This is a genomic window from Mucilaginibacter roseus, from assembly GCF_021215455.1.
GTDB classification, from domain to species: Bacteria; Bacteroidota; Bacteroidia; order Sphingobacteriales; family Sphingobacteriaceae; genus Mucilaginibacter; species Mucilaginibacter roseus.
Genome location: NZ_JAJPWV010000005.1, coordinates 288,358 through 336,496 on the forward strand (window position 1 = coordinate 288,358; position 48,139 = coordinate 336,496).

Annotated in this window: 35 protein-coding genes, 1 tRNA gene and 1 pseudogene (1 of these 37 cut by a window edge); 16 read left to right on the plus strand and 21 right to left on the minus strand. The window is 44.0% G+C overall.

All coding sequences use genetic code 11. The features are described from left to right. From LT679_RS16460 to LT679_RS16490, 7 genes are all read right to left on the minus strand, one after another. On the minus strand, window positions 1-1,463 hold the 5' portion of the coding sequence (locus tag LT679_RS16460) for a glycoside hydrolase family 2 protein (protein WP_232178765.1). It extends 1,207 nt beyond the left edge of the window; the window shows 1,463 of its 2,670 coding nt (coding positions 1-1,463); its start codon is at window positions 1,461-1,463; the stop codon falls past the left edge of the window. A 28-nt stretch (window positions 1,464-1,491) separates the two neighbouring features. Beyond that, on the minus strand, window positions 1,492-2,892 hold the full coding sequence (locus tag LT679_RS16465) for an alpha-L-fucosidase (protein WP_232178766.1): 1,401 nt from the start codon (window positions 2,890-2,892) through the stop codon (window positions 1,492-1,494). Window positions 2,893-2,926: 34 nt separating this feature from the next. Next, on the minus strand, window positions 2,927-4,150 hold the full coding sequence (locus LT679_RS16470) for an ROK family protein (RefSeq protein WP_232178767.1): 1,224 nt from the start codon (window positions 4,148-4,150) through the stop codon (window positions 2,927-2,929). Between the two features lie 17 nt (window positions 4,151-4,167). Beyond that, on the minus strand, window positions 4,168-5,523 hold the full coding sequence (locus LT679_RS16475; protein WP_232178768.1) for a vanadium-dependent haloperoxidase: 1,356 nt from the start codon (window positions 5,521-5,523) through the stop codon (window positions 4,168-4,170). After that, window positions 5,523-8,804, minus strand: coding sequence for a VCBS repeat-containing protein (locus LT679_RS16480; protein ID WP_232178769.1), 3,282 nt, complete (start codon window positions 8,802-8,804; stop codon window positions 5,523-5,525). Before LT679_RS16480 ends, LT679_RS16475 begins: the two co-directional genes overlap by 1 nt. A 101-nt stretch (window positions 8,805-8,905) precedes the next feature. Beyond that, window positions 8,906-10,501 (minus strand): SusD/RagB family nutrient-binding outer membrane lipoprotein, encoded by a 1,596-nt coding sequence (locus LT679_RS16485; RefSeq protein WP_232178770.1) that lies wholly within the window; start codon window positions 10,499-10,501, stop codon window positions 8,906-8,908. Between the two features lie 4 nt (window positions 10,502-10,505). After that, window positions 10,506-13,676, minus strand: a complete 3,171-nt coding sequence (locus LT679_RS16490) for a SusC/RagA family TonB-linked outer membrane protein (protein WP_232178771.1) — start codon at window positions 13,674-13,676, stop codon at window positions 10,506-10,508. Window positions 13,677-14,451: 775 nt separating this feature from the next. Here LT679_RS16490 and LT679_RS16495 point away from each other — a divergent pair. After that, window positions 14,452-16,368, plus strand: coding sequence for an AMP-dependent synthetase/ligase (locus LT679_RS16495; RefSeq protein WP_232178772.1), 1,917 nt, complete (start codon window positions 14,452-14,454; stop codon window positions 16,366-16,368). An 8-nt stretch (window positions 16,369-16,376) separates the two neighbouring features. Here LT679_RS16495 and LT679_RS16500 read toward each other — a convergent pair whose 3' ends face one another. Then, window positions 16,377-18,278, minus strand: coding sequence for an OmpA family protein (locus LT679_RS16500; RefSeq protein ID WP_232178773.1), 1,902 nt, complete (start codon window positions 18,276-18,278; stop codon window positions 16,377-16,379). 41 nt (window positions 18,279-18,319) lie between these two features. After that, window positions 18,320-18,943 (minus strand): 7-carboxy-7-deazaguanine synthase QueE, encoded by a 624-nt coding sequence (locus LT679_RS16505; RefSeq protein WP_232178774.1) that lies wholly within the window; start codon window positions 18,941-18,943, stop codon window positions 18,320-18,322. A gap of 98 nt (window positions 18,944-19,041) precedes the next feature. On the opposite strand from LT679_RS16505, the gene LT679_RS16510 reads away from it, so the two are divergent. Both LT679_RS16510 and LT679_RS16515 read left to right on the plus strand, forming a co-directional pair. Then, window positions 19,042-19,806, plus strand: a complete 765-nt coding sequence (locus LT679_RS16510; protein ID WP_232178775.1) for a hypothetical protein — start codon at window positions 19,042-19,044, stop codon at window positions 19,804-19,806. Continuing rightward, complete coding sequence (locus LT679_RS16515; RefSeq protein ID WP_232178776.1) at window positions 19,807-20,166, plus strand: Rieske (2Fe-2S) protein; 360 nt, start codon at window positions 19,807-19,809, stop codon at window positions 20,164-20,166. On the opposite strand, the gene rsmD is transcribed toward LT679_RS16515, so the two are convergent. The 5 genes from rsmD to LT679_RS16540 all read right to left on the minus strand — a co-directional run bounded on the left by rsmD (window position 20,131) and on the right by LT679_RS16540 (window position 24,150). Beyond that, on the minus strand, window positions 20,131-20,682 hold the full coding sequence (gene rsmD, locus LT679_RS16520; protein ID WP_232178777.1) for a 16S rRNA (guanine(966)-N(2))-methyltransferase RsmD: 552 nt from the start codon (window positions 20,680-20,682) through the stop codon (window positions 20,131-20,133). The genes LT679_RS16515 and rsmD overlap by 36 nt on opposite strands. Then, window positions 20,670-21,473: a DUF3822 family protein gene (locus LT679_RS16525; protein ID WP_232178778.1), complete on the minus strand. Its 804-nt coding sequence runs from the start codon at window positions 21,471-21,473 to the stop codon at window positions 20,670-20,672. The genes rsmD and LT679_RS16525 overlap by 13 nt, the downstream gene beginning before the upstream one ends. Window positions 21,474-21,533: 60 nt before the next feature. Then, window positions 21,534-22,046, minus strand: coding sequence for a GNAT family N-acetyltransferase (locus LT679_RS16530; RefSeq protein WP_232178779.1), 513 nt, complete (start codon window positions 22,044-22,046; stop codon window positions 21,534-21,536). Between the two features lie 36 nt (window positions 22,047-22,082). Then, entirely contained in the window at window positions 22,083-22,859 is a 777-nt protein-coding gene (locus LT679_RS16535; RefSeq protein WP_232178780.1) for an SDR family NAD(P)-dependent oxidoreductase, read from the minus strand. 76 nt (window positions 22,860-22,935) lie between these two features. After that, complete coding sequence (locus tag LT679_RS16540; RefSeq protein ID WP_232178781.1) at window positions 22,936-24,150, minus strand: MFS transporter; 1,215 nt, start codon at window positions 24,148-24,150, stop codon at window positions 22,936-22,938. 130 nt (window positions 24,151-24,280) lie between these two features. On the opposite strand from LT679_RS16540, the gene LT679_RS16545 reads away from it, so the two are divergent. Further along, the gene (locus LT679_RS16545; RefSeq protein ID WP_232178782.1) at window positions 24,281-24,496 is read left to right on the plus strand and encodes a helix-turn-helix domain-containing protein; all 216 of its coding nucleotides are present in this window, start codon (window positions 24,281-24,283) and stop codon (window positions 24,494-24,496) included. Between the two features lie 118 nt (window positions 24,497-24,614). Here the strand turns inward: LT679_RS16545 and LT679_RS16550 are convergent, their stop codons facing one another. The 4 genes from LT679_RS16550 to LT679_RS16565 form a co-directional block, all read right to left on the minus strand. Beyond that, entirely contained in the window at window positions 24,615-26,030 is a 1,416-nt protein-coding gene (locus LT679_RS16550; protein ID WP_232178783.1) for an efflux transporter outer membrane subunit, read from the minus strand. A 16-nt stretch (window positions 26,031-26,046) separates the two neighbouring features. After that, window positions 26,047-29,226 carry an efflux RND transporter permease subunit gene (locus LT679_RS16555; protein ID WP_232178784.1) on the minus strand — a complete coding sequence of 1,060 codons (3,180 nt, stop codon included), beginning with the start codon at window positions 29,224-29,226 and terminating at the stop codon, window positions 26,047-26,049. Between the two features lie 81 nt (window positions 29,227-29,307). Further along, window positions 29,308-30,489: an efflux RND transporter periplasmic adaptor subunit gene (locus tag LT679_RS16560; protein ID WP_232178785.1), complete on the minus strand. Its 1,182-nt coding sequence runs from the start codon at window positions 30,487-30,489 to the stop codon at window positions 29,308-29,310. A gap of 117 nt (window positions 30,490-30,606) precedes the next feature. Next, window positions 30,607-31,206, minus strand: a complete 600-nt coding sequence (locus LT679_RS16565) for a TetR/AcrR family transcriptional regulator (RefSeq protein WP_232178786.1) — start codon at window positions 31,204-31,206, stop codon at window positions 30,607-30,609. A 216-nt stretch (window positions 31,207-31,422) separates the two neighbouring features. Between LT679_RS16565 and LT679_RS16570 the strand changes: the two genes are divergently transcribed. The 5 genes from LT679_RS16570 (at window position 31,423) to LT679_RS16590 (ending at window position 36,413) form a co-directional block, all read left to right on the plus strand. After that, window positions 31,423-32,733 carry a M16 family metallopeptidase gene (locus LT679_RS16570; RefSeq protein ID WP_232178787.1) on the plus strand — a complete coding sequence of 437 codons (1,311 nt, stop codon included), beginning with the start codon at window positions 31,423-31,425 and terminating at the stop codon, window positions 32,731-32,733. A 3-nt stretch (window positions 32,734-32,736) separates the two neighbouring features. Further along, window positions 32,737-34,128 (plus strand): M16 family metallopeptidase, encoded by a 1,392-nt coding sequence (locus tag LT679_RS16575; RefSeq protein ID WP_232178788.1) that lies wholly within the window; start codon window positions 32,737-32,739, stop codon window positions 34,126-34,128. Window positions 34,129-34,206: 78 nt separating this feature from the next. Continuing rightward, a tRNA-Lys gene (locus tag LT679_RS16580) sits at window positions 34,207-34,279 on the plus strand. A gap of 238 nt (window positions 34,280-34,517) precedes the next feature. Next, on the plus strand, window positions 34,518-35,225 hold the full coding sequence (locus LT679_RS16585) for a hypothetical protein (protein ID WP_232178789.1): 708 nt from the start codon (window positions 34,518-34,520) through the stop codon (window positions 35,223-35,225). A gap of 21 nt (window positions 35,226-35,246) precedes the next feature. After that, window positions 35,247-36,413 (plus strand): hypothetical protein, encoded by a 1,167-nt coding sequence (locus LT679_RS16590; protein WP_232178790.1) that lies wholly within the window; start codon window positions 35,247-35,249, stop codon window positions 36,411-36,413. Between the two features lie 69 nt (window positions 36,414-36,482). On the opposite strand, the gene LT679_RS16595 is transcribed toward LT679_RS16590, so the two are convergent. The 3 genes from LT679_RS16595 to LT679_RS16605 all read right to left on the minus strand — a co-directional run bounded on the left by LT679_RS16595 (window position 36,483) and on the right by LT679_RS16605 (window position 39,674). Further along, window positions 36,483-37,238: an SGNH/GDSL hydrolase family protein gene (locus LT679_RS16595; RefSeq protein WP_232178791.1), complete on the minus strand. Its 756-nt coding sequence runs from the start codon at window positions 37,236-37,238 to the stop codon at window positions 36,483-36,485. A gap of 110 nt (window positions 37,239-37,348) precedes the next feature. Then, a complete protein-coding gene (locus LT679_RS16600) occupies window positions 37,349-38,869 on the minus strand; it encodes a PepSY domain-containing protein (protein WP_232178792.1) in 1,521 nt (506 codons plus the stop codon). Between the two features lie 97 nt (window positions 38,870-38,966). Then, complete coding sequence (locus LT679_RS16605; protein ID WP_232178793.1) at window positions 38,967-39,674, minus strand: adenylate/guanylate cyclase domain-containing protein; 708 nt, start codon at window positions 39,672-39,674, stop codon at window positions 38,967-38,969. 270 nt (window positions 39,675-39,944) lie between these two features. Here LT679_RS16605 and LT679_RS16610 point away from each other — a divergent pair, with 270 nt between their 5' ends. The 7 genes and pseudogenes from LT679_RS16610 (at window position 39,945) to LT679_RS16640 (ending at window position 47,970) form a co-directional block, all read left to right on the plus strand. Further along, complete coding sequence (locus tag LT679_RS16610; RefSeq protein WP_262909324.1) at window positions 39,945-41,171, plus strand: DUF2264 domain-containing protein; 1,227 nt, start codon at window positions 39,945-39,947, stop codon at window positions 41,169-41,171. Between the two features lie 3 nt (window positions 41,172-41,174). Next, window positions 41,175-42,496: pseudogene (locus LT679_RS16615) on the plus strand (BNR repeat-containing protein). After that, on the plus strand, window positions 42,493-43,686 hold the full coding sequence (locus LT679_RS16620; protein WP_232178795.1) for a glycoside hydrolase family 88 protein: 1,194 nt from the start codon (window positions 42,493-42,495) through the stop codon (window positions 43,684-43,686). Before LT679_RS16615 ends, LT679_RS16620 begins: the two are co-directional and overlap by 4 nt. Window positions 43,687-43,690: 4 nt before the next feature. After that, the gene (locus LT679_RS16625) at window positions 43,691-44,869 is read left to right on the plus strand and encodes a DUF4861 family protein (RefSeq protein ID WP_232178796.1); all 1,179 of its coding nucleotides are present in this window, start codon (window positions 43,691-43,693) and stop codon (window positions 44,867-44,869) included. A 31-nt stretch (window positions 44,870-44,900) separates the two neighbouring features. Further along, a complete protein-coding gene (gene kduI / locus LT679_RS16630) occupies window positions 44,901-45,737 on the plus strand; it encodes a 5-dehydro-4-deoxy-D-glucuronate isomerase (RefSeq protein WP_232178797.1) in 837 nt (278 codons plus the stop codon). 10 nt (window positions 45,738-45,747) lie between these two features. Then, entirely contained in the window at window positions 45,748-46,530 is a 783-nt protein-coding gene (locus LT679_RS16635; RefSeq protein WP_232178798.1) for a gluconate 5-dehydrogenase, read from the plus strand. A 54-nt stretch (window positions 46,531-46,584) separates the two neighbouring features. After that, window positions 46,585-47,970, plus strand: coding sequence for an MFS transporter (locus LT679_RS16640; protein WP_232178799.1), 1,386 nt, complete (start codon window positions 46,585-46,587; stop codon window positions 47,968-47,970). Window positions 47,971-48,139: the final 169 nt, after the last annotated feature.

Consider the following 48,139-nt stretch of genomic DNA (forward strand, 5'->3'; position numbering starts at 1 on the left):
CACCATAGGGCCAGCGACGGATAGTTACGTACCATCTTTACCTGGTCAGACACCGAACGCATGTACAGGTCATGGTCATCAGGGTATTTACGGCGGGTCCACTGATCCTCGGCCTTCATCGGATCAACCCAACGACCGTTACAATCACCTGATCCCCAGAGATCCTGGAATACCAGCAAGCCATATTTATCGCAAGCCTTGTAAAACTCCGGGCGCTCCACGATAGCGCCACCCCAAATGCGGATCAGGTTCAGGTTCATATCGTGGTGATAGCGAACCTCGGCATCGTAACGCATATCTGAGAAGCGCAGCATCGCGTCGGATATGATCCAGTTACCACCTTTGATAAATATTTTTTGACCGTTAACATTCACCTGGCGGCTTTCAGTCTTTTCGTTCCAGTTGGTGGTGATCTGCCTTACGCCTACCTCAATATCTTCTTTTGATGATACCTTGTTATCGGCAGTTAAAAACTCAACCCGCAGATTGTATAGGTTTTGCTCACCATAACCATTTGGCCACCATAGTTTTGGATTTTTAAGCACGTAATCATCCAACTGAACATCAAGTGACGATGACGGCTTAAGGGTGATCTTTTTTGAAACCGTACCGTCTGCAATGGTATAACGCAGTGTACCTGTTACCGCCTGGGCCGTTGGGTTTTGCACCGTAGCAGCCACTTTTATAATAGCCGGAGCCTGCGGGCCTTCCGGCTGGCGCACGCCCGGAACTAAAGTAATTACATGTGGACTGATTACCGCTACAGCACCTGTTTTTTCAATGATCACCTTATCCCAAATACCGGTATTGCGGTCGCGCATGGGTTGTATCCAGTCCCAACCGGCGGTGTATTGCAGGCCTACACCTTTGGCAATGGTACCGTCGCCACCCTGGCCGCCGTTAGGATTGCCCACTACATCAGGCGGGTGAACTATGATAGCCAAACGGTTGCTGCCATTTTTGGCCAGCCATTTGGTTATGTTGTAGCGCTGACGCAGAAACATGCCTTTATGCAGCCTGGCATTCAGTTTATGCCCATTCAGATAAATATCTGAACTGTAATTAACACCGCGCAGGTTTAAATAAACCTGGTTATTGCCTTGTGGGGCAGCTTCTTTAAAATCTTTTACAAACCAGTAGGTATAGTAATCGCGGCCAACCTTGTAAATGTCAGGTATGCGCTGGTTATTCATGCCGTAAAACGGATCGGGCACCTGCTTGTTATTGAGTTGGGTAGTTAATACGGTTCCCGGTACGGTAGCCTTCTCCCAGCCCGACGTTGCAAATGATGCTTGCGACATTTTTACGCCATCAGCCTGTACGGTTGATGCTTTTTTGCATAACCAACCCTCATTTAACTCATACGTGGTTTGTGCCTTTGCGGCAGGCAGGCTAAGGGCCATGAGTAAACCCGAACCTAAACTAATCTGTGCTTTTAAAATACTTTTCCTGTTGATCTTCAAAACAATAAATAATTTTTATAAGTTTTTATTAGTAGATGATTTTGAACCCAGCGGCCTCTTTTAAACCGGCTTTTTGATATAGCGCTTTGTAATTGCTCACCACTACACCATCGGCACCGGCTTTCCATTTAACCTTTTGTTTGCTGCCCATTAACGTTACTTGCTTAGGCTTGCCCATACCCTCAATGTTTATGGTTATGTTATCACCTTGTTCACCTTCGGGTAAAACGTAAGCGTAGGCTATTTTTTGATCTTTTGATTTGGTATAGAATACATTGCCATTTGAATACGGCGCTACGGCGCGTGAGTTATAAATACCTTCACCATTGATCTTGATCCATTCGCCAATCGATTTCAGTCGATCGTAAGCGACAGGATCCCAATCGCCATCAGGGCCCGGACCAATATTCATCAGCAGATTCCCACCGCGCGACACAATTTTAACCAAAAGGTCGATAACATCATGTGCTGATTTGTATTTATCGCCCGGTACATAACTCCATGAGTTACCCATGGTTATACAGCTCTCCCACGGATAGCTTAACGGTTTTTCGGGCACTTCCTGCTCAGGCGTGGTATAATTTTCATATTGCCCGGCAACGGTACGGTCAACCACCATCAGTCCCGGCTGATGCTGCCTTGCCATAGCGGCTATCTTAGGCATATCAATATCCTGGTTAAACTTGATGCCGCGCTGCCAGTCAACAGCGGTATCAATGGTTTCCTTCGGCCTAACCCAGCCGCCATCAAGCCATAAAATATCCACCTTGCCGTAGCCCGTCATTAACTCCTCTATCTGATTGTAGGTAAACTTTTTAAATGCATCCCAGCGTTCCGGATATTTAGCCGGGTCATAGTTCACATTACGATCCTTTGGCGGAAAATATGGCCACCAGTAATCCTTTGAGTGCCAGTCGGGCTTGGAAAAATACGCGCCTATCATGAAGTTTTGCTTCCTGAAAGCGTTGAATATTTCCTTAGTAACGTTTGCCCTTGGGTTTGTTGAGAAAGGCGTTTTCTTATCCGTGATCTTATAATCTGTCTGCTTGGTATCAAACATACTAAAGCCGTCATGATGTTTAGTAGTAAATACTACGTATTTCATGCCGGCTTCGTTAGCTGCCTTTACCCATTTTTCAGGATTGAACTTTACCGGGTTAAAGGTGGTTTGTAAATTTTCGTAGGCCTTCAGGTAATTATTGTAGGTATCTGAGTACGGGCCTTTTCTTTGCGTCCAACCTTCATCCTCGGGGCAAATGCTCCAGCTTTCCACCACGCCCCACTGGCTATAAGTACCCCAGTGCATAAACAAGCCGAACTTAAGGTCCTGCCATTGCGCCAGTTTAGCCACCACCAACGGATCAGTTGGTTTTTCATACTTTTTAGACAGGTTGTGTGCCTGACCCAAAACGCCTGTGCTGTACAGCATTGCTGCCGCAGCAAAGACTTTACATATAGTAGATTTACTTATCATCAATTGTAACCGCCTTGTTTTGAAGGGCGTTTATTTTATTTATTAACGACTGACCAAGATGCTCGATTACCAATACCGAGCCACCCAGTAACTGGGCTTTAACATTCAGTTTGGATATAACCAAATCTGTTTCATTAGCTAATTGCGGTATGCAGTGCTCGTAAATAGCCTGCTGTATAGGCGATAACCACAACTTGCCAATAACACTACCCTTGCCGCTCAACACAATAGTTGATGGATTCATGATATGTATCAGCATAGCCAGCCCCCGCCCTATGTTGTAAGCGGCTTCTGATATCAGTTTTACCGAGAGCATGTCGCCCTTTATCGCTTCATTAATGATGGCGTTCGCATCAACCACATCATAGTTTTTCAAACTGCTTTTCTGCCCATTCTGCATTTCGAGTACGGCATTTTCGGTGATCGCTATTAACGACGAATCTGTTTCCAGGCATCCCCGTTTGCCGCACTTACATATTTTACCATTGTTTACCAATGATATATGGCTAAACTCTCCGGCCAGGCCGCTATGCCCGCGAAACACCTTATTGTCGAGTATCATGCCCAGGCCTATGCCCCAGCCGAGGTTAAGTATCATGGCATCATTCTGATCAACGGCGGCGCCAAATTTCTGCTCGCCCAAGGCTATCGCGGTCGAGTCGTTCTCAATAAAAACCGGCAATCCTAAACCCTGTTGTAGCTTTTCGGCCAGCGTGGTATTAGTATCAACATGCAGATAGCTGAGATTTATTCCCCGTTCAGTAGCTATAAATCCAGGCATGGTAACGCCCACGCTCAAAATACTGTCGACACTTATACCGGCACCCTTAATATACTGGTCAATACGCGCTACAAGCTCATCAGCCTGCATATCGTAAATTACAATTTTTTCCTTTACAATATCTTTTACAAACCGGTTGTTAAGATTGAGCACGGCATATTCAATATCATACTGGCTCATGGCAACCGATACAATAAAAAATGTATCAGGCACCAGAGAATACTTTAGCGGCTTGCGGCCACCGTTTGAGTCGGCATACCCCTTTTTCTCAATAACACCTGCCTTTATCAGCCCGTTTATTACCTTAACGGTGTAAGGTATACTTTTATTGATGTAATTACTTATTTCGGTGCCCGATAACGCGCTATGATAGCACAAACATTGTATAATGTTGGCATTATCATTCAATACAGACAGATCAGGTTGTAACATATTCCCTCGCTTACTTATTATTTACCTTGTTTAATACATGGCTTAACGCCTGCTTCCTTCATTCTGGCTATGATATAGCCGGCTACATTTTTCCCTTGTGTATTGCCTGTTTCTATGCTTTCTATATAGTGTATTCCTCCGTAAAATCTCGACATTCCGGCTTCGTCAGCTGCCTGACGGAATGAGTTGAATGATCGCTTTCCACTGCCGAAAGGTATTTCGGTATCATCATCGTATTTAAAATTATCGCCCAGCATATAGGTAAGTACCTCCGCCGACGCTGCCGATACTACCGAATGCCCGCTGGTATATTCCGGGAAAGGCGGCGTTTGTAAAATTGGCTGCCATTTTACATCCATATAACGGTTAATAAATGTTTCGGGGCGAATGCGGTTAGTGGCGAATTTTTCTTCCCAGCAAGCTATAAACGAATCCATCAGGGTCAGGCCTTCTAAAGTCAGCAAGGAGATTGTTTCGTCAAAAGTAAGCTTTGCCTGTTTTGATACCAGCGCGGTGATATGCATCCAATGCCCGCCCGGGCTGATCTTTTTATACCCGATAGACATATGGCCTGAGGTGGTTATGGCAAAGGGGTTACAATCCCAAAATAAGGCCTGGTTAATCTGCTCGTCGGTCAGTTTTTTTGAAGCCTGGTAAACCTCTTTAACCTGTTTGTAAAAGGCCGAGGTTGAATCTTTACTAAAGGGTGTAAGCGGTGCCGGTTTACATTGCGTAGCGGTATCAAGCACCATGGTGCGTATAGTACGCCAATTTGGTTCAACCGCTTCAAAATAACCCGGCGGCGTGGGGTACCAGTAGCCTTCGCCCTGTAGTGGAGTATAGCGTTTTAAAGCGCTGAGTTTATTATATCTGTCGCCTTTTGAAAAGTTAACAGCATCAACGGCGGCCTGCTGACCTACCTTAATTGAATTGTTGATTATATCCTGCTTGATGCCTGTTTTTTTAACCTGAGTGATGAAAGCGTCCTGATCATCCTTAATTAAAAAACCCGATGGCAACATAAGCTTTGCTGTTTCCAGAATGCTATAATAGCTGGCAATACGGTAATCGTACACAGCTTTCACCGTATCAATACGGTGCGTAGGCGAATAGCTTTTAATAAGTTTATTGAGTTGTGGATTACTCTTGTTATGCACGCTTACAATATTGTATGCCCCGAGCATACAGTAAGCGTAATACCGCGCGGCGACAGGCGGACTAACCACATCGTGCACCATAACCATGCTCACGTTATGCAGCGCATGGCCAGGCCACATATAATCCGGGAAATCATTGCCGCGTTGCTGGGCCTTGCCGGTTGCGGCAGTAAACAATGCTGTAACAAATACTAACCTTTGTAAAATTCTTTTCATCAGTATTTATAAAATTGCAATGGTCCCTCAGCTGTACCCACCACTAAATATTTATCCTTGCCGGCTTTCAATTGAACAGCCGATTTAACATCGCCGGTTGCTGATAAACCTGAAACCGGCTGAGGCACATAGGTAAATTTACCTTTGCCGTCACCTTTCAATAAGGCGCCGTAACCCGCGTCAATGCTGCTAAATTTCAGTCGGTTGTCTGAGTGATTACCCAGCAGCAGCAGATCGATATTTTTATCGTTATCAAAATCGCCGGTCAAAATTTGCGTTGTAACGGTAAACTGTGCTTGTACGGGTAAAGGAACAGCTTGAAACTTTCCACCATTATTAATAAAACAGGTAGTTTCAGTTGTATTGACGCTTAGCATATTAGCCTTTTGTAATTCCTCGGGCGTAAATATCTCTTTCATGGTAGCATCAGCGTAAGCGCTGTAGGATGCAAACCTACGGCGCATCGGGTAAATTTGTTCGTTTAGCTCATCTCGACTAACAAACGGATAGCTTTTGCCCTGCACATAAAAATTAAGGAAGGGGTCGATAGAGCCGTTGCCATCGAAATCCGCATAGTATAATTCAGCCGGTTGCTTTTCGGTAGCGCGCAATACGGTGTTCAAGCCCATATTGCCGGCGATGATATCAGGTTTACCATCGCTGTTTACATCAGTTACAGCCAATGCCATCCATACACCTTTTTGAGGTGTTGTAAAATATTCGGCTGTTTTATCAACGAAACCGCCCGGCGTGTTCAGATAAACCATTATTGGCATAAACTCACCACAAACAACAAGATCGGCGCGTTTATCATTATTCAGGTCAATCCATCGGGCATCCGTAACCATGCCCGGTTTGGCGGTTGAGGTTATGGTGAATTTGCCCTTGCCATCATTCAACAGCCAAAAGCTATCCGGCGCTGTTGGGTATTTACCGGGTATCACCCTGCCGCCTACAAATAGGTCAAGGTCGCCATCGTTATCAAAATCAAACGGACGAACGCATGATTTACTGCTTGCCCCTATTGCTGAAGGTAGTGCCGTTGGCGCCCAAGTGAAGTTGCCTTTACCATCGTTAATATAAAGCTCGTCTTCAAGGTTACCGGTGTTGGCCTCATAGGTTGCGTAACCACCTTTTGCCAGGTACAAATCAGGGAATTTATCGCCGTTGGCGTCAAAAAACGCAGCGGCGGCCACTGTACCTATGTTTTGATCATTCCCTCGTTTGAGATCAGTTTCCTTAAACGTACCAGTTTGCTGTTGCAGGTAAACTTTCCCTACCGTTGTATTATCAGCACTGCTGATGTAAATATCCTGCAGGCCATCGCCATTAACATCGGCAGTAACCATAACCGGCGATGTTTTGGAATACATGAACATCATCAACAACTGGCGCTTAAAATCATTTATAGCAAGGGCCTGTTGGGTAAAGTCAATCAGCGGCTTTTCTTTTTTAAATACCATTTTTGTTAAGAGCGCAGGTTCTTTGAACGGTGTACCGGAATTTTGCTCCACCTGCAAACGTTGATTTATGGCGGGAGCGTTTATAAGCTGTACGCTTTGATCGGGCCAGACAACTTTAAGCGAATCCACTTTTTTGCTGTCACCCAAACCAAAATTCAGTGTGGTTGATGTACTGCTTAAATAGCCGCGGTTAGGGTTTACCTCCTGGTATTGTGTACCTGTCGAGGCGTATAAATAAACCTTTGCCCCTACTGCGTTAGAGTTCGGTTTTTTGCCGTTTAGCTTAATAGCAAGATAATTATTATTGGCAGCGCTACGGGTATTCTCATAAATTGAGGCCGGCTGATTGATGTTGTTCACCACCAAGTCCAGATCACCATCATTATCCAGGTCAGCGTAAACGGCGCCGCTTGATATGCTCGCTTCCGTTAACCCCCATTCAGTTTGCTTATTGCTAAATGTCAGGTTATGGTTGTTGCTGAAGATGTAATTGGGCAATTTGGTTGATGTCATCGCTTTGATCAGATCCATCAGCAGGAAAGGCTCCTTATTCATAGCCTTTTTTATTTTGTAATCGCCCCAGTAACGTAAAAAGTCCTTGTTGGTATAATCGCGCAGGTAGCCATTGCTGATGAAGATGTCCTTATAACCATCATTGTCAAAATCAGCTATCAGCGGGCACCAGCTCCAGTCTGTAGCGGCAACACCGGCCATGTTCGCTATTTCGCTGAACGTGCCGTCGCCATTGTTTAGCTGCAGCATGTTTCGCATATATTGTTTGTAGAGATCCTGTTTAAGCATCAGCTCAAACGACTCATAGTTTTCTTCGAGTTGTAATGATTTTTGCCTGTGGTTATCCTCCGGCAACATATCAAGGGTTAGGATGTCGGGCAGGCCGTCGTTGTTATAATCGGCAATATCGACCCCCATTGAGAAATGCGACAAATGCCTCAGCATTTTCTTTGACGCATCAGTAAAAGTCTTGTTGTGATTGTTGATGTAAATGTAATCGGGCTCGTTGTAATCATTTGTCACGTAGATATCCTGCCAACCGTCCTTATTTATATCTGAAATGGCAATGCCCAAACCAAATGTTAACGGATTTTGAATGATACCCGCCTTGGTAGATATATCGGTAAATTTATTATTATCATTCTCAAACAGTTTGTTGCCTGCCAGCATATCCGTTTCGTTTTTGTAACGGGCCAGCTCCATGTTATCAATTTTTTTGATGTTATGGTTAAGCAGGAACATGTCAAGGTCGCCGTCGTTATCGTAATCAAAAAACGCGGCTTGTGTACTGTAACCCGGGTCGTCAAGTCCGTAGGCTGCTGCCTCTTCGTTAAATTTGTTATTACCCTGGTTGATGAAGAGCTGATTTCGGCGCTTGTCGTTCTCAACCTTGCCTGAATAGCAAACGTAAATATCTAAAAGCCCATCGCCGTTAACATCGGCCATGGTAACGCCTGTTTTCCAGGAGCCGGAGCGTCCGGGTAAGTCTTTGCATGCATCTTTGGTGATGTCCTTAAATTTTAATCCGCCTAAATTGAGGTATAACTTATTGGGCTGCATGTTGGCGGTAAACATCAGGTCCATTAAACCGTCATTGTTAATATCTCCCGCGGCCACACCACCACCGTTATAGAAGTATTCGTACGAAAGTACGTTAAGCGATTCCGTTTCATTTATGGCATTTGAAAAGGTAATGCCTGTTTGTTTGGCATCAAGCTGCCTAAACAAAGGCTGCTGCGCAAACGCAGTAAAAGGTACAGCAAATGCCGCCGTAACACACAAAGCGAACGATCTCAAACCGGCCATAGTAAACTGCATCGGAAGAAAAAATGGAAAATAAGCGGAGAAAGAATAAGTATTAATTACGGCCCCTTGCAGGGCCGTAATTAATACTTATAAGGAAATTGTTATTGTTTATCCCACCAAACACGGGTTGCAAAGTTATCAGGACCCTGGCTTTGAACAGCCGCCTGGTAATTAGCACCGTTGGTTTGTAATAACGTAGTTGGGTAAGGCATTCTGCGTGGAACCTGACCTGTGATAAACTGACCTGGGTAGGTTATTGGCGTTAACACAGGGAAACCAGATCTTCTCCAATTAGCAAACGTTTCATTGAAATTGAATGTAGTTGAAGTAGCCACATAATATTCCATGTTAATTTGCTCTAAAGCAGTTGCCGAAACTAATGGATGCGCAGCAACATACGTTGCAATGGCAGTGCTGTTAACAGCAGCAGCTCCTGAAGTGTTATACTGAGCAAGTGAAGCCATGTCGGCAGTTAATGCATTAGCATAATGTGTAGCGGCAGATCCTGTACTCCATCCTCTTGTAGCGGCCTCAGCTAACAATAGCTCAGATTCGCCATAGGTATAAATAAAGTTCGCACTTGTTCTTTCAGCATAAACCTGTAAACGTGGGCGAGAATATTTACCCAGAGGTGCAGGTGCATCGGTAGCAGAAGCGGCCGGAGTTGCGCCTGGATAGTTAGGAGCGTTAGAAATATCTCTTGAACCACCGGTAGTTACATAACCATTTGGCATACCTATTTGCAGGCTGTAAGTAGTGACACCCGGTTTAGTACGATCCTCATTAGCAGCCTTACCGTTACCATCGGTAATCTCTGCGATAGCGGATACACGAGGGTCATTGGTTGATTTCATGAAATCAATCAATGTTTTACCCCAACGTACTTCCCTAAAGTCATCAGTAACCAGTAACGCGTCAGAGTTACTGCTGGTGTTACCGTTAGCATCGGTCATTACCTTCGCGTTATCAGAAATAGAGCTCATAGTGCCGCCGGCATAGGCTTTCTCAGCATATGTTTTAGCTGTGGCAGCGTCAACCTTGGTTAAACGCATTGCAGCCTTCAGCATTAAAGAGTAGCCTAAACGTTTCCACTGCGCGATGTTGCCGCCGTAGAAAAGGTCTGCCGTAGGAGTTGCTTTTGATGCATCAAGTGCAGCAGTAGCTTGCTCTAATTGTGACAGGATGGCTTTGTAGATATCCTGTTGTTTGTCAAATACCGGCTCAAAAATACCATTTTTAGCTTGTGAAGCCTGTGAATATGGCGCGTCACCATGTAAATCAGTTACACGCTGTATAAACATCGCTTGTAAAATTGTAGCGCAAGCGTCAAGATTAGCATACTCAGGTTTGTCTTTAATAAGATTTTTCATCTCATAAACCAATGACAATGCCTGGTAGCTACGGTTCCAGGTACGGTTAAAGTAACCGGTACCACCACCACCGTAAACATATTTGTCGCCATTGCTGTAGTAGCTGAATGTTGACGCTAATGACTGCATCCACATACTTTGAAACAGCAACTGATCATATCCCGTTTGTGAAAACGTCATTTGCGCCTGCGACATCAGGTAGTTCGGGTTGATCAGTTCATCGGTTAATTTGTCGGGCTGCGTATTTACCTCTTCAAAGTTTTTGGTACAGCTTGTTACAAGCGAAGCTCCCGCTAACAAAAACCCAATAATATATCGTTTTTTCATCTCTTTAGTTTTTGAATTTAAAGTTTACGTTTAAACCATAAGTTCTGGTGAAAGGTAAGCTGGTACCTTCAATACCGGCATATCTTGGATCGGCAGAGAAACCTGACTCAGGATCGATGTTTTTGGTCTTTCTCATGATCGTCCAAAGGTTACGGCCTACTGCAGAAACACCAATGCTGCTGAATGGAGTACCTCTCAGGAATGCAGCGTTAAAGGTATAACCCAAAGTTATCTGGCGTAATTTGATGAAACTGCCATCTAACACAGATACAGCGCCTACGTTACGAGATAAAGCCTGGTAGTAAGTTTGCGCAGGAGCAGCAGTAGTGTTTGTAGCACCTGACTCGGTAACACCCTGACCAACTACACCGCCTTCACGGCCTTCCAGTGTAAGCTTATTTAAACCTCTGAAGATACTTCCGTTTTCGGTAGCTGATAACACTTTGTTACCAAAGCGGTAATCAACCAGGAAGCTCAGATTAAATTGCTTGTAGTTGAATGTGTTGTTAAAACCACCGTAAATTTTAGGGATGGTTGAGCCCATGGCTTTCAACTCACCGCGTTGTGGCAACCCGTCAGCATCATAAACGATGTTACCGGCAGCATCACGTTTGTAATCGCTGGCCAGAATTTGCGGACCGGCCATACCCACTACAAGCGCTGTGATAGCAGTACCTGAACTTGCCGCAGGGCGATAAGTACCAAAGTTTACGTTGTTTTCCAAATCATCAGTTGACAGAATCTTGTTCTTAACGAAGGTAAAGTTGAAAGATGGTGTCCAGCTGAAACCTGATTTTCTTACCGGTGTACCATGAATTTCAACCTCTAAACCACGGTTTTGAGTTGAGCCTGTAGCGATGTAACGGTTAGTATAGCCCGCGGTCCAGTCAGTTTGAGCATTGATGATCTCGTCCTTGGTTTTACGTGAGAAATAAGTAACATCAAAACCGAACCTGTCGCCCCAGAATTTCATCTCCAAACCAGCCTCAAGCTCTTGCAACTTGTATGGTTTTAAAAACAAGTTAGGCAACTGACTGCTAAAACCTGCAGCAGGTACACCGTTAATTGAGTTATTCAGATCATAATACACCCTATTTGAAAATGGACGAGCGTCAGCGCTTGTTTGCGCATATGATAAACGTACTTTACCTAAATCAAGCCCATTTATATGATATAACTCTGAGAAGATAAAGCTACCTGCAACAGATGGCGAGAATATACCAGGACCAACTGTTTTAGAAATCGAGCTATAATAGTCATAACGGCCTGTAGTACTTAATACTAAGAAATTCTTGAACGAAAAATCGGCTGAGTAATATGCTGAATTTACCTGATTCGCTAATAAATCACCTATAGGTCCGGAATCTCTCGTTTTAAAGTTTTTTAAGCTGTAGAAGTATGGAATGATAAATCCGTTTTGACCATTGATAAAGGTACCAGTGTAGTTTGACTTACGAATGTTACCACCAACACTCAAATCCAAATCCAACAAATCTTTCACCAAATTACGCTTAGCGTTTATCAAAACGTCAGCATTAAATTCAGTTGTCTGGGTGTTGGTTTGGTTCATAGTACCGTTATCGTTACGGTAAGCAGTACCTGTCGGCTCAATATCAACCCTTAAATCATTACTGTTGTCATAACCTAAACGGCCTTGAACATATAACCAGTTGGTTAAATCGTATTTTGCAGAAAGTGAAGAAATTAAACGATTACGTTTCACATTTTTCTGGAAAAAGTTAGCTGCAAAATATGGGTTGGTCACATATGTATCATCCGTAAATGTTAACTCTTTACCGTCAGGCGTAGTACCCGGAGAAAGGGTCTTGATATCCTGGTTTGGGGCCAGGAAAAGACCGTTGTTCGGGTTACCCGGACCATCGCTTAAGCCTGATCTGTTCTTTGAATTTTCAAGCACATAGTTAGCTACCACATTAATATTTAACTTTTTGGTAACTTGCTGGCTACCATTAAAGTTAAAAGTTTTTCTATCTAAATAGCTGTTGGGTACAATTGAATTGGCACGAAGGTCAGACAGTGATAAACGGAAAGCACCTGTTTCATTACCACCCGTAAATGACGCGGTATTGGTAAAGCTTGGCGCGGTACGATAAAAATCAATGTAATTAGATACCGGAGAATACGGATGCATTTTACCGTCAATCTGCATTACATCAGACCCATCCATTTTGGTACCCCAGGCAAGGCTGCCTGATAAACGGGCAGCATCAAGCGTAGTAGGTTTTACACCTTGTATACCTTGGCCATACACTTGCTGGAAATCGGTATTATCAACCGCTTTATCAAACTGAACGTTTGTGTTAAATTCAATACCAAATTGAGAGTTCTTTTTACCTGACTTAGTAGTAATTAAAATTACACCATTAGATGCACGTGTACCGTAAAGCGCAGATGCAGTTTGGCCTTTAAGTACGGTCATGCTTTCAATATCGTCAGGGTTGATGTTTGAGATACCATCACCATAATCGGCACCGCCCCACTCGCCTGACTGGCCTCTCTGGGTGTTATCCATCGGCACACCGTTGATAACGTAAAGCGGACCGCCTGCTGTAAAGCTGGTTAAACCCCGCAATAATACCCTTGCTGATGAACCGGGACCGCCGTTTGAACCGCCAACACTTAAACCGGCAACGCGGCCTTGTAGTGATAACGCCACGTTGGTTTCTTTCGCCTTGTTTAAAGCATCACCATTTACAGTTGTCACTGAGTAGCCCAGTTTCTTTTGTTCTTTAGTGATACCTAAGGCTGTTACAACAACCTCTTTAAGGTCGTTTTGTGCAGGCTGTAAGGTTACATTAATAACCGTTTTACCGGCCACGGCTACCTCTTGAGTGGTGTAACCTATAAATGAGAATACCAACGTACCATTATCGGGCGCGTTGATAGAAAATTTACCTGAAGCATCGGTAACGGTGCCCGCGGTTGAGCCTTTAACGGCTACCGATACACCCGGAAGCGGAGCTCCCTTTTCATCCACTACTCTACCGGTTACGGCTACAGGGGCTATTGTTTTTTTAACTGATACCGGGGCCGCTACAACAGTGTTGTTAAAATTGGTTGCGGCCACGGCTAACATAGAGAACTTAAAAATTAATGAGGCTTTTTTTAGCCAATACTTATCCCTTACACCCGATGGATGTTCAAAATATTTCATAATTTTACTCGGTTAAAGTGACTTGATTATCAGGCAATAACAGCTGCCACTGGCATTGCCCTTAGTTAATTAGTTTCTTGCAGGAATTATTGATCATAATTCCTGTTTTTTTTTGCGGAGTACCGTTTATCTCATATTATATATCTTGTTTTAAGGTTAATAATCAATTAATAACATACATGTTTTTTTTAGCGCTGTAACCCGGCTGTACGGCAATAGAACCCATGTTTATATTGAGCACCGCAAACCTTGATTTATATTGGAAATTTAATGACGAGATTTTTTTTGCAATATCGATTGCAGAATTTATTAAAAGCTTAATCGACATTAAGTCGCGAAGGGCTCCTTTTGATTTATGATTAATATAACAGGTAAAAATTTTATACATATAATACCAGCTGCAATTAATTTTAAATGTATTGGCAATTTAACATTAATGTTACAAATGCAAAACAATTTTTAATTTTTTTTTATAAACACAATTCCAAATATTAAAAAACTGTAATCTTGACAATACTTTTTAAATATTTTAATTATTCACGAATATATAGTTTATTATTTCATTTAAAAAAGCCTCGATTTGAATTTTTTAATTGACTGTTTGACAGTTAAATTTAACAACAATAACCCATTTATGATTTTTGTAAGATAAATCGTTACAACATTGAAAAATTTATAACAATTATGCTGACTAATTAAAGGTTTAGCTAAAATGGTTTACCTCTTGTAAAATAAAATTAGCTTTGCTTTTTTTACAACAATCAATTGTACCTGAATGAATTTAGCCAATAACCCTGCTACCGTACCGGCCCTTATACAAAACATAGTCAAAAACATTCACCCTGAGGATCAACCTTTCTTGAGCCATAAAGTAAAAAATGAGTGGATTGATATAACCTATAAACAGGCGCTTGAAAAAATTAATGCCTTATCAGCCTGGATGCTGCACATCGGCATTAAAAAAGGCGATCACCTTGCACTGATGATCGAAAATGGACCGGACTATATATATTACGACCAGGCATTACAACAAATAGGCGCGGTCAATACGTCCATCTACCCTACGTTGAGCGAGGCAGATGTGGAGTACATTTTGAATGATTCACAGTCGCGCATTATACTGGTAGGTAACCCTTTTCTCTTCCGTAAGATACAAAAGGTGGCTAATAATTGCCCGGCGCTCATACGCATTATACCGGCGTTTGATGAATTTGAAAAGCATATTTCAGTCCAGGCATTAAACGCAGGCATTATAGGCTTTAAGCAGGTTATCGCTGAAGGCACGTCGCTCCTAAGCCAATACCAGGGCGACATAAACATTGCCCGCGAAGCAATACTGCCGACAGATATTTCATGCCTTATATATACATCGGGCACTACCGGCACGCCAAAGGGTGCTATGCTTACCCATCAAAACCTAACTTCTAATGTTTGGGCCAGCCTGGAGCAGATCACTGTAGTTGAAAAAACAGATGTGTTTTTATCATTCCTGCCCCTGTCCCATGTATTTGAACGGACAGCCACCTATCACATTTGCCTGGCAATGGGCTGTAAGATAGCTTTTGCTCAAAGCCTTGAGTTGCTGGCAAAAAACATGGGCGAAGTAAGGCCGACCATTATGAACTGTGTACCACGACTGCTGGAGCGTATACAGGACCGCGCAATGAAAACCGGCACCGAAGCAGGCGGCTTTAAAGCAAAAATATTTTTATGGGCATTAAGTATTGGCCGTAAATATCGCTATGCGTTGGAGGCCGGCAAATCACCAGGATTGATATTAAACACTCAAAATAAACTTGCTGATAAATTGGTATTCAGCAAAATAAAAGAGAAAACAGGTGGCCGCCTCAAGTTCATGATATCGGGCGGCGGTGCGTTGCCTAAAAACGTCGGTGAGTTTTTTGGCGATTTGGGGATTAAAGTATTAGAGGGGTATGGATTGACGGAAACATCGCCGGTAATGAGTGTTAACGAGCAGGACCGGCAGGTTTATGGCACAGCAGGCCGCGTAATACCGGGCATTGAAGTGGCCATACAAAACATTGATACCAAACAGATATACACTATCCAAACACATAAAAGTTTTAAGCCTGATTTTGAATCGGAAGAAGGCGAAATTATCGTGCGCGGCCATTGTGTAATGAAGGGCTATTGGAACAAACCCGAAGATACCGCCGCCGCCATTGATAAGGATGGCTGGTTTCATACGGGAGATATTGGCCGCTTCTTTAAAGGGAACATACAGATAACCGACCGGCTAAAAAACATGCTGGTAAACGCTTATGGTAAAAACGTTTATCCTACCCCGGTTGAAAACACTTACCTCAAAAGCCCGCGTATCGAGGGTGTATTTTTAATCGGCGACAGGCGCGAATACATAACGGCGATCATCATCCCGTCAAAGGATGCGTTGCAAACGAAGTTCGGCTTGCCTGAGAGCTTTTTTGAGCAGGAAGAAACTTTTATTGATGATACTGAGATTGTTAAATGGATTGCTGAGGATATTCGGAAATACTCAAACGAATTAGCCAAGTTTGAGCGCATTAAAAACTTTAAGGTTAAACGCAAACCCTTTAGCATGGACGATGGCGAAATCACGCCGACCATGAAAACCAAACGCCGCGTTATTGAAAAGAAATATGCCGAGGCGATTGAAGACCTGTACGCTGCCGAAGCAGATGATGCATTATAGAACTGCGACTACTGCGCAACAATTTTGAATTCGGTACGCCGGTTTAGCTGGCGGCCGTTTTCGGTATTATTGTCGGCAATGGGCTGTGTTTCGCCATAACCTTTAAATATTAACCGAGCTGCTGGTATTTTAGCGGCTATTAAATAATTATATACCTCCTTCGCCCTGTTTTGGGATAATGTCAGGTTCAAGTCGTCATTACCAACATTATCGGTGTGGCCTGAAATTTCAACCTTAACATTAGCGTTTTCGTTTAAAAACTGTACCAGCTTAGCAAGTTCAGCTTTTGATTCGGGACGAAGATCAAACTTGTTAGTATCAAAAAATATATTGCGCAGCACCACCTTCTTCCCTATTTCAATCGGCGACAGTTCTACATTTATAATAAACGGTGATTTGGGCTCACGGTCTGCCAGCGAGAAATTCTCCGAACAAAACAGATACCCACTTTTGGATATATTCAACCCGTAATTTTTACCGGAAGTAAGCGTCGCCAAAAAGCCACCATCTTCTTCACCGCTATAGTCCTGGTAAACAATATGGTTTCGCTCAAGGTCAACAATCTCCACATCCGCTTCAATAGGCTTTTTGGTTTTAGCATCAGTTACCTTGCCTTTTACATAGGTAACCAGCTTTGGCCGGGCTTTAACCGGCATTTCAAACTTATAAATATCAAAACCGCCGCTGCCCTGTAATTTGTTTGACGAAAAGAAAGCGTAATCGCCCTGCGCGGTAAGGGTAAGCCCGTTCTCATCCCCGCTTGAATTAATGGGATAACCAAGATTTTCGGGCTTCTGCCATTTGCCATTGGCATCGAGCCTGCTCACAAACAAGTCCTTGTTGCCTAAACCCGGCCAACCATTTGAGCTAAAATAAAGCGTATTATCATCCGGGTGGATAAACGGCGATTGCTCATCATAAGGCGTGTTTACACTCGGCCCCAAGTTTTCAGGCTGACTCCAGCCTTTATCAGTAAGAGTTGTTTTCCAAATATCGTAGCCACCCAGGCCTCCGGCTTTGTTGCTCACAAAATACAAAGTTCGCCCGTCGGCACTTATAGAAGGCTGCGATTCCCAAGCTCCCGTATTAACCGGCGGATTAATGCCTACCGGTTTACCCCAACCCTCGCCATGCTTTTGAGCTATATAGATATCGCATTTACCCCTGCCATCAGGCCGGTTGCAACCGGTAAAAAACAAGTAGCGCCCATCCTGCGATATAGATTGCGAACCCTCATTGTATTGCGCCGTATTGATGTTTGCGCTTAAATAAACCGCAGGCTGCCAGTTACCATCCTTCTGTTCGCTTTTATAAAAATCCTCATTATTGTTTATCTTACGGGTAAAAATCAGCATGCTTTCGTCGGCAGTCGCAACCGGCATATACTCATCATCAGCAGAATTTACGCCCGTACCTAAATTTATTGGCTTAAAAGCTACCGGATTTTTTACAGCTTGTATGGAGAAGTCGCAATCGGCAATCAGCTTTTGCGCGTAAGCCATATTTTGGAGCGTGATGTTGCCGAATGTTAGATATTTTTGTAAGTGTGATTTTGCCTCCGGGTATTGTGCTTCTGTTATTTCAGCCTCTCCTGCCTTCAGATAAACTGCCCGGTTAAACTCCGGATTCGCCGCTATCGCTTTTCGATAATAAATAACCGCTTTACCAAATTCACGCTTTCTTCGCCATAGATCGCCTAACTGAATATGCGCCTCAACAAACTTGTCATCCTCAGCAACGGCTTTGGTTAATTCGGCAATGGCCTCATCAAACATCCTGTCGTCCATTAGATGATTGGCAGCTACAAAATGCTTTATAGCCTGCTTGTTGCTACTGGTGTATTGGCCGTTTTGGCAAAAAGCAACCGAAGCCGTTAATGTGAAATACAGCAGAAAAAAAACGTATCGCATAGGTTACAATAACGATGGTTAGTAACCCAAGTTACAATAAATCAAGGGATATTTAAAAACTTGTGCGTTTGCAGCGAAATTTCCCACTGCGGATTGTTCATTACATAATCCACGATCAGCGGGGTCATCTCCTTAGCGCGCGACCATTCCGGCTGTAAAAACAGCTTACAATCAGGCGATACGGTTTTGGCATGCTGTTCGGCAAACTCAAAATCCGACTTGTTGAATATAATAACCTTAAGCTCGTTCGCCATTACCGCTACATCCGGCGACGGCGACTTGAATTTTTTAGGAGAAAGGCAAATCCAGTCCCAATTACCGGATAAAGGATAAGCACCGGATGTTTCGATAAACGTGCGGATTCCGTTTACTTTTAGTTGTGTAGTAAGATAGTCTAGATTATATATCAGCGGCTCACCACCTGTAACCACCACATTTTTTGCAGGATGTTGGGCAGCGTGTTCAACAATAGTATCTGCCGATGTAAGCGCATGTAGTTCAGCATCCCAGCTTTCCTTAACATCACACCAATGGCAGCCCACATCGCATCCGCCCAGCCGAATAAAATAGGCCGCCTTGCCGGTATTGTATCCCTCGCCCTGTATCGTGTAAAACTCTTCCATTAAAGGAAGCAATGTGCCGTCGTCCGGTATTTGATGTGCCATACTAATAGTCGGCAAATATACACATTAGCGGCTTAGCCAATTTTTTAAGGCTTTTTTATTTTATTGAATATTAGTTATTTTACTTTAAATTTACCTTGATGAAAAAAATCTACCTACCTATCACCCTCATCGTCATGCTTTTGCTTTCATCATGTGTTGATGTTGAAGAGCGTTACAGCTTCGCTGCAGATGGATCGTGCAAAGTGGTTTACGGCTTTGATATGAGCCGTGCTATATCCGTACTGCAAAACCTCATGACCGACTCGTTGCGCACCACGCCGCAATTCGCGATGAAAAAGGATACGGTGCTTAACTTTTACAGCGCCATACCTGACAGCATCCAGCGTTCCATGACGGCGGAAGATATTAATCTGGCACAAACCAGCGACCTGGCGGTTAAGATGGACCTGCAAAAAAGCCTGATGAACGTGAAAGTAAGCCATTATGCCAAAAACACTGCCGACCTGGAATACTATTTGAAAAACATCTCAAAAATATCGCGAAACAGCCAACTCAGCGCACTCACAAAGGGACAAGGCGGTAGCACGGAGGCCGACTCGAAATCGTTAATAGGCAGCCAGGATTATTATACTTATGAGATAACCCCTACCCGTTTCAGGCGCATAGTGGATAAAATAAAGTTTAACGCGTTTTTAAAACGCACGCAATCAACGTTGATTATGGCCAAGGCTATGCTAATTGATATGCCGTACAAAGTGGTGCTTAACTTTGCCAAGCCGGTAAAAAAAGTAAATAACCCAAAGGCCGTACTATCTGCCGACAGGCGCAGCGTTACACTAACCACCGATATGGACGAAATTACACGTAACCCGGCTGTAATGAACCTGCAGGTAGATTTTTAAATGAAGTGGTTTAAGATTGATGATGTGCAGCCCGACGATACCTTTATAAAGAAAGTGAAAGCTGATGGCAAAAGCATATGCGTAGTTGGCTATGAGGGAAATATCTATGCACTATCAGCGCGTTGCCCGCATGCCGGTGAAGACCTGAGCCGCGGCTGGTGTAAGGAAGGCAAGCTGGTATGCCCGGTACACCGTTTCTCCTACTCACTCGAAAATGGCCGGGGAAGTAGCGGACAAAATGATTATGTGCGCACCTATCCGATTAAAATAGCAAAGGGTGAAGTGTTTGTTGGTGTGAGCTCCTTTTGGCAAAAAATCAAAAGTTTATTCAGCCGCAGCGAGTCCTTTTTTGAAGAATGAGAATGAAGAGTGGCCGTATTTGCGTTGCTCCACAAAAGCAGGATGATTGCTTAAATTTTGCATAGATTGATGCTCGATGATCAGCAGTCCATCAGGTAATAACAAATCCTTTTCAAAAACCACTTTAGCAATTTCAGGTATGCGGTTCAAATCATACGGCGGGTCAGCAAAAATCACACCATATTGCTCCGTTTCCATCTCCAGAAATTTAAATACATCGGCACGGTATGTTTTAATACCTTCGAGTCCGTGCTTTTTGGCCATATCTTTTAAAAAATTCAGACCATTTATATTACGGTCAATCGCCGTAACCAAGCTTGCCCCTCGCGATGAAAATTCTAATGATAAATTGCCTGTACCACTAAACAGATCGAGCACCCTGATTTCTTCAAGGTCAATCTGATTTTGAAGAATGTTGAACAATGCCTCCTTAGCCAGATCAGTAGTTGGCCGGGCCGGGAGATTGTTTGGCGGATTAAGCCTTAACCCACGTAGCTTCCCCCCTATAACGCGCATAATGATAACGCAGTAAGTGAGAGTATTTGTTGAATCTCTATCTCTCTCGGCAATGCAAATAAGCTCAAGGTATTTAGCTGAGCCGATTTAAAAAATTCCGTGGCTTTGATCAGCAACTCATCATTGCTTTCAATTGCCCCGCTTATACTCAGATGCAGATCAGCAGGCTCCATGTTAATGGCTTTAGCCGCTAATGCCGAGAAATACAAAACGTCATCCGCATTAGTGCATTCAAAGTTGTTGTAGTAGCGTATTTTACCATACCTGAAGTAAAGCAGATCAATACGACCGTCCATTAAATTCAAATAAAGCGTGTCGTCCGCCGGGTGATTGGCTCCGATAGCGGCTACCCAACCCTTAGTACTAAAAACTGTATTTTCAAGCCCGAAACGCCGCTCTGCCAGGTCGGCGTGCTTTACCGGTACTTTGTATATCACCATATTTTCCCCATCAAGCTGCTGCGCGAATAATCTATCTGTTGATTGTACGTTAAGCAAACGGGCATAATCAGCAACATTATCTTCGCTGTAAACAGAGTTGGGCAACAAGGTAAAACCTGTTGCAGGTAAACCGATAATCAATTGCTTGTAATCAGCTTCAAACAGGTCGGCAAGTTCCTCCGGAGCTGATAACTCTTCAAGCGGATGCCCGCTTTCGCAAACTAAAAGTTTGTTGCCCGCGGTTACCGCGTACGTAAAACTATTGCTGTGTAATTGCACCAGTAAGGTATAATCAGCAGCAGCATCAAGCCCAAAAGCCTCGTCATGATAGTTAAATGTCGGTTCGTTCATGTATAGAATAGCAGCAAAAGTAATGTTTTTTTATTGCTCAGGATAACGCTTATTAGCAGGCTATCTGGCTATACCGTAAAGCTGCAGCAATTGCGTATCGCCATCCATGTAAAATTCTTTTTCTAATGTAAAGCCCAGCTTCAGCAATAACGCTCCCGAACGGATATTTTCAGGAATGGTAATAGCAACGATCCGTCTCAAATTAAAATCGTTCCAACCTTTATTTAATACGGCTCCGGCGGCTTCAAGCGCGTAACCTTTGCCCGTATATTCTTTAAACAAAGCGTAGCCGATGTCTAGATCCTCAAGCTCATTACGCTTGATCAGCCCGCACAAACCGATGGGCGTATTATCAGATTTTAAGGTAACAGCCCACAAACCAAGGCCATATTGGGCGTAGCTGTGTATTGGCCCTTGCAGATACCTTTCAGCATCAGCAAGGTTGTGCACATCGCGGTCGCCTACATTGGTTAGCCATTCGGGTGTGTTTACTAATACCAGTATAAATTCGGCATCAGCTAAGGTAAGTTCGCGCAAAATCAGGCGTTCAGTCTCAATAATTATATTGGCCATTACACAGCCAATATAATTATTATAAACTGTTATAAGTTACGCACCCTGCCCTAAATTTATCATCAGGCCGCCATCCATAGCGTAGGTTGAGCCGGTTACGTAATTTGCCGCCGGCGATGCCAGGAACAGAGCTACCTGCGCAATCTCTTCAGGCTTACCGGCGCGCTTAGCGGGTATATGCGATGTAGCTTCTTTCAGTTGCTCCGGGTCATCCATCGCCTTTTGGTTCATCGGCGTAAGTATCATGCCCGGGGCGATATTGTTAACCGTGGTACCGCTTTCGGCAAGTTCGAGCGCAAGCGAACGGGTAAAGTTACGCAGGGCGCCTTTCGAGGCATTGTAATCGGCATTGCCTGGGGTCGCTATTTCCTCGTGAATGGATGATATATTGATGATCTTGCCCTTAATATTGCTTTTTTGCAGATGCTGAACGAACTTACGGCTGGTAAAAAACGGACCATAAACATTGGTGCGAATGCAGGTATCAAACGTCTTGGTATCCATTTCGGCAACCTTTGTGTTTGAGCCGTTTACCGCGGCGTTATTCACCAATATATCAAGCCCGCCAAGCTCGGTAATAATTTGATCGATGGCCTCGTTTACCTTTTCTTCCTCTGTTACGTCGAGTTTTAAGGATAGCGCTTTAACGCCATGTTCCTCAATGCGTGTTTTGGTTTCCTTTGCACCCTCTTCGTCAGAGCGGTAACAAATAGCTACTGATGCGCCTTCCTTTGCAAAAGCTATGGCGGTTGCACGACCAATGCCTGAATCGGCACCCGTTATAAAAGCTACTTTTGATTGTAAAATGCCCATATTTTTTTCGGTTGATGTTTTAAACAAAAACCTCACCGGGCAAAAATGTTTTGAGTAATAATTAAATTAACACCTATCAGCCATTGTGCGGCGTATAAAATGGCGTGCGTTTCCAAACTATCATATACAGCAGTGCCAATAAAGCAATTGCCGCGCAGATGAATAAGCTAATCGGGATGCGCGCCAGTACGTCCTGATAATAGGTGCCAGCCAGCAAAGCGCCTAAGCCGATACCAGCTTCCAGTGAGATGTACATTGTTGCAACGGCCTTGCCCCGGTATTGCGGGTCGCTAAGGTCAACCGTCCAGGCGTTAATAGCCGGCGAGGCAATGCCCGAACCAATGCCGAATAAAACCGCGCCTGTTAATAGCATAAATGGTGTACTGCCAAATCCTGAAACCAGTAATGAAACCGCTATGATAGCAATACCCGCGCGGATAACATTAACGCGGCCATGCCTGTCAGACACTTTGCCGGCTACGAAACGGATCAGCAGAGAGGCTATGGTAAACACCATAAAGAACATCCCCTTATTAGCGATACCGATATGTTGAGACCAATCTGGAATTACGGTTAATATTGCGCCGTATGGCATATAGGATATTAGCGTCACTACGCCTGCCGGAATCACCCGGCGGTCAATAATGTCATTCTTAGAGATACGGAAAAGCGAAAAGCTGAATGGCTTTTTATCCTTAAGCGTTTCTTTCATATTCATCAGTATGATGATTGACATCAGCGCCAGGGCAGATGAAGAGTAAAACAAAACGTCTATCGAAAAATGTAACGTTATAGCGCTGCCGATTGCAGGCCCAATAGCCATGCCGGTACTAAAGCATAACCCATGTATGCCCAGCGCCTCGCCCCATCGGCTTTGCGGTATTACATCAGCCACATAGGCTGCGGTAGCCGTAGGCTTAAACCCGGTTGAAAACCCGTGGATCAACCGCAAAAACAAAAAACCACTTACGCTGCCTAACACAGGGTACAAAAACCCGCAAACAAAACATACGATGGAACCCACTGCCATTATGGGTACACGGCCTATGGTGTCAGTAAACTTACCGCTAAACGGGCGCGATATGCCAGCGGTTAAAGTAAACAATGCGATGATCAGTCCCTTATATTCCGCCCCACCCAAGCTGCTCAGATACGCAGGCAATTCAGGTATCAGCATGTTAAAACTTGCCGAAAAAAGCAGGGAGCTCAGGCAAAGCAAACAAAATTGTAAGGTGTAAATACTTTTAGCGGGCTGGGTTTCGGCGTTTACCGTTTCCGTATCATCATTCATCGTCGGCGGCAAAGATAGGCCTTTTTGAAGAATGGGCGTGTAACAAGCCGGCTGTATTAATTATTATGCAAACGTTCAAACTGTTAGCCTGAATATTACGTAATTGTTAATATCCAATAAAACCTATTTTATGTTTTCAGTAAACCAAATGATATCGGCCAACATCCGGAAGGTACGTAAAGCGCGTAATTTTTCGCAGGATTATGTAGCCATGAAGGCCAGGATATCACAAAATGCCTACAGTAAAATTGAGCTTGGCTATTCAAAGATCAGCCTTGAACGATTTTTTCTGATCGCTGACGCGCTCGGGGTTGACTACGCGCAACTCATTCAGCCGAACGATTAATTAACCCCTTACGTGTAAGTAAATTATGTTCATAGTTTACTTACACGTTTTTTCAAAACAAAAAACCGGCTGCACAATTAAGTGCAAACCGGCTTTCACTAAATACTAAGTTTTTTTATTATTGCCAGCCTCCGCCTAATGAGCGGTAAAGCTCAACAACGGCGCCTAACTGCTGGCGCTGTATGGATGCCAGGTTAAGCTGGGCTTGTAAAGCGTTGGTTTGCGCGGTAATTACTTCCAGGTAATTGGCCATGTCGCTTTTAAATAATAAGCGCGCGTTTTTTACCGCCTGGTTCAGGGTATCAACCTGGCCGGTAGCAATTTGCCTTTGCTGCTGCAATTTTTGATTTTGCACCAGGGCATTGCTTACCTCGCCTACTGCGTTCAACACCGATTGCCTGAACTGCAATACCGCTTGCTCGCGTTGAATTTTAGCGACCTCGTATTGTGTTTTCAAGGTACGGTTTCTGAAGATAGGCTGTAATACCGTACCTGTAGCCAAACCAAATAATGAACCCGGGATATTAAACCAATTGCTTGATTTAAATGACTGCAAGCCGCCCTGTGCCGTAATGGTAAGCGACGGGTACATATTAGCCTGCGCCACCCCAACCTGCGCGTTTGATGATACCAACGCCATCTCGCTCGAGCGCACATCGGGCCTGCGACTTAGTAAGGCGGCTGGTAAACCAGCGTTAAGCGAGGTTGGCAGCTCTGCGGTTTCAATGCCTTTGTTACGTGCTATCGCGCCGGGTAACTGGCCGGTCAATATCTGTAACGCATTTTCTTGTATAGTGATGCTTTGTTCAAGCTGCGGAATTAGCAGCGCCGTTGTTTGACGTTGCGCATCAGCCTGCTGAACAGCCAGCAGGTTAACCTCGCCTGCATTCTTCAGCAGGCGAGTTAAGTTAACCGTACTGTCGCTAAGACTTAGGTTTTGTTTGGCGATGGTCAACTGTTTGTCCAGCATCAGCAGGTTGTAATAACCTTGTGCTATATCGGCAACCAGTTGTGTTTGTACCGCCTTTGTAGCTTCGTACGTTTGCAGGTATTGCGCCATGATGGATTCCTTTTGCCTGCGGATCTTGCCCCAGGTATCCAGCTCCCATGATAGCAACAGGCTGGCGTTATAATCTTCAATGTGCTTGCTTCCTAAAAAGCTGCTCGCACTAAGGCCGTTCAAGCTATTGTCTGACGGGCGGTTGTACTGCCCGGTTACCTGCAAATTCAATTGGGGTAATAACGATAGCTTGGCCTGTTTTACCTGTTGTTGGGCAATATCAATACGTTTAACCGCTATTTGCAGGTTATAATTGTATTTAATACCCTTATCAATTAAGCCCTGCAAAGTAGTATCAGTAAAAAACTGCTTCCACTGTATGTTAGCAATGCTACTGGTATCGGCATAGCTTACACCGGCAAATTTTTCGGGAAGCTGCACCGTTGGGCGCTGGTAGTTTTTACCTGCCTTACAAGCGTTCAGGGTTAACGCTATCAGCATTGCGGCATATATAATTAAACTATTCTTTTTCATGATGATATATGATGGATCAGGCGTTTTCAAGTTGAACTTGTTGATTGGCTTTTACTTCAGTTTTCTTTTTACCACCGCTCAGTTTTTCCTGCAAGGCCTGGAAGATGACGAACAACACCGGGATAACAAATACACCCAGTATAACACCGGTAAGCATCCCTCCTACGGCACCTGCGCCAATACTGTGGTTACCCAGGGCTGATGCACCTTTGGCCCTCATCAGCGGGATCAAACCTACGATGAATGCGAACGAGGTCATCAATATCGGGCGAAGCCTTAATTGAGATGCTTCAAGAGCAGCCTCAACTAAACCCATGCCTGCTTTACGGCGTTGAACAGCGTACTCTACAATCAGGATGGCGTTTTTAGCTAATAAACCGATGAGCATGATCAAACACACCTGTACGTAGATGTTATTATCAATGCCCAGCATGTTGATGAAGAGCATTACACCGAATATACCCAGCGGTATGGTCAGTATAACCGCCAGCGGCAGTATATAACTTTCGTACTGCGCAGCCAGCAGGAAGTACACGAATATCATACTCATGACGAAAATGAGCAGTATTTGCGAGCCGGCGTTGATCTCCTCACGGGTCATGCCTGTCCACTCGTAACCAAAACCGCGTGGCAATGCTTGTTTAGCTGTTTCTTCAACGGCTTTAATAGCGTCGCCTGTACTGTAGCCGGGCTTAGGCACACCGTTAATAGTTACGGCGTTAAACAGGTTATTACGTGTTACCGTTTCGGGGCCATAAACGCGTTTTAATTTAACCACCGAGTTAACCGGCACCATTTCGCCTTGATTGTTTTTTACAAATATGTTGTTGAGCGATTGCGGGTTGGTACGATAAGCGGCATCAGCCTGCACCATTACACGGTAGTATTTACCAAAGCGGTTAAAATCGCTTACAAAGCTACTACCGTAGTACACTTGCAGCGTTTGCAATAAGTCCTTGACCTGCACACCTAACTGGCGGGCCTTGGCATTGTCAACATCCAGTTGATATTGCGGATTACCGGCAGCAAACGTGGTGAAGGCGTAGGCAATCTCTTTACGTTGCATCAAGGCACCTAAAAATGCCTTGGTGGTTGAATCCAACTTACCCATGGTACCGTTGGTTCTGTCCTGCAACATCATTTCAAAACCGTTTACGTTACCAAAACCCTGTACCGTTGGGAAAGTGAAGAAGAACGCGCTTGCGCCTTTAACCTGCGCGGCAACTTTTTGAGTCATCATGGCGGTGATCTGGTTCAAATCTTTCACTTCACCACGATCATCTTCAGCCTTCATGCGGATGAAACCGGCACCGTAAGATGAAGCGTTGGCGTTGGTGATAAAGTTCAAACCTTCTACCTGGTAATGGTTCTGCGTGATCGGATCTTTCTTTACAATATCATCAATCTCCTTCATCGCTTTACGGGTTTGCTCCAATGAGTTACCCGGAGGGGTATTTACAGCATAAAGCAAGAAGCCTTGATCCTCTGTAGGAATGAAGCCGGATGGCGTACGTTTGATCATGACAAAAGTAACCGCGGCCACTAATGCCAAACCTGATACTGCTACCCATTTGCGTTTGATCAGGAACTGAATCGATTTGATATACTTGCCTGTAAGCGCGTTAAAGCCTGTATTGAATGCGGCAAAGAAACGACCAACAAAGCCTTTACGCTCTGTATGACCATGTTCGCCTTCGGCATGCGGGTTTTTTAGGAATAAGGCAGTAAGTGCCGGACTAAGCGTTAAAGCGTTCAATGCCGAGATCAGGATCGCGATAGCCAGGGTAAAAGCGAACTGGCGATAAAACACACCCGCCGGGCCCTGCATAAAGCCTACCGGTACGAATACCGCCGCCATTACCAATGTTATGGATACGATAGCGCCTGAGATTTCGCTCATGGATTCGATGGTCGCCGTTTTAGCGTCCTGCCCCGTATGTTCCATTTTGGCGTGGACCGCCTCAACCACCACAATGGCGTCATCCACCACAATACCTATGGCGAGTACCAATGCGAATAAGGTGAGCAGGTTGATACTGAAACCAAACAGCCCCATGAAGAAGAAAGTACCCACAATAGCCACCGGAACAGCAATAGCCGGAATTAAGGTAGAGCGGAAATCCTGCAAGAAGATGAACACCACAATAAATACCAGCACGAATGCTTCAATAAGCGTATGTTGTACCTGCTCAATAGAGGCATCCAAAAATTCCTTGGTATTGTACATTACCACCGGCTCAATGCCTTTTGGTAACGTGGTTGAGAATTCATCCAGCAAACGTTTTGCTTCTGTTAAGATGTCGTTAGCGTTTGAGCCTGCTGTTTGGAAGATAGCCACACCTGATGTAGCGCTACCATTAAGCACACTGTTTGATGAGTAAGTGTAAGAGCCGAACTCCACACGGGCAACGTCCTGTAAGCGGATGGTTGATCCATCGGCATTGGCTTTGATCACGATGTTCTCGTAATCTTTCACCTTGTTCAGCTTGCCTTTGTATTTTAACACGTATTCAAAAACTTCCTTACTGCTCTCGCCCATACGGCCCGGAGCGGCTTCTAAGCTTTGATCCTGGATAGCATTAGTTACATCGGCAGGAGCAAGATTGTAAGCGGTTAAACGATCAGGTTTTAGCCAGATACGCATTGAGTAATCGTGCGTACCGAAAGGCTGCGCCTGGCCCACACCGGGAATACGTTGCAACTGCGGTATCAGGTTGATTTTGATATAGTTCTGCAAAAAGGTTTCGTTGTACGATGTATCCTTACTGGCCAGCGCCACGAACATAATGATACTATTTTGCACCTTTTGGGTTGATACACCGGTTTGTACGGCTTCCTGCGGTATCTGGCTCAAGGCTTTCGATACGCGGTTTTGTACGTTAACGGCGGCAATATCCGGATCGGTACCCTGTTTAAAATAAACGTTCAGGGTCATGGAGCCGTCGTTACTGGAGTTTGAGGTCATGTAGGTCATGTTCTCCACACCGTTCACGGCTTCCTCAATAGGCGTGGCAACCGAACGTGCAACCACCTCGGCGTTTGCACCCGGATAGGATGCGGTTACCTGTACCGTTGGTGGCGCGATATCAGGAAACTGTGTGATAGGTAAACCTAACAGCGATACGATCCCCAGCAAGAGCAGAAGTATGGAGATCACTGTTGAAAGGACGGGCCTTTCTATAAACTTTTTAAGCATGATAGTGGTATTAAGTACCTCCCGGCGCTTACCGGGAATACAGTTAATAAGGTATTATGTATTTAGAATGAACTATTTAGCTTACAGCGCTGCTGTTTTCAGCACACTATCTGCAGGCAATACCTGTGGTTTGATCTGTACGCCATCGCGCAACCTGTCAATACCCTTGTAAACAATTTTATCACCGGCTTTAAGGCCTTTTGATACCAGGTAAAAGTGACCGCTTGTGCCGGTAACCGTTAGTGGCGTACCTACTACTTTATTGCTATCGGTAAGCGCGTAAACAAACACTTTATCCTGCAATTCAAAGGTAGCCTCCTGCGGTACCAGCAAAGAGTTGCTGGTTACGCTCGGTATGCGTATTTTACCGGTATTACCAGAACGTAACAGGCCACTATTGTTGGCAAAAGTGGCCCTGAAGCTGATGGTACCGTTTGTTTTATCAAACTGACCTTTAGCCAGTTCCACCTTACCTTTTTGCGGATAGATGTTGTTATCGGCTAATAATAATTCTACTTCAGGCAGGTGTTTGATCTTGTCTTCAATAGTGTTACCGGCATAGTGTTCCTTAAAGTTGATAAAGTCAACCTCGCTCATGGTAAAGTAAGCGTGAACCGCTTTATTTTCTGATAGTACAGTTAATGGCTCGGTTTGCACCTTGCCTACCAAGCTACCGGTTTTAAAAGGAATACTGCCTACATAGCCATCGGCGGGCGCGGTAACGCTGGTGTAGTCTAAATTGATTTTGGCTGATTCAACCTGAGCCTGGGCCTGGGCAACATTCGCTTTAGCGGCATTGTAAGCTGCTTTTGCCGAACGTAGCTGCACATCAGACACCACATTATTTTCAACCAGCGGCGTTAGTTTGCTTACATTGATGGATGCTGTTTCAAGCGATGCCTGGGCTGAAAGCAACATGGCTTTAGCCGTGTTCAGTTGCTCGCGGAACGGGCGTGCATCAATTTTAAAAAGTGTTTGACCTTTGTGTACCTGTGCGCCCTCGTCAACATAAATAGCTTCAAGGTAGCCATCAACCTGCGGACGGATCTCAATATCACGGCTACCTTCAAGCGATGCGGTGTATTCGCTATAAGTGGTAACCGGCTTGCTTTCAACAGCTACTACCGGAAGCTCCTGTGGTGGCGGCGCACCCGCGCCCGGCGTTGATGAACTGCAACTGCTATATAAAACCAAGGCGGCAATGGACACAAAAAGTGGCACATTTTGCCTTATTGAAAGAATAGATTTGCTTAGCGTTTTCATGTAATTTATATGTTTAGCGTGTATGAATACTTGTATATGAAGTCTTATTATTAAATGTTTAAACATTGTTATATTTCCTAACAGTGTTAGGTATAGCTCGAAAAAATTTTGGAACCGCTACTGCAAATTTTTTGTGAAGCCTGCTATGGCGTCATCCAAAACCATTTTATTAAGTTCATCGTCAATGGAGGAATTGCCGGTGATCTTGATCGAAATTAAGCCGTGCATTACTGACCAGAATGTGTGGTACTTCAGGCAGGAATTAATATCAGTGCGTTTGCTTTTTTTGATAAGCGCCTCTATCGGCTCCATCACCAAAGCCCTGAATTTTTCCTGCTCGGGCATGGCCTTGCTTATTTCGCAACACTGCATTCCTATGCCAAACATTAACTGGTAGAGCTGTATGTTGTTGATGCCAAAGTCCCAGTAAGCATCAGCCATCGCCCTGATCTGTTCTGCCGGATCATCGTGGGCGTCTTTCGCCTCGATCATCTTTTTGGAGAGTTTACGAAAACCCTTTTTTGCAAATTCAAGATATATGGCTTCTTTATTTTCAAAATGGTCATAAATAACAGGCACGCTGTATTCAATGGCATCGGCTATTTTGCGAATAGATAATGCACCCCATCCGTCTTTTTCAACCATTTGCCATGCAGCACAAATAATATCATGCTTCACCTCTTCCTTCTGCCGCTGCCTGCGCTCTAATATTCCCATTGTGTTATAATGTACAACCTAACAGTGTTAGCAAAGGTAACATTGTTTTAATTGATTATGCAAGAGTTTGCAACGGCCAAGGTACAGTTATTATAAACGCATGACAAATGTGGCTCTGTTTTTAACATATCCGCAGCATTTATATGGTATTTGTTAACACATCTATAAAATCATCGGTCAACAGGTTATATTGCACAACTATTATTAACCCACTTCATGAAACGATTTTTACCCGCTGTTCTGATGGCCATCAGTTCATTTGCTTTTGGGCAAAGCAAACCGGCCGACGTGAACACCTTTACCCTTGCCAACGGCATGAAATTTTTGGTGATGGAAGACAGCTCCATTCCCAACGCCAACATGTACCTGTTTTACCGCGTAGGCTCGCGCAACGAGTACCCGGGCATTACCGGCCTCTCCCACTTTTTTGAACACATGATGTTTAACGGCTCCAAAAAATTCGGCCCTAAACAGTTTGATAACACCATGGAGTTTAACGGGGGTGCCAACAATGCTTACACTACGCAAAATGTGACGGTATATACCGACTGGTTTCCCGCATCGGCCATGGAAACCATGTTTGACCTGGAGAGCGACCGCATTGCCAACCTTACCATCGACCCTAAAATGGTGCAGAGTGAGCGCGGCGTGGTATCGTCAGAAAAAAGTACTGGGTTGGAGAATAGTCCGTGGGAACAATTGAGCGAACTGATCTACTCAACTGCCTTTACCGAACACTCGTACCACTGGCCGGTTATTGGCTACCAAACCGATATTGACAACTGGACCAAGGAAGATTTGGAACGTTATTTCCGCACCTATTACGCCCCTAATAACTGCGTGGTGGTAATATGCGGCAATGTTAAAACAGCCGATGTAAAAAAACTGGCTGATAAATATATGGCTCCTATCCCGGCACAACCAGCACCACCGGTAGTTCACCTGAAAGAGCCGGAACAGCTTGGAGAACGTCGTGTGGAATTCAAAAAAGACCTGCCGGTACCTTACCTGCTGATGGGTTACCATACCCCTGCCGCGCGCGATAGTGATTACTATGCCCTGAGCATTTTGAGCGATATCTTATCAAGCGGTAATTCATCCAGATTATACTCGGCCATAGTTGATAAAAAACAACTGGCTACCAGCATATCATCCAGCTTTGACGAGAGCTTTGACCCGGGCTTGTTTATGATCTACGGCGTAGTTGCGAAAACATCCAATGAAACAGCGGTTGAAAAAGCTATTGACGAGGAGTTAAGTAAGGTAATTGAACAAGGCGTAACAGAACGTGAGTTGCAAAAGGTGAAAAACCAAAAGCTGGTACAACTTTACAGGCAACTGGAAACCATTAACGGTAAGGCCAACTCGCTTGGTACTTATGAATTATTTTTCGGCGATTATAAAAAGCTGTTTGATGCCCCTGCCGAATTTAACAAGGTTACTGCCGCCGATATTAAACGCGTGGCAGCCAAGTATCTTAAACAAACCAACCGTACCGTCGGTGTAGCCAAATCAACCGTAAAATAAACCATGAGAGCGATATTTAAACATACTATATATGCGCTGCTTTTTCTGGCAGTAACTATTACCGCCCAGGCGCAATCGGCATTTAAGGTGCCGCCTTACCAAAAATTTACACTGCCTAACGGTCTTACCGTTTACCTGATGGAACAGCACGAAATACCGCTGATCAGCGTATCAGCCGTGTTGCCTGCCGGTGCCATTTACGATGGCGATAAGCATGGCTTGGCATCATTAACCGCTGCCGGTTTGCAATACGGCACCAAAAGTTTCACCAAGAACCAGATAGAAGAAGAATTGGATTTTGTTGGTGCCGACTTAGGCTCATACGCCACTAAAGAGTATGCCTCACTGAGTGCTAAATTCGCCGCTAAAAATACTGACAAGGTTTTGGCGATTGTGAGCGAGGTACTAACTGCGCCAACCTTCCCGGCTGTTGAATTTGACAAGGAGAAGGAACGCGTACTGGCCCGATTGGATCAGGCTAAACAAAGTCCGCGACAAGTGATCAACGCTTATTGGGATAACTTTATTTATGGCAACCATGTGTACAGCAACAGCACCAGCGGCAGCCCGGTAACGGTGGGAAAACTTACCACTGCCGATTTGAAAACCTTTTATGCTAATAACTACATTCCGCAACGCTCAGCCATTGCTGTGGTGGGCGATTTTAAGGCTGCTGATATGAAGCAAAAGCTGACCAAATACTTCGGCAAGTGGAACAACAAAGGCGCTGCGCAGATCGGCGTACCTGCAACGGTAACAGCTCCAACCGAAGCCCGTGTTTTACTGGTTAACAAGGATGATGCCCGCGAAACCACCTTTTTAATCGGAGGCCTGGGCATTAAGCGCGACAACCCGGATTACGTAGCTATCGACGTGGTAAACACCCTTTTTGGCGCACGCTTTACCTCGATGCTGAATGACGAACTGCGGGTAAATTCCGGACTGACTTACGGCGCACGCAGCAGCTTTAACCCGTTGAAAAATTCGGGTACCTTTTATATTTCGACATTTACGGCTACCAAGACCACCGAAGCCGCAATTGATAAGGCGCTTGAAGTATTAAACCGTCTGCATGAAAAAGGGCTGGATGAAAAATCGCTCACCTCGGCAAAAAATTATGTAAAGGGACTATTTCCGCCGAAATATGAAACCTCCGGACAGTTGGCTGATTTGCTGACGCAGATGTATTGGTACGGCTTCACAGAATCATACATTAATGATTTTCAGGCCAATGTTGATAAGCTCGACCTGGCCCGCTCAAAGGAGATAATTGCCAAATACTTCCCAAAAGATAAGCTACAGTTTGTGCTGGTAGGCAAATCGGCCGATATAAAGAAGGTGGCGGAGAAATACGGCAAAGTCACCGAAAAGCAAATTAAGGCGGATGGTTTTTAACATTGCCTTAAATTTTAAGAAATAAATCGTTTATTTGCGGTGCCCAAAAAATCGGGCACCCTTATAAACATTTATAACGACTCCGTAGCTCAGTTGGTAGAGCAACAGACTCTTAATCTGTGGGTCCTGAGTTCGAGCCTCAGCGGGGTCACTGAAATTCAAAAACGCTTCTGATGACATTAGAGGCGTTTTTTATTAAAATTCATTTTAATATTATCCTATAATATTTAACCCTACATTGCTTTACCGGTAACCAATATGTTGATTTTCAACAATTCGCGTTATACTGTGGAAAAAAATCCAATCATATACTAAAAAAATTAGGATTTAATCTATTTATATTTGTGGTATCCTAATAGATTAAAAGACAATTGGTTATAGTAGATAAGATGATTATTAAAGAAAATCCAGTGATCACGATAATATCGCTTAGTAAATACATCACTTCCGATAGTAGAAAAAAAGAGTCTATCCTCAAAAAACTAAAGTTTTCCCAAACGCCCAATTTCGCAAGATATGCAAGCCCAAAATCTGCTATTCATCAGTATCTGAAAGATAAAGAAAGAAATATAGAAATTTTTGAGGATTGGTTAAGAAAGGAGCAATCTAAAGTAGTTGAAGGAGCATATAAAGTTAGTGATCAAAAATGCTGCATCGAATCGTTACAGATACTAAAAAACTATGGTGTACAATTCTTTTCTCCTTATAATGAACACTATTCAAAATGGCGTTTAAAAAAGCAATTTACTCATATTTTTGCTGAAGGGGTTGATGTATCGCTTTCGCCAGATTTTGCTATATATAATACAACAACTAACGAATTAAGTGGGTTTATAAAACTTCAGTTTTCAAAAGATAAACGAGAACGATTAACCTATGGGCAGGGACAACTCATTACAGGCTTAATTAAAGAGCATTTACAAGAACAATTTGAAACAACATTAAATAGGAGACTATGTATCGTTATCGATGTATTTTCTAAAAAAGTAATTATTGCTCCCGAAGATATTACTTGGGAAAAAGACCGACCGAAATTAATAGCCGCTTATAAGGAAATTGCTACTGTATGGCCTTTATTACAACCTAAAGCTGCATGACAGAAATCATACTAATTATCTATGAATTTACAGAAACTAAGTAATGACTTCTTAAATAATCTTTATTTAAAAAGCAAAAATAATTACTCAGAGGGTTACGATGCAACTCAAATTAATCAACTCACCGGTATCAACCAAACTGAATCAAAGAATGTACAAACCTATTTAAATTCCAAACATTTAATAGAACTTGGGAAATATAAAAACGATTTTAACATTTATATCACTTCTGATGGTATTGACCATCTTCTTAAACTGAAAGAGAATAAAATCCTTAATATAATTAGGTTTTATAACGTTGTTCATGTTCCGTCTGGAGGCAGAGCAGCAGCGCAGTTTTTATACTATTATAATATTATAGACGAAAGTGATAATGTCAAATATTATAAGATAATGGTCATAATTTCCGATGTATTATGTATAAATTGGGGTTATCCTTTTTGGAGTCAAAACCCTGATAGAGATTATCCCAATCTGATTAAAATTTTGTTGCAATATGCAAAAGATAGAATTATTGAAAAGCTGAAAGAAGGCACGTTGGAGGAGTTCGAAGAATTACTAATGTTATCGACTGGATATCCACACTCCCCCCCTTATAACCCCGAAAATTTAGTTACTACTGAACAAGCTGAATATGAAATCGAAATCGGTCAAAAAAGTATCAGTCAGGAAATTAAAGAAAATAAATTGGCCGCTTCAATAATTGAAACAAGAGATGTTGTTAACGCCGTGTTCTATAACAAACATAAAGCAAAGCTTTTGATGTTAAACGAAGAAAGAAATTTATTGGATTTTTTTAAACCTGCCAATACAGAAGAAGAGTTTTCACATAGAATTGCTTCTTTCGGTGAAGTTTCCAGAAATCTTAATATTGATATATTAAGAAAAATAACCGGAGTAACCGACTCTCAACAGAAATCAATACAATTACTAAATTTATTTTTTGAACAGAATAGTATTAACGGAAACAAAATAGTCGAAACACTTAAACAAATTGGTAGGATAAGACAAGGTTATCCTGTTCATACTGATATTACTGGAGTAATTGCAGGGTTAGCTTACTTCAAAATCAACTATCCTATTCAAAGCTATGAGGATGCTTGGCTTATATTATTGAATGAATATTTAGTTACTTTAAAACTACTTTATAAGATCTTAGGTAATTTATATTTAGTAGAATCAAAATAGACATACTCTTTAACTGCCGCCACGTATTCTTTATTAATATCTTTTTTTATTGCATCTAACATACTTCAATCACACCAACCCCAACCCCTTAGTCGCTTTCAACCATTCCCTCGCCATTAGTTCATGTCCGGCGGGCATGGGGTGTACGCCGTCCCATATCCAGTAATCGGCTGGGGCTTTTTTCAGGGCATCGTTAAAGGCTTGCTGGTAGGGCACGAATATGGCATTGAACTCACGGGCTAATTGTCTGGCAACTTCGGCGCGCTTGCCGGTCTCGGTACGCCATTGATCCCACATCTTGTTCACCTTGGCCACATGCAGTACAAAGGGTTCGCCTATTACCAGCTTTACGTTGGGCAGGGCTTCGGTAGTTTGTTTCAGCAGGTTGCGGTAGTCGGTTTCAAAGTTGTCGGCGGTGAAGCCCTCCTGCCCGCGCAGCATGGCCAGCACGTCGTTCACGCCTACCAGTATGCTCAGTACATTGGGTTTAATGTCCAGCGTATCCGTTTGCCAGCGTTTAGCCAGGTCGACCACCTTGTTACCGCTCACGCCACGATTAAAAAAATGGAATTTGCGTTCAGGGTGATCAAACCACAAACGGCTGCTGATCAGGTAGGCATAGCCATGCCCCATTACGTGGTTCCAATCGTTATCGCGGGTGCGGTTTCCATCGGTTATGGAGTCACCCTGAAACAATATGTTCAGGTCTGTAGGCGCCTTCTTATCGGCAGGCTTATCCTCAGCTTTTATAATAGTTGGCAGTCCGGCCGCAGCTCCCAATAGAGCGGCACTTTTTAAAAATGATCGACGGGTTGCAGCACACATATCAGGGAAGTCTTATTAATTATACTTCCCGGAAAGATACGCTTTATATTGATACCGCTTTTTATACCAGCGTTATGATTTAATTAAACATTAATAAGTGTATTGCCATATTAAAATATGCTCAGTCCCATGTTAAAACATAGATGGTAAAACAAACCGTAAACCAACGCAAACGGTAACGACCAGGCCAGGTAACCCGGCCAAATGCGGCTGCGCTTACCAAAAGGGTAAAACAACAAGGCATAAATTATAAAACACACTACTGAAAGCACCAGGTTTACCTGTATCAAGGTTGTTAAAAAGGCCATAGCCGCCAATCCGGGCCGTATGGGTAGCCCGCTAATTAACCCGTAAAGTGTACCCATTAACACGGTGAACCCTATAAAGAGCAGGGCATATTTGAATCCCTTTTTTAAGCGCAAAATAAACGGTGTGTGCACCCCTGTTACACCATCTGTCGACTTACCCGCTAAAACAGCCACACGCAAATCAGATTTTTGTACAGGTTTATTCCGTTGTTTTTTAAAACGTGGCCACCAGATGGCGATGCCGCTTATAAACAATACCGCAGGCATCAGCCCACCCAATAAAGCGAGTATCTGCGTGGGCAAACCGCCAAAGGTGCCATAATGCAGCGGGGCCAGCCAGCTAAGATATGCGTTGCCAACTTCCGGAAAATCGGTGCGGCTGTTTAGCAGGAGTTTACCGGTATATTGGTCGAGCAGAGCCATTTCGCGTTTACCACTTCGGGGCAAACCTTCACTCAACATATCAAAGCGGTAACTGGCAGTGGTATCCTTAGGTACGGCATAGCCCAAAACTTTAGCGCCGGGCATTGCTGCTTCAGCATTTTTTACCAGCTCAGTGAGTGGCATGGGTTTAACGCCTGCCTGGTAGTGCGATTTTGCACCAAGCAACTGCTGCACACCCTGTGGGCTCTCGCCCGAGCACAGAAACAACATCGGGATAACAACAACCGAAAAGGTGATACAAACCCCGGTGAGCGCCAACACAAACACCACCGGCGAGCTATATAGCCCTACCACCCGGTGCAGGTCGTAATTTTGGCGTTTAAGGCTTGCGCGCCGTTTAATTAAAAGCGCCACTTTGAGTTGCTTTAACTTTTGAGGCACCCATAACCTTAAACCGCTGGCTGTAAGTATCAGTAAACAAATGGCTGCCAAACCCACAATATAGCGGCCTGCTACGGGTATAAGCAACGTACGGTGCAGTTCGGTAACTATACCAACAAAGCCCGAATCATGTTTTCTGATGCCGCAGATACTGCCGGTATATGGGTTGATAAATATTTCTTGTTCTGTAGCGGCGTTATACGCTTCGTAAGTAGCTGTAGCCTTGGTATCGTCTGCTGCTAAGTAACTTATTTTATAAGCGGGGTGCTCTTGCTGAAAGCGCGGCAGCAAAATGGCAGGCGGAATTTTATGCCCGCTTGGTTTTACTACAAACAATTGCGGATTGAGCGCAGCGTCTATCTCTTCCCTAAAAACCAATATGCTGCCGGTAACGCCAACAAACGCTATGATAAAACCGGCAATAATGCCTAAATAAACATGCCACTTACCAAACCAACGCTTTTGATGTGACGCCCAGGAAGATTTATTATCGCTCATTTAGATGACAAGGAGATTAACGTTATTTAGACTTATTAAAAATTAAGTACAAATAAAGCATTAATACATCTACTTGTCAATAAACTTTAGCTAATTATTACCCGGCGATAGCCAGCAGGTAATCCATATCTATATCGGATGCCGGCAAAATGTTTTGAGCGGCATAAGGTTTACCTGCCAAACGTACTTGCTGGCCATGGGCTATGCCCTGTAAACGAACGGTTTGCTGGTTAAACTGTGTACCGGCGGTTTCCAGATGAACAAAGGCATCTTCTGATATCAGCAGGTCATTGTTCAACTCTTTGGTCTTAGCTTGTAACCGGGCGGCTATGTTTACAGGCAAGCCCATTACTGATAACTGTGCAGGCGCATCAAGGCCAAATTCACCTACGTAAACTTTGCCTGAGTGTATGCCTACTCCTACCTCTAGTGGGTTGCCATAATAAGGCACTGCGTAGGCATCGTTAAATAACTCAATGGTTTGAAACATGGTACGCGCCGCCTGATAGGCGTTGTTAACCGCTTCACGTAAGTTGGTTTGCAAGCCAAATACAGCATACAGGTTATCGCCTGCAACTTCAACCACTTTACCGCTAAAATTTTTGATGATCTGATTAAAACCGGTGAACAACCTGCGCACCACCTGTATAACAGACTGTGCACTTTGCGACTCCATTAAACCCGTGAAGTTGCGAACATCCAGAAATAGGATGGCCAATTCTTGCTCTGTGTCCGCTACATCAGTTAAGGTAGGGATAATTGCCGGGCAGCAGCCTTGCAGCGCTAAGTTCAGATCGTTTTTCATAACCGTTTTGTTTGCTGTATACCTGTGATGACGCAAACCTCAGCAAAACATTTTAAACAAAACACACTATTTATAAAGCCTGATACCGGGCTGACGCAAAACAGACAATGCGATGGCAAAGTGATTTAAACCTTTTGACAAACCTGATCTACACGTTCCAAATTAAAGTGTTGTTTCAACAATAATTATTCAGATTTAATTTTAACTTGCCTTTGCATTTTAACCAATAGATAAGCTTTGCTTAAGCCTGATATTTAAATCTAATAATTTATGCGTGGCGTTTTATATACGTTAATCTTCTTATATGCACTATGCCAAACTGCCCTAACACAATCAAAAAACGGGGTTGCTGATCGCGAGTTATGGCTCCGGTATATGGATAAAGTCGCTCGGCCGGTCATGGAAAACCTTGCTGCCGATCGCTTAAAAGAAACTATGCCGGTTGAGTTTGCTGACAAGATCGATAGCCGGGAATCAAGGCAAAAAGTGGCTTACCTGGAAGCCTTTGGCCGTACGCTGTGCGGCATAGCGCCCTGGCTACAAACCGAAGGTGGTAGCATTACTGAACAAACGCTACGTAGCCAATACCGTAGCTGGGCGCTTAAAGCGGTGGAGAATGCGGTTAATCCGCAAACTAAGGATTATATGCAATGGCGCGGCGGGCAACCGCTGGTTGATGCATCTTTTGTGGCATATGCGCTAATACGCTGCCCCTGGCTCTGGCAAAATAGCAGCGAACAGGTAAAGCAACAAATTAGAGAAGCATTTATCCTGACCCGCGAAACCATCCCCGTTTACAGCAATTGGATTTTATTTAGCGGCATGATCGAGGCATTCTTTTGTAAGTACGATTTGGATTACGATGCCGTGCGGCTTGAGTATGCCATTCGCGAGTTTACACAACACTGGTATGTTGGCGACGGTATGTATTCCGACGGTATGCAATTCAATATGGATTATTACAACAGCATCGTAATCCATCCGTTTTTAAGTACAATTTTAGAGGTTTTAAACACTAAGGATAAACGCTATCAAAAAGAAAAGCAATTTGAGCTCGCAGCCGGACAGCGTTACGCGCAGATACAGGAACGCCTGATTAATACTGACGGCACCTACCCTGCCTTAGGCCGTTCAATTGTGTACCGGAGCGGCGTGTTTCATCACCTGGCGAATATTTCGCTTACAAAACAATTGCCTGATAATTTAAAAGCGGCGCAGGTAAGGTGCGCGCTTACAGCTGTTATTAAGAAAACGCTTACAGAAAGAAGTTTCAATAAAAAGGGCTGGCTCAACATAGGCTTATATGGCCAACAACCAAGCCTTGCCGACTTTTACATTACCACCGGCAGCCTTTACATAGCTTCTACCATCTTTTTACCGCTGGGCTTATCCGCTAATGACGAGTTCTGGACATCACCCGCCCAACCCTGGACGGCAGTTAAAATATGGACAGGCCAAAATACTGAAGCCGACCATGCGCTTGATCTTAAAAAATAATATATGAACAAGTCTTCCACTAAGCTTAAATATCTTTTTATAACCTTAATATTTAGCTTGATATGCGTTTTATGCCAAGCGCAAACAAGTACTATAGCTAGTGATGGCTGGGCGAATAACTCTATTAATACCGTAATCTTCCGTAAAAATTCACTGGTTAGCTTTAAGGGCGAACAGTTTGCCGCATATTATGATACCAGCCAGCATGTAGTATTGGCAAAGCGTAAGCTTGGATCTGCAAAATGGCAAGCTTTGCGTACACCATACACCGGTGACGCGGCCGACGCACATAAAAGCATCAGTATAATGGTTGATGGTGAAGGTTACCTCCATGTGGCCTGGGGACATCATGACGCGCCTTTGAATTACTGTAAAAGTATACGACCGGGCAGCCTTAAACTTGGAGAAAAAACACAAATGACCGGCGTTACTGAAAATTTGGTAAGCTATCCTGAATTTTACCGCTTGCCGAATGGCGATCTTTTATTCTTTTTTCGCAACGGCCATTCGGGTAATGGCAGCTTGGTTATCAACCGGTATGATATGAAGAACAAAAACTGGATCCGTATGCAAAACAACCTGATTGACGGTGAGGGGAAACGCAGCGCTTACTGGCAAACCTTTGTTGACGAGAAAGGCGTTATCACGTATCATGGGTATGGCGTGAAAGCCCGGATGTTGCCAGTAACCACGATATGTGTTATGCACGGTCTGGAGATGGCGGATTAACCTGGCAACGCTCCACGGGCGAAAAATATAACTTACCTATTACCGCCCCGGCCGCCGAATATGCCTGCCACATTCCGCAGCAAAGCCAGCTTATAAATCAAACCAGCATGTTTGCTGATTATAAAAGCAATCCGTACATTGCCACCTATTATTGTAAAAAAGGCGATCCTGTACCGCAATACCATATTATTTACTTGAACAAAGGCCGGTGGTTGGTTAAAAACCTCGGCTTCAGAAAAACGGCTTTTAGCCTCAACGGATTCGGTACAAAAAGCATCCCGATATCACGCCCGCAGATTGTTGCCTGGAACGCAAAAGGCAAACTTTCGGCAGCGCTTATATTCAGGGATGAAGAACGAGGTAGCAAAGCATCCATCGCGGTAACTGATAACATTGCCGGTAACAAGTGGCATGTGAAGGATATTACCGCGGCAACTGTTGGCTCGTGGGAACCTACTTACGATACGGAACTATGGAAAACTGAAAAACAACTACATCTATTTGTGCAAAATAACATTCAGGTTGATGGTGAAGGTAAGGCCGACGTGGCAGCGCAGCCCGTGAATGTTATCGAAATAAGCAATCTTCTGCAATGATAAAAAACCTGTACGTTACCGCGCTGTTAGCTACAACTACCATAGCAGCCCAGGCGCAATACAACCCGGTTAAAAATGCCGACGCTATTTTTAACGCTTCGGTAAAGCAATACCAGTTTTTGAGCGAAAAGGTGAAACCCGGGCAGTACCCCAAAACCTATCACGCCGATAATGATAAGCTTGAAACGAGCGGATCTGACTGGTGGTGCAGTGGTTTCTACCCGGGTACTTTACTTTACCTGGATGAGGCTGCCGGTGCACCTGCGCTTAAAGCTGAAGCGCTGGCTTTTTTGGAAGATCTGAAGAAAGAACAATACAATAAATCAACCCACGACCTTGGTTTTATGATGTATTGCAGCTTTGGCAATGCCGAACGGTTGAACCCCCAAAAGGAGTATGAAGACGTATTGATGCAAAGCGCAAAATCTTTGATAACACGCTATAATCCGGCAGCGAAGTGCATACGCTCATGGGATAGCTCTCCGTGGAACCATGCCAGTGCGGACGAGATGCCGGTGATTATAGATAACATGATGAACCTGGAACTGCTTTTTTGGGCAAGTAGGTTTAGTGGTGATGATACTTATAAAAACATTGCCATTAACCATGCGAATACAACCATGGCTAATCACTTCAGGCCTGATTACAGCTCGTACCACGAGGTAGTTTACAATACTAAAACAGGCAAGGTAACCAAGCGTATTACCAACCAGGGCGCTGCCGACAATTCCTCATGGGCGCGCGGGCAAGCTTGGGGACTTTATGGTTATACCGCTACATATCGCGATACAAAAGACAAAATATATCTGCAACAAGCCAACCGTATTGCCAACTATATTCTCACCTACCCTACCATGCCTAAAAACCTGATACCCTATTGGGATTACCAGGCACCGGGCATTCCTGATGCGTTGCATGATTCTTCGGCAGGCGCAATAACCGCTTCGGCACTTCTGGAGCTGAGCGGCTACGTAGATAAGAAGCTGGCAGAGAAATATATCGCGGCAGCAAAAACTATTTTAACCGCTCTTTCCGGTAAAGAATATTTTGCCGAGGTAGGTACTAACGGTGGCTTTTTATTGAAGCACGGCGTAGGCAACATGCCTAACAAAACAGAGATTGATGTGCCGCTTAGCTATGGCGATTATTATTTTATTGAAGCGCTTATGCGTTTAAAAAAACTAAAATAAGCGTATGAGATTAACCAAGTGCCTGCTGGTTGCCGCCACAATTTTTTCCTGTACATCTGCCTGCGCTCAGCAAGTACTCAACGTATCCGTTAGCAATACACAGGGCTTTGAAAGGCATGAAGTGGTTGGCATCGAAGTAAAAAAAGTTGCCACCTTGTTAAAGAAAAATCAACTACAGGATATCCGCATTAAAAGTAAGCAAACCGGAAAATCTGAAGCTATACAATGGGTAGACAATGACTCAGACGGCAAGCCTGATGAATTATTGTTTTTAGCTAAAGTTGGCGCTAACAGCAAGGCAGATTTCACTTTATGCTCAGATAAAAACTTAGCGCTACCGCAAAGCCAATTAATTGCCTACTCGCGTTTTGTACCCGAACGTACGGATGATTATGCCTGGGAAAACGACCGGGTGGCCTTCAGAACTTACGGGCCTGATGCACAGCGACGTACCGAACAGCACCTGGAAAACGGCACCTTGAGCAGCGGTATTGACCTTTGGCTGAAACGAACCACCGAACCGGTGATCAACAAATGGTATAAAGGTTACCTTACTGATCCCGGCTTTTACCATACCGATCATGGCGAGGGATATGACCCTTATCATGTAGGTGCGAGCCGCGGAACCGGCGGAACCGGTGTTTGGTATAATGACAGTCTGCTGGTGTCGAAAAACTTTGTCACACATAAAACTATAGCTGAAGGCCCGTTGCGCACAATATTTGAACTCAAGTATGCACCGTACGGTCCGTATTTGGTCGTCGAAACAAAGCGTATCTCTCTTGATGTGGGCAGCAATTTCAGCAAGTTCGTTATAACTTATCGGTCGCAAAAGCCACTGCCTAATTATACCGTCGGTATAAGCCTGCACAAAAATGAAGGTCAAACCGGTATCGATGAAAAAGCAGGTATCTTCAGTCATCACGAGCAAATAGACGGTATTTATATTGGCGAGGGATTAGTAATAGACCCTGAATTTGTTCAAAAAGCATTCGCTAATAAAAGTAAAACGCCGGATCAAAGTAATCTACTGGTGCTAACCAAACCATCGGGCAAAATAACCTACTACTCCGGCTTTGCCTGGCAAAAAAGCGGGCAGATACAAAATCGATCAGACTGGGAGGCTATGCTTAAAAAACAGGCTGAAATATTGTCGCATCCGCTAATCGTAACAATCAAATAATTTAAATACATCAACATATAAAAACAGCATAATGACTAAATCAGAATTCAGATACGCGCATCATCCGGAAGATGTGAAAACATATACTACCGAAAAACTGCGCGAACACTTTTTGATTCCGACCCTTTTTGAAGATGACACCATACGCCTGGTGTACACCATGTATGACAGATATATAGTTGGAGGTGCTTTTCCGGTTACCAAAGCTGTAGCTCTTGAAACAATTGATGAACTTAAGGCCGACTACTTTTTAGAGCGCCGGGAGCTGGGCATCATCAATGTTGGAGGCAAAGGTATTGTAAAAGTGGATGGTACCGTTTATGAATTATCAAAAAAAGAAGCCTTATATGTTGGCAAGGGCGTTAAAGAAGTGATATTTGAAAGGCCGGGAGACGAACAACCTTATTTTTATATCAACTCGGCACCGGCACATCATGCCTATCCAACTCAAAAAGTAAATAAGGATAATGCCGAGGTTATTGAATTAGGCGAGCAAAGAACAGCTAACCGTCGCACCTTAAATAAACTGATAGTAAACAGTATAGTAAAAACATGCCAGTTACAGATGGGGCTAACCGAACTGCACGAGGGCAACGTTTGGAATACCATGCCATCGCACACCCACACCCGCCGCATGGAAGCGTATTTTTATTTTGACCTTGCTGATGGGCAAACCGTGAGCCACTTTATGGGACAACCGCAGGAAACACGCCATATTTTTATGCAGAATCAACAGGCGGTAATTAGTCCGGAGTGGAGTATTCACTCGGGTTGTGGCACCAGCAATTACTCCTTTATATGGGGTATGGCCGGCGAAAACCTGGATTATGGCGATATGGATGGCGTGGCACCAAATGAACTCAAATAATAACGCAGACATGGAATTATTCAGCTTACGAGGTAAAACAGCACTGATAACCGGCGGCACACATGGCTTGGGTATGGCTATGGCAGAAGGGCTCGCACAAGCAGGCGCAAAATTGATTATCACCAGCACAACCCCGGCTAAACTTGCTGATGCCCTGGCACACTATGAAGCACAGGGTTTTGAAGCATCGGGCTATTTATTTGATGTGACAGATGAAGCCGCAGCTATTGAAAATGTGACTAAGATGGAAGCTGAGCATGGAGCCATTGACATACTGGTGAACAATGCAGGTATTATAAAGCGTGTGTTGGCTGTTGATATGCCGGTTGAGGATTTTAGGCGGGTGATAGACGTGGATCTGGTTGGCGCATTTATTATGAGCCGATTAGTAGCTAAGGGTATGATCAATCGCCGCAATGGGAAAATCATTAACATATGCTCGATGATGAGCGAGCTTGGGCGCACTAACGTTACTGCGTATGCAGCGGCAAAGGGCGGCCTAAAAATGCTTACCCGGAACCTGGCAACGGAATGGGCGCCTTACAACATACAGGTTAACGGCATAGGGCCGGGCTATTATGCTACAAGCCAAACCGCACCAATACGTGTTGACGGTAACCCTTTTAATGAATTTATCATCAGCCGGACACCGGCAGGCCGTTGGGGAGACCCGCAGGATCTGGCCGGAACGGCGATCTTTTTAGCATCCGAAGCAAGTAATTTTATAAACGGACAAATTATTTATGTTGACGGCGGACTATTAGCCACCATAGGAAAACCCGCTAACGAATGAGCTACGCCTTAATGTAAACAAACAACCAACTAACCAAAAACCGCCAATAAACCTATGTACCAAAAAGATATAAAGCCGGCCGGCAATTACCGCTGGACGATATGCGCACTGCTATTTGTAGCAACAACCATTAACTACCTCGACCGGCAGGTGCTCAGCCTGTTGCAACCTTATCTGGAAGAAAAATTTGGTTGGACAAACAGCGATTACGCCAACATCACCGCAGTTTTCCAATTTGCTTATGCGCTCAGTATGTTATTTGCCGGCCGTATTGTTGATTGGCTGGATACGAAATGGGGTTATGGTTGGGCTATTATCATCTGGTCGGTAGCAGCCATGATACATGCGTTTTCTATCCCTATCGGAGAAGCATTTAATTCATTGCTTGGACTGGCAGGTATATCTATTTTTTCAGTCTCCGTTGCCGGATTTATTGTGAGCCGCACGCTGCTTGCTTTTGGCGAGGCGGGTAACTTTCCGGCAGCAATTAAGGCTGTGGCAGAGTATTTCCCTAAAAAAGAACGGTCATTCGCGACGGGTATATTTAATTCAGGAGCTAACATTGGTGCTGTACTTGCACCGCTCACTATTCCATGGATATATGCTAACTGGGGATGGGAATCAGCATTTATTTTGGTAGGCGCGTTTGGCTTTTTATGGCTGATATTCTGGCTTATTTTTTACGAAAAACCGGAGAAGCAAAAACGGCTAACGAACGAAGAACTTCTTTACATTACAACTGACCGGGAAAACGTAGCACAATCCGAAAAACAACTTACCGATGTGTTGGAAAGTAAAATATCGTGGTTCAAATTGCTGGGATACAGGCAAACATGGGCTTTCATTTCAGGTAAGTTGCTTACCGATGGCGTATTCTGGTTCTTTTTATTTTGGCTCCCCGCTTATCTAAAAGCGCAATATAACATTGTTGGCGAAGGCGTGATGATACCTTTAGCAGCGGTTTACACGCTGAGTATGGTAGGCAGTGTTGCAGGTGGATGGTTACCTATGCACTTTATAAAGAAAGGGCACAATGTTTTTGAAGGCCGGGTAAAGGCTATGCTTGTTATTGCGATATTCCCGCTTGCCATTCTTGCAGCCCAGCCGTTAGGCCACATATCTTACTGGATACCTATCGTACTGATTGGTGTCGGTGCAGCAGCACATCAAGCCTGGAGCGCGAATATTTTCACAACGGTGAGCGATATGTTCCCCAAAAGGGCCATCGGTTCAGTGGTAGGGATGGGCGGTATGGCAGGCGGTTTGGGTGGTGTAGTAGTATCGAAAATCAGCGGCGCCCTATTTGACCATTATAAAGCATTAGGGCATATAGAAACGGGGTATACTATCGTATTTACGGCATCGGCAGTGGCTTATTTGATAGCCTGGAGTGTAATTAAAACTTTAGTGCCTAAATATAAGCCTGTAATACTAGATTGATTTTTGCAATTAATTCTATGTGCAATAATTTAGATGTAGATAATTATTGCTTGAATTTAAAGTTTCTGATGGGCTTAAATTAATAATCGTTGAGTAATGGGACTTCAGATATGATGTCATCGCTAAATTATAAAACGAACCTAAATAACCCGAATGTTATAAACGCAAA

What these genes read in the sequence shown, in the direction of transcription:
- LT679_RS16465 (WP_232178766.1), bottom strand. Translation starts at nt 2,892, where the DNA reads ATGCTGTACAGCACAGGCGTTTTGGGTCAGGCACACAACCTGTCTAAA.
- LT679_RS16470 (WP_232178767.1), bottom strand. Translation starts at nt 4,150, where the DNA reads ATGTTACAACCTGATCTGTCTGTATTGAATGATAATGCCAACATTATA.
- LT679_RS16475 (WP_232178768.1), bottom strand. Translation starts at nt 5,523, where the DNA reads ATGAAAAGAATTTTACAAAGGTTAGTATTTGTTACAGCATTGTTTACT.
- LT679_RS16480 (WP_232178769.1), bottom strand. Translation starts at nt 8,804, where the DNA reads ATGGCCGGTTTGAGATCGTTCGCTTTGTGTGTTACGGCGGCATTTGCT.
- LT679_RS16485 (WP_232178770.1), bottom strand. Translation starts at nt 10,501, where the DNA reads ATGAAAAAACGATATATTATTGGGTTTTTGTTAGCGGGAGCTTCGCTT.
- LT679_RS16490 (WP_232178771.1), bottom strand. Translation starts at nt 13,676, where the DNA reads ATGAAATATTTTGAACATCCATCGGGTGTAAGGGATAAGTATTGGCTA.
- LT679_RS16495 (WP_232178772.1), top strand. Translation starts at nt 14,452, where the DNA reads ATGAATTTAGCCAATAACCCTGCTACCGTACCGGCCCTTATACAAAAC.
- LT679_RS16500 (WP_232178773.1), bottom strand. Translation starts at nt 18,278, where the DNA reads ATGCGATACGTTTTTTTTCTGCTGTATTTCACATTAACGGCTTCGGTT.
- LT679_RS16505 (WP_232178774.1), bottom strand. Translation starts at nt 18,943, where the DNA reads ATGGCACATCAAATACCGGACGACGGCACATTGCTTCCTTTAATGGAA.
- LT679_RS16510 (WP_232178775.1), top strand. Translation starts at nt 19,042, where the DNA reads ATGAAAAAAATCTACCTACCTATCACCCTCATCGTCATGCTTTTGCTT.
- LT679_RS16515 (WP_232178776.1), top strand. Translation starts at nt 19,807, where the DNA reads ATGAAGTGGTTTAAGATTGATGATGTGCAGCCCGACGATACCTTTATA.
- rsmD (WP_232178777.1), bottom strand. Translation starts at nt 20,682, where the DNA reads ATGCGCGTTATAGGGGGGAAGCTACGTGGGTTAAGGCTTAATCCGCCA.
- LT679_RS16525 (WP_232178778.1), bottom strand. Translation starts at nt 21,473, where the DNA reads ATGAACGAACCGACATTTAACTATCATGACGAGGCTTTTGGGCTTGAT.
- LT679_RS16530 (WP_232178779.1), bottom strand. Translation starts at nt 22,046, where the DNA reads ATGGCCAATATAATTATTGAGACTGAACGCCTGATTTTGCGCGAACTT.
- LT679_RS16535 (WP_232178780.1), bottom strand. Translation starts at nt 22,859, where the DNA reads ATGGGCATTTTACAATCAAAAGTAGCTTTTATAACGGGTGCCGATTCA.
- LT679_RS16540 (WP_232178781.1), bottom strand. Translation starts at nt 24,150, where the DNA reads ATGAATGATGATACGGAAACGGTAAACGCCGAAACCCAGCCCGCTAAA.
- LT679_RS16545 (WP_232178782.1), top strand. Translation starts at nt 24,281, where the DNA reads ATGTTTTCAGTAAACCAAATGATATCGGCCAACATCCGGAAGGTACGT.
- LT679_RS16550 (WP_232178783.1), bottom strand. Translation starts at nt 26,030, where the DNA reads ATGAAAAAGAATAGTTTAATTATATATGCCGCAATGCTGATAGCGTTA.
- LT679_RS16555 (WP_232178784.1), bottom strand. Translation starts at nt 29,226, where the DNA reads ATGCTTAAAAAGTTTATAGAAAGGCCCGTCCTTTCAACAGTGATCTCC.
- LT679_RS16560 (WP_232178785.1), bottom strand. Translation starts at nt 30,489, where the DNA reads ATGAAAACGCTAAGCAAATCTATTCTTTCAATAAGGCAAAATGTGCCA.
- LT679_RS16565 (WP_232178786.1), bottom strand. Translation starts at nt 31,206, where the DNA reads ATGGGAATATTAGAGCGCAGGCAGCGGCAGAAGGAAGAGGTGAAGCAT.
- LT679_RS16570 (WP_232178787.1), top strand. Translation starts at nt 31,423, where the DNA reads ATGAAACGATTTTTACCCGCTGTTCTGATGGCCATCAGTTCATTTGCT.
- LT679_RS16575 (WP_232178788.1), top strand. Translation starts at nt 32,737, where the DNA reads ATGAGAGCGATATTTAAACATACTATATATGCGCTGCTTTTTCTGGCA.
- LT679_RS16585 (WP_232178789.1), top strand. Translation starts at nt 34,518, where the DNA reads ATGATTATTAAAGAAAATCCAGTGATCACGATAATATCGCTTAGTAAA.
- LT679_RS16590 (WP_232178790.1), top strand. Translation starts at nt 35,247, where the DNA reads ATGAATTTACAGAAACTAAGTAATGACTTCTTAAATAATCTTTATTTA.
- LT679_RS16595 (WP_232178791.1), bottom strand. Translation starts at nt 37,238, where the DNA reads ATGTGTGCTGCAACCCGTCGATCATTTTTAAAAAGTGCCGCTCTATTG.
- LT679_RS16600 (WP_232178792.1), bottom strand. Translation starts at nt 38,869, where the DNA reads ATGAGCGATAATAAATCTTCCTGGGCGTCACATCAAAAGCGTTGGTTT.
- LT679_RS16605 (WP_232178793.1), bottom strand. Translation starts at nt 39,674, where the DNA reads ATGAAAAACGATCTGAACTTAGCGCTGCAAGGCTGCTGCCCGGCAATT.
- LT679_RS16610 (WP_262909324.1), top strand. Translation starts at nt 39,945, where the DNA reads ATGCGTGGCGTTTTATATACGTTAATCTTCTTATATGCACTATGCCAA.
- LT679_RS16620 (WP_232178795.1), top strand. Translation starts at nt 42,493, where the DNA reads ATGATAAAAAACCTGTACGTTACCGCGCTGTTAGCTACAACTACCATA.
- LT679_RS16625 (WP_232178796.1), top strand. Translation starts at nt 43,691, where the DNA reads ATGAGATTAACCAAGTGCCTGCTGGTTGCCGCCACAATTTTTTCCTGT.
- kduI (WP_232178797.1), top strand. Translation starts at nt 44,901, where the DNA reads ATGACTAAATCAGAATTCAGATACGCGCATCATCCGGAAGATGTGAAA.
- LT679_RS16635 (WP_232178798.1), top strand. Translation starts at nt 45,748, where the DNA reads ATGGAATTATTCAGCTTACGAGGTAAAACAGCACTGATAACCGGCGGC.
- LT679_RS16640 (WP_232178799.1), top strand. Translation starts at nt 46,585, where the DNA reads ATGTACCAAAAAGATATAAAGCCGGCCGGCAATTACCGCTGGACGATA.